Origin of the sequence: Bacillus sp. B1-b2 (assembly GCF_009183415.1) — a bacterium.
In the GTDB taxonomy this organism is placed as follows: Bacteria; Bacillota; Bacilli; order Bacillales; family Cytobacillaceae; genus Niallia.
This window is the reverse complement of record NZ_WEHU01000003.1, coordinates 56705-113789: the sequence shown is the minus strand read 5'-3', so window position 1 is coordinate 113789 and position 57085 is coordinate 56705. Positions and strand designations below refer to the sequence as shown.

Genomic DNA, 57085 nt, shown 5'->3' with positions numbered 1-57085 from the left:
ATCTTTAAATCCACTACTTTTTAACCAATTAATTTGATTGTTTAGTGTAGTCATTTTATCAAGTTTTGTTCTCTCATGAGCAGCATCAATTTCGCTAATCGTTAAGCCACTCCTATTTATTTTATTTTTCCAATCATTTTTATATAAGGAATCTATAAAGGATGTATGACCAAGTACTTGGTCAGCATTTATGAATATCCCATCAGCATTTAATAAAGAGTAAATTTTATCAAACATCTTCTTCTTTTCCTCATCTGTTATGTGATGTATGGAGAGTGAGGACACCACAATATCAAAGCTATATTCAAATTTATGCTCAGCATAATTAGAAATTACATAGTCAATATGATCCTCTTCTTTAAATCGAATCCTTGCTTGGTCTAACATGTTTTCAGAAATATCTATTAGTGTAATTTTTGCTTTTGGGAACTTTTCTTTTATGAAGGCAGAAAATAACCCTGTTCCAGCCCCTATGTCTAGAACTCTTGGTGATTCCTTCTTTGTCTTAATAATAGATATTGGAATGGAATAAAATCATCAAAACAAGGAATTAATTTCCTTCGTTGATTATCATATTGTAGTGCGTTTTGGTTAAACTTTTCTCTTAACTTATTAAAAGTGGTATCCAAAGTAGATCTCCCCCTGAAATTTCTAATTTTTTACTAGAGTACTTCAATTGTAAATTATCTAGTATATAATGGAAATTAACAAAAACATTGGAAATTAATAACAAACTGTTATCAATGAAAGGGGCAGAGATTCAATGGACATTAAATGACTAAAGACTTTTACAGTCGTAGCAAAGTATGAAAACCTTCGACGGGCTTCCGAAGATCTTTTCTTAACACAACCAGCTCTCAGCAAACATATAAAAAATCTTGAAAACTATTTGAATATTAAATTGTTTGATCGAGTTGGTAAAAACATTGCTCTCACTCCTGCTGGTTATAAATTTCTTTCGTATGCTACAGGATTTTTAGATGAATACGATAAGGGTATGGATGAATTCGGCAGGTGAAAACAAGGATATAATCGGAAACTCACTATTGCTGTTGCTCCACAAATAGCATCCTCTATACTCCCAGATATTCTGCTGGATTTTATAGAGGAGAATCCTGATATCGAGGTTATTGTAAATATAGTAAATTCATTCAATATAGGGGAACAGATTAGACTTAGCAATGCAGACATAGGTATCTGTAGAATGGAACCTATTCAAAAAGACATATTATATGAAAATATTCATCGAGACCCAGTTATTCTTGTGGCACCGTATAAGAAGGAAAAGGGAGGGCACTTCCCTAATGAGATAGAAATACTTAAACAATATAGGCTCTTGGTAAATAACCACCCCACTTATTGGGGAAAACTCCTTAACCCTAATCTTATGTAAGAAAAGGGATTATTCGATAGAGAATTTTATCTATTCTTAATTATAATACCTTCCCAATAAATATAAGTGATTTGTTTTAATTTTTATTAACAAAGTAAGTTTTCAACTTTATCCTTTTTACTTACTTGATGGTGGGGAAATTGGTCCATAGTATTACAAATTCCTCTTTTTATAATTATTGTGACTTAAAGAAGGGGGATGGCGAGTTCTATTCAATCCGAAATGTAAAAGGAATAGAATAATAGTTTCATTATTTGTATTATGTATGCAAACTTTCGTCGATAAAGCAAGAAATATCTTTGCAGAAGGGGAGGTATATGATATGAAAAATATTATTTGTATTATATTATTTGCTTTTCTTATCATTTTTTTACAAACTCATAATCAAATTCTAGTTATACTCTGGTTGTTAGTTTCAATTTTATTGGTTAAGTTAGATAATACTTTAAAATCATTTATTATAACTGTCTTATTCTTTGGTATTGGTTTTTCCCTTTATTTATTTATCATAAATATTCTTCTAGTTGAAATTGAAATAAAGGAACTATCTATCTTGCTAAGTAGATTATCATTGATTATTATTTTATTGCCGATGTTACTCTTTTCTCTTTTTTCTCATACTAAATTTAATAACTACTGGAACAAGCCAAAGTGGAATGAAACAATTTTCTTTCCTTTTATTTGGTCAGGTATTCATAGCACAAAGGTAAGTACATTCCTTATCATTGCCTTCACTACAAATATTTTAATATTTATACCCTTAATCATCTTAAAGGGAGGGGCTTTTTTTCAAGACATATGGCTAGTCGCTCTTGTATTTTCATTAACAAATGCATTTTTTGAAGAAATAATTTGGAGAGGTACTCTTTTAACTCGTTTTTCTGAACAATTAGGAGAAAAATATGCTGTTATAGCAACAAGCATTGGTTTCGGTCTGCAGCATTATTCGCTTGGTTTTTCATGGATTTTATGTATTGTTTTCTCATTCGGAGGTTTTTATTATGGCGGTATTTCAGTAAAATCTAAAAGTATTTTTCTTTCAATTATATGGCATCTTATTCTAAACCTACTAATGGTTTTCAGCGGACTAATATTAACTTAATGGTCGTACTGCCTTCAAAAGCTATATAAATTTAGGAGTTAGGATGTTCCTGACGAGCATTTTTTAACTTGGCAAATAATTCAGATTGTGAACTAAATGACTCCTTGAATTAATTACAAAAAAACCTCATGGAACTTTTATAAAAAAACCTAAACGTTTTGCTATTGGTGCAATTGCTATTTAAGGTGCTTTCCTTTAAATAATTGAAATGATAATAAACAAGAGTAATCTGAATCAGGCTTTTGAAACGTTGGATGAGCAGACCCAAATGCAAAAGCGTGAAGGACAACGGCTGGATAAGTTGACGACCGTGCGGAAAGAACGAGAAGTCCGTATACCTTTATCTGTTCCTTGCCAAAGTAACCAGTCGACTAAGGAAAGCTTATCAAGTGATAGTATTGGGTATGTTCAGTAGGAAAGTGCGATGACCCCCCGTGAGGTCTCCACTTCAACTTTAGGTATTGGTATATAAGGAAATCCGAAATTACCGGGAAAATAAGAGTTGAATATAACACTTTAGTAAGCCGTATGCCTTAATTAGGTCACGTACGGTTTGATGAGGGGGTGGCCATGTGAATGGTCACCCCACTCTATCTAATGGTGGTATCGGGGCAGGATAATTTAAGTGAAAATATTCACAAGTTAACCATTAAGATACTAAATCATTAGTGTCTACTTAGTTACATTCTTTCGAGATTATGGTGTCATTCTATTAACGCGATGTTTGTTATTGTGTAGAATCATAATTTTGTTTATAGCTTGACTATCGATATATTTATATATATATTATGAGTGTCGATATATTGTAGGACAATATAAAAGAAAAGGTGATTCCTGTAAATCCATTATCAGAATCTACATATTTAATTTTATTAGCCCTTTATCGAGAGCCACTTCACGGTTATGGCATTATTAAAGAAATTGAAAATACCAGTGAAGGAAAGTATATTATCGCACCTGGGACTCTTTATGGAGTATTAAAAAATTTAGAGAAACAAGGGTTGATAGAAACAATAGCTTTTGAAAAGGAAAAACGTAAGAAGAAAACATATTGTATTACGGATCAAGGAAAAGATGTACTTCATACGGAGTATACGAGATATATTCGGATGATTAATTATTCAAAGATAATTATTCAAGGAGGGATGGGGAGTAGTGAAAAAAATTAATACTACTAAAAAGGTGACAAAACGTTTTACTAATTTTTCTAAGGAAGAAGAATGGTTACAAAGTATGTTAAACGAAGGTTGGATACTTAAAAGTTATGATTCAGAGGATGTTGATGAATGTCAATATATCTTTGAACAATCACAAAATGAAAATCTTCAAAATGTAATTTACAAAATTGATTTTCGTAACTTAAATAATAAGAGAGAGTTTGAGGAGTATAAAGAGATTTTTCAAGACTCTGGTTGGACGCTGCTTTCAAAAAGTAAGTGGTACTCCAAGCATATTTTTTATAAGAACTCCACTAATGCACAAAGCGATATTTTTTCGGACCAGGAATCCTATAGAGAGAGGGAGAAACGAAAAATGACTTCTCTCCTTTTATATACTGGTTTGTCCTTTACTGGTTTTATAATTTCTATTGGTTTATTGATGGTCTTTGAATATGCTTATTTTGGGGCATCTGGGATTTTCCTTTTATACATAAGTTCTAAATATACAATTGATTACTTTAGGCATAGAAAAGCCTTCAAGTCAATTCTTTAGATTTAAGAAATTCAGCAAGAGATATTATTATTTGGACTTGGATGCTACTTCTTATAAAAATTTCACATTGAATTTCAATTGCTTTTTTGAGTTCTCTAATAGGGTGCATTAATCCAAGATGGATTGAATGCACCCTTTAGTTTATTTTATTATGTCACTATAGGGGAGATTAGTGGAAGAAACTTTTATATAATTTGTTATCATATTTTATAATGTTAAATGAGTAATCTTAAATAAGTGTTTGGAAGATATGGGGGAATTCACTTGAGTATTAAAGAAATAACGATAGAAAATAGAGAAAAGGTAGTTTCTTTTTTTAAAGTACATTGGGGAAGTCCTGAAATGGTAATTTCAACTGGTATTTATCGATGCGATATTTTGGATGGATTCATTTTTGAGGTGAATAATCAGATTATTGGTTTAGTTACTTATATAATTAAAGATAATGAAATTGAGGTTATTTCATTAGATAGTCTTCAAGAAGGAAAGGGCATTGGCACCTCATTGATGGAGAAAGTTGAAAACATAGCAAAGCAGAAAAAAATACAAATAGTAAGTTTAGTAACCACAAATGATAATATAAATGCTTTAAAATTTTATCAAAAAAGAGGTTACAGAATTACAACTGTTGTTCCTAATGGTGTAAATAAAGCACGAGACTTAAAACCTTCAATACCTTTAATAGGAAATGAAGGAATTCCATTAAATGATGAATTAATATTAAAAAAGATATTGTAGGTACAAAAAAATCTTATGGACTGATTATTAGAAATATTCCACTAACTAATTCTTATGTAATAAACGGGGCAGCATTCCTGTTATGAGTGAAACCATTGCTTATGGTAGAAAAGGGGCAGTGGAAGAAGGGAAATGATTGTAACTGAATAAGAAATACTAAACCTAAATATAATTTAGGGTGAAGAAAATGAATAAAAGTAAACCTTTACTAGTGATTTTATTTAGTATATTAATTTGTGGGTTGTCTAATGGAACAGTAAATGCAAAAACAAACGATACCCATTCTCTTAAGGGGAAAACAACTCCTGAAGTCCAACAACTCAATAATTTAGAAATCCAGTTAATGTCTTTTATGAATGGTTTAATGGTAGGCGAACCAAAACAAGCCATTGAATTATGGTTATTAGGCGTAAATAATCGAAGTGGTGCTGTTCAATATGCAATGTTGTCCCCTTCTCTTCAAAAACAATCGAGGAGTAAATTTGAGCAAATTCGCTGGGTAACAGGGCAGTCAAGCCCTTCGGTTAGCAACTTTCGTTTTACCAACGTAGAAAAACTTAGCGAATCCAAAATTCGGTATACAGTTAAATACGATTTATGGGCATCATATGGAAATTATGGTGGTGGACAGAAGATTATAGTTGTTGAAAAGAATTTAGAACCACTTAGAGAGTATTGGTTTATTTCATCAATAACAACGAAATATAATCAATGGGAAGCATTTACACCAGCCGAGACAGTTTTAAAATAGAGCAAAATGTATATATGTTCAACGGTGCTTTCCTTATATAAAAAGGAAGCCTTTTTCTAATGTCTGAATCTTGGCAGCTTCCCTGTAAGAAATTGAAAAAACTCTTTTGGGAGAAACGGGGCAGGATTGTGGAAGAAATGAGTTACTTCTTTTAATGTAGCTGTTGCAAAGAATGACAAGAATAATCATTAAAAAAACATTACCATAAAGAAAAAAGAGCAATTAAATCCTTTTTTTCCATTAGGTAATGTTACTTGGATTTTTTGATTTCTATTATTTTAACTATGGTGGATGTAACTAAAGTTACAGCAATAATACCTAAAAGTATATTTGTTACATTTAATATGCTAATTAATTGTTCAGTTAGGTTGTTGGTACCATTGGTAAGGTTATCAGACATAACACCTATGTAATCTATTAGTGTGTCGCCTTGTTCTTCATTCATTTGTATTCCTCCTTCTAAAAATAAAAATAGTTAATATTAGTAATAAACATATTTTAAAATAAGGTTATTTCTTAAATTATATCACAAATTATGTACGATATTATTGGTTAAGGGCATTGCAAAATATGTGGTAAAAAGGACATGATACTTTTAAGGCAGTAAGAAAAGGGATAAGTTTGTGAAGGGATACACTTAAACAAACGGGTGCTTTTCCTTAATAAAAAGTGCATCTATTTTCGTTAAAGATCCAGATTAAAGCTGTGTCTAAAATCTGAATATGCTTGGATCTTGTGGCACTGCTTTTTTGTTTGTCCATGTCTATTTATCTGTTTGTGTAACTAAAAGTGGGTCATCAAATAACAGAGATACGGGTGATAACATTACATATGTTTGTTATAAATTATTAATCTAAGTGTAAAAGAATCCTAATATTGGAGTTGTATTATTATTGACAATATACCTAGTGGGGTATATTATAAAGCTTGTCAGTGAAAATATTTCGTCTGATTATGAGTTTAGATGAATATATCGGTATCAAATGCTCAATTATATAGCATAAATTCTACGTATAAGATTTACTTAGTAGCAATTAAACAGGGAGTGAGGAAAATGGATTATAATGATCAAATAAAAAATAGAGTAAAACGTATAGAAGGACAGTTAAGAGGTATTTTGAAAATGATGGAAGAAAATAAAGATTGCAAGGAAGTAATCACCCAATTATCTGCGTCAAGAACTGGAATTGACCGAACAATAGGGTTAATTGTTAGTTCAAATTTAATTGAATGTGTACGGGAAGCTGACAAAAATGGTGAAAATACAGAGGAATTAGTAAAAGAAGCTGTAAGCCTCCTTGTAAAAAGTCGATAAGAAAAGAGTTGACATCTTCTCTTTTTTTGAATGATTAAATACCCATAGGGGTAACTGTATTAGAAAAATAGGTAATTACAAATGAAGATAGATAAGATGTTAAATGCTAAAGGTTTAGCGTGTCCGCTATCTATTGTAAAAACATAGAAAGCTATGACTGAGATTGAAACAGGTTAAATCTTAGAAATCCATACAACTGATGAGGCGCAAAGAACTATCTGACTGCTTGGTCTAAAGCAATTGAGCATGAACTATTGAGTTAGAAAGAAGAAAATGGTGTATTAAAGTTAATGTGATTTATTAAATCATACAATACCCATACACGTATAGGTTTTACTAAACTAGGAGGATAAGAATATGACAGAAAAGAAGAAAACAACCATTGTACTATTTAGTGGTGATTATGATAAAGCAATGGCTGCCTATATTATAGCTAATGGCGCAGCTGCTTATGATCATGAAGTAACTATTTTTCATACATTTTGGGGCTTAAATGGCTTACGAAAGGATGAAGATATTCCGGTTCATAAAGGTTTTATGGAAAGAATGTTTGGCAAAATAATGCCTAAAGGTGCTGATAAAATGGGGCTTTCCAAAATGAACTTTGCTGGATTTGGTCCTAAGCTGATTAAAGATACGATGAAAAAGCATAACGCTATGTCTCTGCCACAATTAATTGATATGGCTCAAGAACAAGATGTGAAACTTGTGGCGTGTACTATGACAATGGATTTGTTAGGTCTTAAAGAAGAAGAGCTATTAAATAATATTGAATATGCAGGGGTTGCTGCTTATTTAGCGGATGCTGAGGAAGGAAATGTAAACCTGTTTATATAATTAAAAAGTTTCCATGGATAAAGGAGGTTACGGTATGGTCTATATAAATTATCTTGTTATCGTGTTATTACTATTATTTTTTTTGAAAAAGTTACTACCAATAAAAGGAGTTAACAACATAACTACAACAGAATTAAGAAAAGAATTAAATAATAAGAACAAGCAATTTGTTGATGTTCGAACGAATGGAGAGTTTAAAGGAAATCATATCAAAGGTTTTAAAAATATACCACTACATCAACTTGCTCAATTAGCAGAGAAAGAACTTTCAAAAGAAAAAGAAGTTATTGTAATCTGCCAAAGTGGGATGAGGAGTCAACAAGCTAGTAAAACTCTAAAAAAATTAGGTTTTGGAAATGTAACAAATGTCAAAGGCGGCATAAGTGCATGGTTTTAAATAAATGTCAGGAGGATTATATAATGAAACAAATGGCTGTACAAGAAGTGAAGACTCTTTTAAACGAAGGGGAAAATTTGAATATTATTGATGTACGAGAAGTAGATGAAGTATCTAAAGGGAAAATTTTAGGTTCCGTTAATATTCCATTAGGTTTAGTGGAGTTTCGTATGCATGAATTAGATAAAGGAAAGCAATATATCATGGTGTGCCGTTCTGGAGCAAGAAGTGGTCGTGCCACACAATTTCTTGAAGAGCATGGATTTAATGTGATAAACATGACTGGTGGAATGCTTGCTTGGGAAGGAAAATAGAAAAAAATATTTTTAATTTCAAAAATACCCAGTTGGGTATAAATGTGGAGGTTTAAAATGAAAAACTTAAAAGCAAATATGATTTTAGATGCAAAAGGCTTAGCATGTCCAATGCCCATTGTTAAAACCAAAAAAGAGTTGAAAAATTTAGCGGCAGGGCAAGTACTAGAAGTTCAAGCGACGGACAAGGGCTCTAAAGCAGATATGAAAGCATGGGCTGAAAGCACTGGACATCACTATCTAGGAACCATTGAAGAAGGGGAGTTACTGAAGCATTATCTTCGTAAATCTTCAAATGAAGAATCAAATGAAAAAAAACATCCAAATGTTATTAACAATGAAGAACTAGAGAAGAAGATAGAAATAAATAAAAGTATTGTTGTAATTGATGTCAGAGAAACTGCAGAATATGCATTTAAACATATTCCTAAAACTATCTCTATTCCGCTTGGTGAATTAGAAAATAAATTAAATGATTTAAATAAAAATGATGAAATTTACGTAGTTTGTCAAACAGGAAATCGTAGCGATCTTGCTGCACAAAAATTATCCGAAAATGGATATAAAAACGTTATTAACGTTGAACCAGGAATGAGTCAATGGAATGGAAAATCAAGCAGTATAAATGATTGAATAATGGTTAATTAACGATGAAAAGAAGAAGCAATTATTGCAAGTAAAGGAGGATTAGTTGATGCTTATTAGGTTTTTAACATTACAGATTGCAGTAGCAACTGAACAAGAAGTATCCATTTTCTTTACTTTGGAAGAGTTAACTTTCACTTTCTAGATTAATATTTTTTTAAATATAATAATACCACAGGGGGTATATGCATGACTGCTAATGTAATGACTTCAAAAGATGTGACGAAAAAAGTTTTTAATAAAGATGAGTTGTTTATTTTGGATGTTCGTAATGAAAGTGATTTTAACGATTGGAGGATTGAAGGGAAAAACTTCGAATATTTAAATGTTCCTTATTTTGAATTACTTGATGGTGTAGACGACATTTTTGGTGAAATTCCTACTAACAAAGAAGTATTAGTTGTTTGTGCAAAAGAAGGATCATCAGTAATGGTGGCAGAAATGCTATCTGATGCCGGTTTAAATGTGTCTTATCTTAAGGGTGGAATGAAAGAATGGAGTGAACATTTAGAACCGGTTAAAATAGGTAATCTGAATGATGGTGGAGAAATTTATCAATTTGTTCGAGTTGGTAAAGGCTGTCTTTCCTACATGGTGTTATCGGAAGGGGAAGCAGTAGTAATCGACTCATCACGTATGACAAGTACCTATCTTGAGTTTGCTGAGAGTAAGAATGCGAAAATTACACATGTTTTTGATACACACCTTCATGCAGACCATATTTCTGGAGGGCGTACAATTGCTGAGAAAACAGGTGCTACTTATTGGTTACCACCAAAGGATGCAAAGGAAGTGACTTTTGCATACCAACCATTAGAAGATGGTAATGATATAAAAATCGGTAACTCAACTATTAATATTGCAGCTTTATATTCACCCGGCCATACGATTGGTTCTACTTCATTTATTGTGGATAAAAAATACTTACTTTCAGGCGATATTTTGTTCATTGATTCCATTGGAAGACCAGACCTTGCAGGTATGGCAGAAGACTGGGTGGGTGATTTAAGGGAAACTTTGTATCAACGCTACAAAGAATTGTCAGAAGAACTAATTGTCCTACCAGCACATTTTATGATCATAGATGAGTTGAATGGAGATGGAAGTATTGCAGAAAACCTTGGTATATTGTTTAAAGAAAATCATGGACTCAATATCGATGGTGACGACGAATTTAGAAAATTAGTAACAGAAAACCTACCACCTCAACCAAATGCATATCAAGAAATTCGTGAAACAAATATGGGGAAAATTAATCCGGACTTAGAGAAACAACAAGAGATGGAAATTGGACCTAACCGTTGTGCCGTTCGATAATTTGAAAATAGGAGGAATACGAGATGGATTCAAATAAAGTATTAGATGCTAAAGGGTTGGCCTGCCCAATGCCGATTGTAAAGACAAAAAAAGCAATGGGAGAAATGGAAACAGGACAGGTATTAGAAGTCCATACAACAGATAAAGGAGCAATAAACGATTTAACAGCTTGGACTAAATCAGGTGGACATGAATTAATAAAACAGGAAGAAGAAAATGGAGTATTAAAATTTTGGATTAAAAAGGGATGAAAAAAAGGTAACCAATAGGGTTCCTTTTTTCTAAAGAGGTGAACAACTTGGATATTACTCTATAATTACGATTTTTATTATTGGATTTGTTGGTTCTTTTATTTTTGGTTTTTTGAATCAAATTAAAAAGTGATCTTTTCTAATCATTAGTCCTTTGGTATTCAAACATTTGATGTACTATTTATCAATAACAATCGATAATTTATAGTTAGCATACTTGTTTAACTCTTCCAAAAATTGATTTAAATGTTCATTAGATGAAAATTTACATTCAAGAAGATAACAACCATCACCACTGATTTTATAGTTACGTACAAGGTATTGTTCCTGCACTTTGATAAATGATAAATATGGCTGATGGTTAAGCTTTGTGTAATGATAGTAATAAAAGCATGTATATAATATCCCAATTTGATTTGGTTGAGTTTAATGGTATATTCCTCAATAACTCCACTATCCTCTAATTTGGCCACTCTTGCTGAAGTAGCTGGTCCAGTCAAATGGACTTTCTCTCCCAGTTCTTTCATCGTTATTCTACTATTCTTGGATAATTCGTCTAGGATAAGAATATCTGTGTTATCTAACATCATTTGATTAACTCCTTTCATAAATAAAGTCAAAGGAGGAAAACACTTTATTTATACTATGTAATACTCAATAGGACATAGTTTAAAATATACACTGTTCCAAAGAAATTTCAATAGAAAAGGAGTTAATATATATGAAGATACAACTAGTTCGTAATGCAACAATCATTGTGGAATATGCAGGAAAAAGGTTTTTGATTGATCCAATGCTAGCCGAAAAAGGAGCTTATCCTCCTATGGCTAATCCAGCATCTAGTGCACCACAAGGCGATCAACCTTATCCTTTAGTTACCCTACCAACATCCATTGACAATATAGTGAATGTAGATGCTGTCATCGTGACCCATACTCATCCTGATCATTGGGACGATATTGCTAAAGAAGTGTTGGCAAAGGATCAAAAAATATTTGTCCAAAATGAAAAAGATGCAACTAGAATTCAAAATGCTGGTTTCAAAAATATAGAGCTTTTAAAAGAGGATACAGTTTATGAAGGGATACAATTAAGCAAAACGAGAGGAGAACATGGTAGAGGAGAAGTCTTGAAACTTGCTGGTAAAGTGTGTGGAGTTGTTTTCAAACATGCAAATGAGAAAACATTATATGTTGCTGGAGATACGGTGTGGTATGAAGGAGTTCAAGAAGAAATCAACACACATAAACCAGATATCATGGTTGTAAATGCTGGTGATAATCAATTCATTCAAGGTGGTTCTCTAGTAATGGGGAAAGATGATGTTTATCAGGTTTACCAAGCTGCTCCTAATGCAAAAATTATTTGTGTTCACATGGAAGCTGTAAACCATTGGACACTATCAAGAAAAGAATTAATGAGTTTTGTCAGCCAAAAAGAGATTTCCTCTCAAGTATTAGTTCCGGAAGATGGAGAATCTTACTCGTTTTAAATAATAATGGCCTAATCATAGAGGTAGAATTAGCCCTGACGTGGCTAAATCTATTTGATGGTTTAATAAAGGTTGAACTAGAAAAAAGAAGGCATCTAGCTATTTGTTGTTGATTTCTGCAAAAAAACCTAAATGATAACTTCAATATGGAAGTTGTAATTTAGGTTTTTACTTTTATGAGGAATCCTATTATCTACTAAAAAAATAGTAGATAATAGGATTCTGTTAATTAGCCAAGATTAATATAAGTCAAAATTTTATAGGAGCATTAAAGCATCTCATGAAACACTAGGTAATAATGAGCGGTAGTACCTTGTTGATAAACTCGAAAATAAACATTATAAGTAGAACCGTTGTTATTGAGTTGATGTTTTCTAATATCGTAATCTGGGAGGTTAGTGAAAAATGAAACTTTACACAGAAACTAATCGTATGAAGTTATAACTATATTACATAGTGTTAGGATACTTTCTTAAGAATTTAAAGTATATATCTAATAGATAAAGATAATTCAAAGGGGGAGATTTAGTGGGCAGAAAAAAGCGGCATATACAAAGCTCGGAACAAATGAAACATAATGTTGCAAATCGAAAGAGGGCAAGAATTATATATGGTTTCCTTATTGTAATGATTGCTTTCGTTTTGGCAGGTGTGACTTTTAGTGCCTTAAGAATACTTTTTGCTACAAATCTTTATCACGCATTTATCTACGATTGGGTAGGAACTGTTTCTTTTTACTTGGCTGGTATGACCCTACTTGTCTTTTTTATTTATTTTTGCCTCGTTATCACAATAAAAAATCCCCAAAAAGTAAGCAAGATTCAGGTGTTTTCATTTGGAGGGTTTGGATTAATTTGTTTGGCCATAAGTATAGTTTTTTTCCCTGAGCTTAGTTCTTTTACAATTAATGGTGTGAGAGATATGAAGGATTACTCTAATGGTGTGGTGAAGATTGAAGATCTTAAAGTTGTGGATGTGTATACTGGTGGCGACACAAATATTGCACTAATTGCGACGGAAGAAGAAGAGCTTACGCTGCTGATATACAATATTCAGATAGAAGAAGGCGAAACATACCGGTTCACATATATGGAACGGACTGGAAATATTTTAAATGTTGAAGAGAAGTAATTTCATGTATTTCATATAATCTTGAAGTTAAAATCAAGATATTCACCCTTGAACAGATTATTGGTTATATAGAGACTTCTGTTGATAAGGGATTAAGCTGTATTAAATCATTATAAAGTTAACGTGACTTCTTTTTACGAATGAAAGCTTTTCTCTTATGTCGCAAAGGTTCATTTTAGTTTCTGAAGGAAATTAAAAAGAGGATACAGTGCTCGTATCCCCTTTTTTTGTAAGTACAAGGTTTATTTGGAAAATGATAGTATTCACGAACAATCTCTAGAGTCAAGTCAAGCTAGAGTTCATAATCTTAAAAACTCCCCTATTATTTTTTTATATGAAGTTCTATAGAAGGGGGGAATTAATTTTAACTCTTCAGCTATTATAGAATCAGGAATTAAGTCCTTAATGTCTTTTAAAACTAAACTTACTTAATCAATTTTTGTCTGTCATAAATTTTTTCAAAAAGAATTCCTGTTAAATAGTAAAACACGAGCCCAAAACAAATGTGAATAAGTGTGAATTTAGAGCCAAATGAAGTGATTTCATAGACTATTACTGGTAATTTCACTGTTGACCAAGCACCTAAGAAAAACACTATATATCGGACACTGGCTCCTTTTTTCAATAATAGTACTGCAATTGGAAAGGCAATATAAAGAGGTCCAGCAGCTACCGTTGCTAATAATAAGGTGAAAAAGACTCCATATATTCCTGATTTTTCACCCATATACCGAATAAGTAATTCTTTCTTTACCCATTGATCTAATAATCCGACTAAAACGAATATAGGAGGAAGCAGGAATAACATATCCAAAATACTATTACCTGTTATCTGAATGGTTTTAATGGCTATAGATTGATTGAAAAACGCGAATATAAGAAGTATGAATAATAAGATGAAAAAGAACCGATATTGTTTTAGCTTTGTCATGTCATTATCACCCCAATAATCAATGCGAATAGAAGAGACATTATGATAGCGGAAATATTTCGAGCATAAGCAAAGCTTCTTCCAAAAGTTTTTTGTTCCATAGATAAAGTTACAAGTCCCACAGACATCATTGTTGACATTAAAACGGCTACTTGTGGAAGAGCAGCACCATTTTGAATTAATGTATGTCCAAGAGGAAAGACAATAAAGCTGGGTACTAAAGCAATAGAGCCGATGAATGTTGAGTAAATGATACCTAGTAAGCCAGAACTTTCACCAATAATGGATGAGATGAATGTCGGTGTAAATAACGATAATGTTAGCCCAATGAAAAGCATAATGGCTAATAAATCTGGTAAAACATTGCAAAACATTTTCCATGAATTTAATAAGGCAACCTTCGATTTATTTTTGTCTTTTATGAAGGAAATGCCTAAAAAAATAGCAGCAATAGTATAGAGAATAATTCCACTAACCATTGTTTAATTCTTCCATTCTTTATATTTTTCTAGGAAAAACGATAAATTTTTCATTTTTTCTGCAATATCTATTTGAAACTCCTCTAATTTCCTTTTACCAACTTTAGTGATTTTGTACATCCTTATTGGTTTATCAGTAACGGATGTATCGAGATAAGACTCTACAGCACCTTCTTCCTCTAATTTTTTTAGTGTACGATATAATATCGAACTATCAATTGGATTGATGGGTAGTTCTTCCTCACATTTTTGTAGGAGTTTCCCTCCATAGTTGTCTCCCTCTGTTAAAAATAGCAATAGAAATGCACCGGTATGTCTCCCTGTATGTTTCATAAGTAATAACCTCCATCTATTTTATCGTAAATATAATACTGTTAATAACAGTATGCTGTAATGGACAGTATGCTGTCAATTTTTTTCTTTCTGATAAATTAAAAAAATTTTGATATAGGTTATAGCAAAGAAAAATTCAGAAGTATAATTAGAGATTTCAAGGAAATAGAAATTAGGAAAATGAAGACAATTGAACAGCAAATTGAAGTTTTGGGGTTCCTGGCTTTTTAACCGCATTATTTACTGTTTCTGTAGTCCTTCTAGGAATACCTTCCTCCTAATCTGTTAGAAGGAGGCACATTGTTTAAAAAAGATTATGTCAATGAAATTGTCTCCAATTTTTATTTTGTAGGAATCATCAAATTAAGCGGAGAATTCCAACTAATGGCAAATATAATGTAAATTTCCTTTCTAATAAGCGGATTTTTCCGGTTATGGAAGAAAAATATCTCCAATTTCATGTATTCTAAGGAAATAGGCGTAATTCTCCGCCTATTTCATTTATTCTTCATGGAAGTAACGAAAATAAGAGGACTTCTACGACTATTTTTCTAAAAGTGTTCTTTTCCAAATTCTCTATGGTACGAAGCAGCAAACATTATTTCATATCTCTTTCGATTTTCTACGATTTCCATATTTGAATAGGTGAAGTACATAAAAAAATCCCTCGTTTTCCATTATGTTACGAGAGGATTTATCTCTATTTTCACAAATTGTCCATAGACAATTTTTTTTCAACAGTATGCCTCCTCCTAATCTCTTAGGAGGAGGATGGGGATTTTCGGCTAATCCTCCAAATCGCCAACCTTTATCACTGGATATGTTTTAAGCTCTTTGTCCAGAGTTTGTTTTTTTATCCATTTTCCATCCAATACTACCGCAGAGATACTTGTCGTGTTCCGAATATCTTCTAATGGGTCTAACGAGACCAGCTAGCTTTCCCTTTTCTACTGTGCCGCGGTACTGCTCACTATCTAAATATATGGAAGGGCTCAATTGTAAATTCGGTCGGGAATCATTGAAACAGAAGAAGTAAGTTCTAACTAACGATATAAGAAAATTTATCCCCTATGTAATAGCTGATATGGATTATGTAGGGAGGAACTTGAGCAACCACTACAGTATTCACGCTTGAGCAGATTATTAGGTATCTAGATACTTCTGGTGATAAGGGCTTTAAGGTTCGTTCGGAAGCTTCCTCTTGAGTCTAAATAAGGGAAGGTTAGCGAAAGAAGGAGTTTTGTGAATCAAATAGAATTACTAAGTGTTATGTGAGATAAGAAATAGAAGTATTGGAGATGTAAGTAATGAATGACAAACTAAATAAAGCAATAGATCTACGAAAGAATGGGAATCTTAAAGAATCTAACGAAGTGCTTAGTGTATTGGTAAGGGAATTTCCAGAGGATGCTCTATATAACTATCAATATGCTTGGAGCTTTGATATATTGGGAGAAGAAGAAAAAGCAGTTCCTTATTACGAAAATGCTATAAAGATTGGATTACCTTCTAAAGATATGGAAGGTGCCATATTGGGATTAGGTAGTACATATAGAGCCTTAGGAGAATATGAAAGTTCAAAGGATATATTATTAAAAGGGATAGAATTATTCCCAACTAATCAAGCAATTCAAGTATTTTATTCCATGACCTTATACAATTTAAAAGAACATAGTAAAGCCATGGAACTGTTACTAAAGTGTTTAATAAATACGACAAATGACAAAGAAATACTAAGTTATAAAAAAGCTTTGAATTTCTATTCAGATAAATTAGATGAAACTTGGAAGTAGTCTAGTTTTTTCTAGGTTTGCTTTAGGAAAACTTTATCTAATAATGAGTACTAGTAGAAGTTATTCAAAATTTGGTGGGACATGAGAAAAGGGAACTAACTAGGATATATGCTTATTAAGTAGACAATTAAGATGGAATTATATAAAAATTATTTCAGAAAGAACTGTGGAAAGCTGCAGTTCTTTTGTTTCACTATAGGGGCAGCAATCCTGTGATATGGAAAACTTTACTTATGGTAGAAAAGGGCAGGGGATAAACCTATGAAAAACCACCTTTTCCCAAAGGATGCCTGCATTTAGTTATTTCATTCGGGCTTAAAACACACTTTCTTTTAATAGGAAAGATAGGTGTGATGATAACCAATTACATTTATTTTTTTGAGAAATTCATCTTGTCTTATTTTGCAACTTTTACAATTATGTTAGAATTTAACAGTGCGTAGAAAGGAGAAATTATGAGAAATATTTTTGGTTTCTTATCAGTTGTATTCTTTATTATACCAGTAGTAGTTTACGTTATTTCTTTCTTGAGTGGTGACCTATTTTCTGGTCCTGTAATGATTTCTATTTGTCTTATTTTACCTTTCATTGGTTTAATCCTTGGCATTTTAACGAAAGGGAGAGGTCTGAAATTAACAGGTATTATTGGAAATAGTCTTATTCTTCTCGTTACAGGTGTTATTCCACTTGTTGTAAGTCTTTTCTTTTGGAACCAAGCTTAACTGGGCAAAAAATCAGGTAAGGAATATCAAACTGGTTTTGGAGCAGCCTCTTCTGTGTCTGTGGAGTGGTAGCAAATTTTCTATTCAACTAAGGGAAGGGTTAGCACAATAAAAATCATTATGATATTGTTCAAAGGATACCATTGTTTAATAAGGTATCCTTTGAATAATATTTTAGTTAACTTCTACTTCACTAATAAATGCAAGTATATAACTATCCAGCGAACAGAAACAGAAGTTGAAAAAGGTTTATTTCTAGCAAATCAAATAACACTCGATTATCAGTATATTTACTGGATAATTATGCTACAGGAGTGAAATTATTGAAATTTGGGTATTTGATAAGGAAAGCTTGGTATGTTTTTTTTATATAATTTCTAATTATTTCTATTTATTCGCAGGATAGATGTGCTTATGTTTAGTAAAGCTTGCTAATTTACTTTCAAAGAATTTCGATAAAGTTAGAATTAATCATTTTTACTAAGTTCTAGAAAATACCCTTCTACATATAAAGAATGAAGTTCAGGAGAATTTACTATACAAATAGGAAGTTAGTAGTTCAGACTTATTAGCTATTAAATGAAAAAGGGGAGAGATGTATATGGAAACGTTTATATATACAATCATTGGCATTCTTGCAATCTGGCTGATCCTTGGGATGATAGCAGAATGGATCATTGTCCATCTTTTTGATATCCAACCAAAAAGTAAATTTGGAAAAAGTTTGTTGTATTTTATCAACCTTCCTGGGAATCTCTTTATCTATTTGATAACAGCTTTAAGTACACTCATCATTATCCCGATTTTTTGGGTGATTGCTCGTCTATTCGGGAAATCGAAAAAGAATTAAAATTATTAAAAAAAATCGATCAAAAAATACCGGAGAAGTTTCCGGTGTTTTTTGATTAGAACCTGACTAAGGGGAAAAAAACTTAGCCTCTCTCACTTTTTTTCAATCCCCCAGCAATGCATTAATTGGTGAATGCCCTCCTCGATTTTCTCTAAGGGGATACCGCCAAACCCTAACAGAAAGGTTGGAAACTTATATTCTATTGGATGTAACAGATAATCGGTTACAGCGTAAATGGCAATAGAGCCTTCTGCTGCAATTCTTTTTAACTCATGCTCACTTTTTTGTAGAGGAAGAGAAATTAATATATGCATCCCGGCTTGATCTCCAGTAATGATAACTTCTGGATAATCTGTTTTTAAAACATGTGTCAGTTTATCAAGTTTCTTACGGTAAATTTTTCGCATACGGTTTAAGTGCTTGGAGAAATATCCGTCTCTCATAAAACTGGCTACAATATGCTGATCGAATCGAGGGACCGTTGCGGAATAATAGCTGAATGTTTCCTTATATTTCTTCAGTAATGTTGATGGCAAAACAAAATAAGCCACACGTAATGAAGGCATTAAAGACTTGGTAAACGTACTTAAGTAAATCACCTTATCGTTTTGGTCCATTCCATGCAAGGCAGGAATGGGTTTTCCTTTATAACGAAATTCACTGTCGTAATCATCTTCAATGATGTAGCGATTTTCCGCTTTTGCCGCCCAATGCATTAGCTGTGTTCTTCTTGTAGCGGAAAGGACCGCACCAGTTGGAAATTGATGGGAAGGGGTAATATAAACCACATTCGCATTTGTTTTTTCCAATTCATCTACAATTAATCCATCTTCATCAATCGGAATCGGAATGGCTTTATTTTGCAGTTGAATTCTAGGGATTGCCGAATAGCCAGGATTTTCGAGGGCAAAGTTTGAATCATTATCAAGCAGCCTTAAAATCATAGGAAGAAGTTGTTCTGTTCCCGAACCAATTACAATTTGCTCCGGTTTACACACAATCCCTCTTGATTGATACAGGTATTTGGCTATTTCCGTTCGTAAAATGTATTCCCCTTGGGGTTCTCCAATCTGTAACAACTCCTTTGATAATAGATCATATAAATTTTTCGCATATTTTCTCCACTGTGAAAAAGGAAAGGAGTCTGTATCAATTTTTCCTGGGTGAAAGTCAAATTGGATTTTTTTTTCTTCAGCAACCTCTACAGGTAATTCAACATGTTCTGTTTCAGCATAAGGTAATTCAGTAATATCTTCTACAAAATAACCAATCCGTGGTTTTGACACAATAAAGCCTTCTGCAATCAACTGAGCATATGAAACTTCAATAGTTGTCTGGCTAATATTTAAAAATTCGGCTAATTTTTTTTTAGATGGTAGTTTTGTTCCAACTTCTAATTGTTGATTCAAAATGGCGGTTTTAATACCAATGTAAAGCTGTTCATACAAGGGTTTTGTTGTATTTTTATTCAATTCATACATAAGCATGTCCATTCAAGTATCTCCATTCTGACCATGTAATATTTTTAAAAAGTGGCACTTTCTATATTGTCAGATTTTATTATACTAGTAATCATTAAGAAAGAGGAGAATCTTTTTTATAATCTGAACACAAACACTTGAATGGACTCGGGGGGATTTACATGTTAACAACAAATCAAAACAAAACGAGAATGTTGGTTCTCAATGCACTATTTATTACTTTAACGTTTTTGGCTACAATGTTTATCAACATTAGGCTACCATTGATGGGAAACGGAGGACTAATTCACTTAGGTAATGTTCCACTATTAATTGCTGCCTTTGTTTTAGGAAAAAAATCAGGCGCAATAGTAGGCGCATTCGGAATGGCTCTATTTGATATTATTTCCGGATGGACATTATGGGCTCCATTTACCTTTGTTATCGTTGGTGCAATGGGATATGTAGCGGGACTAATTGCTGAAAAGCTGCCAGGTAAAAAGAGTTTTGTATACATACTGGCAATCGCGGTTGCGCTTATCATCAAAGTTGTTGGTTATTATTTTACAGAAGTTATTCTTTACAGTAACTGGATTCAGCCGTTCGGCTCTGTCCCAGGTAACATCATGCAACTAGTTATTGCCGGCATTGTTGTTGTTCCACTTGCAAATGGCTTTAAGCAAAGGATTGGGCGCTCTAACTCTATATAAATTGGTCGGCCGGTTCTAAACCGGTCTTTTTAGATAAAGTACATTTGGAACGAGGAGGGGTTACTTCTATAAAGAGTTAATTTTGAGCCTTTTTATTTGGAAATGTTATTAATGGAAGTAGTTAACCCCCTTATATAATTATGCAGTTTACTCCACATTTCAAATTAATTAGATTATTGGATTAATAATATATAATACTTACTTATATATCTATAGTGGCAACACCTCTTGCATTAATGTAAGCAAGAAGGTTGTTAAGCCTTTTCTTCCAATAGCTCCTCTAATAGAATAAACCATACGTCATTCGGCTCGGTTTGGGAGATGTTTAGTCCTCTAATAGAAAAAACAAGATCTGAAAATTGATTCCATTCTTCTATAGTTTTAACTTGTCCTAATACTGACTTTATTTCTTCGTGTTGTCCTTGTCCTGCAAAAATCCCTACTTGTTTTTTTCCCCATTTCTCGCCGAAAATGAATGATAAATAGTCATGTAGATTCATTAATGTACTCCTTTTCCGAATATACATATTTTGATTAACGTTACTATGATTTAACATAGTGAGGTAAGAGTATATTGTTTTTTTCTAGGAATATTTAAGAGAACAGAGCAGATATTTTCATTAACTAAAGGAGGTTAGTTGAAGAATCATAGTTTCTCTTATTTACTGATACGGTTTATTTTATTGTTTCTCACTAATCCGTAGCCTGTAAGAACTATTAAAAATAGGCATAGTATGATAAATGTTACAGTGTAACCTATATTATTTTCCTTATAATTTTCAAAAGCGAACATCCCCATTGCAATAGCATTGATCAAAAGACTGAATAGTATTAATGGGTGTATCTTGGTTCTATCCATTATTTTCCACACCTCCTATTCTAATATTCTACCATATTCCATTTTTCAGCAACAATCTTTGGAAAAGAAGCTTCATAAAAAAATATAAACCAGGTAGTACAATAAATGTCCCTATGAATAAATAGGTTAATCGTGTGCTCATTCCTAGAAATGAAGCAGAGGCAAATAAAATTCCTAAAGGCATCGTTATTCTTAAAAAAAGTAAACGAATAGAACTTAATTGTGCAAGTCTATCTCTAGGTGCTTCTTTCTGAAAGTATGCAGCGCTCTGAGCATTAAACAATGGAAATAAAATCCCGCCAATAAGCTCACATGCCCATGCCAGTAGGATAGTTGGAACGAAAAAAAGAAAAACAAAGGAAAGTCCGCCACCGATTAATCCTGAATACATGATAAGCTTGTTTTTTGGTAACTTTGTGAGCAGTAGCATTCCTATCGCGTAACCAACGGGGAAAGTACCAGAGAATATCGCATACTCCCATGCTTGTCCATTGAGTTCACCGCGAATAAAAGGAACATTTAATACTAAGGTTGCTCCTACGGCGAACTGGACAATGGAAGATAGGATCGTTAATTTCAATAAATAGGGATATTGAAAAAATGTGAAGTAACCTGCTTTTAATTCTTCCCACCAGAACTTTTTCGACCAGGTTGATATTTTTTCTACACTTTTCTGTGGTAGTTGTAATAAGGAAATATAGCTAAGTAAAAACATGACACTTGAAATAATGTATATCACATAAAGAGGACTTATTAAGAGTAGTAGAGATGTAATACCAGGTGCAATAAAGCTCATTAATCTAAGCGTGCCGTCTAATACACTATTTGCTTGTATTAGTTCTTTTTCAGCGCATAAATCAGGTAGTAGAGAGAATGATATACTTGCATATAATGGCTGAACTAAGCCTAATAGTAATTGTAAAATAATTAGACTTATTATGGTGATAGAATTCTCTCCACTTAAGTAGCCTAAGAAAGGTAGAATATATGCACCTGAACGGATAAGTTGTATATTTTTAGCATTTTTTCTTTCAAAACATGGTTAAGAAAAGGTGAGCTTATCCCTTGAAGTACTAAGGATGGAAGAAAGTAGATTATCCAAAGAGCTCCCATCCATTCCTTTGAACCAGTTACTTCATATAACAGTAAACCGTTTACAATTCCACCAGCAGCTCCTCCAAATTCAGAAATAATCTCACCGATCCATAGTGCTTTAAATGATCTTGAATAGGGTATTTTCATCATTTGTCACCAAGGTATGTATGAAGTTGTGATGTAAAAGATTGGATTTGTACAGTGTTTGCTGAATAAGTACCTTTATCTACAGTAATAAATTTTGCTGCTTTTAGTAAAGACAGCTGATGATGAAGAGTTGTTTTAGTAACATTAAAACTCGTACTTAGTTCTTGCAGAGAATGAGGTCCTCTCATTATTTGATAGAGTAATTTTAATCTAAGTTCGTCTCCTAAAGCTTTATGTCCACGTATAAGTTCTTGTGATGGAACACCTGGCTCAAGGAGGGACTCCTCTTTAATTGGATAAAAGAATAACTTCGTTTCATTTGTGCGTAGCTCTAAGAGCCATGGGCGGTAAGAAACATGTGGAATAAGCTTGATATTCCATATAGAAGGCTCAGGTAGGTATTTAACGCCACCAGTTATTCTTTCTATTTCTTCATATGGTTTTGTATAATCAATAGTTACATTTTGTTTCTCTTCAAATGAGAGAGCTTGCATCCATTTCTTCCAATCTCCCTTTTCATGAAACCAATCATACCAATCTGAAAGAGTTTCAATAAATAAAGAAATGATCTCTGTTTTGTTTCTTTGAGAGAGTGATAGAACATATCCTACTAGGTATTCATGTTTTTTGAATAGTGAAGCATATTTATGTAGATTAGAAAGGTTCTTAGCTGTATGTTGTCTAAATGATTCATTTATGCGGTCTTTGTAAGGTAGTAATGCTTCATAAAATTCATCGGAAGTTAACGTATTGATGGCATCTGAAAATTCTAGGATAGTATTAGCTGCAAGTTTACTTTGCATTAATAGGATTCCATACCATAAATTAGTATCTTGAATTTCATTTAGGTTTTTAATTAATCTAGGTGACATAGAAGTATCATTCCAAATTTCATCAAACTCAAAAGTGTGACGTAATTGTGTATAGGTATATCCTGCTATCCCTAATGCGATTTCCCAAACTGATGAATAATCAATAGAAATGGTTACATTCTCTTGTGGTAATGTAGAATAAATAGTTTTCATGCGTTCCTCCTTGGTTAATTAGAAATGATATATTAATTCTAAAATAATTGAAATAAAAATTCAATGTTTTTCGAATTAATAAAGACATAAGAATAACTCCTAATTATTCTTATGATACATTTGACTCTAAAAGGGAACTGTAAAAATATAAGGATATGATGTGAAGAACTTTACTTACACTATCAGGTGCATTCTCAAAAATCTAGGCAACTTATATGCTTCCATTATGGCAGTTTAGCCTACGTTCATTTTTACAAAATTAAATGTAAATAGATTAACTATCTAAATTAACTTTTAGTTTCTTAGCTATTAGATGTGTTAAAGATTACTCATTTGCAAGAATCGAATAAACTTTCTTAAACCAGGTGTTTGTTGTTTTCTGTTTTTAATGATAAAATCTACTTTTATTTTTTTAGGAAGTTCAGTGAATTCGATTTCCTGTGTATCCTTTCTAGTTATTGCAATGTCTTTCGGTATGATACTAATACCAAGTCCATCATGAACTGCTTGAATAATGGATTCTAGTGAATCAAACTCAATAATAGTAGATCGATTAAAATTCCTTTCATTAAAAAAGTTCAATAATTGTTTTCTATATATGCAATTTTCATCACTATTAACGATTAAAATTTGATTAGATTTCATATTTATTGAATGAAGTAGAGGAGATATTAGTACAATTTCCTCAAAATAACTAAAAATAGTTTCATACTCTGTTAAACGATAGCCATTATTTACAAAAATACCATCAACTTCACCATAGAACAGCATTTCTGCTAGCTTTGAGTTATTATTTGTTTTTATTTTCACATCAATATTACTGTATTCTTTTAAAAAAGAAGAAAGTAGATGGGGGATTTTAACTGCTGAAATGGTTTGAGTTGCTCCTATCTTTAAAGATTCTCTCCATTTGTTAGGATTAACTGCTGTCTTTGCTTCATCTAATAATTGTAGTATGTCATTTGTATAATTCAATAATGTGTTTCCCTCTTCAGTCATTGTTACCCCCTATTATTTCGCATGAATAACGGCACACCTAGTTCATCTTCTAATTTTTTAATCCGTTGACTAACATTTGATTGAACATATCCCAATTTTTCAGCAGCTCTAGATACTGATTGCAATTCTGCAACTTGTTTAAAAATCTTTAATTCATGGCTTTCCATCAATTCACCCTTCTCATTGGCATCATTTTAAATGATATCCGTTTCATTATTATGTATTATACTCTTCGATTTGATTGAAGCATAATGTAATGAAAAAACTGTGTAAGGATGATTTTTGTATGAAATTAATGGATAAAGTAGTAATCGTTACAGGTGGTGGCACAGGAGTTGGAAGAGCAACAGCAATAAAACTAGCTTCTGAAGGGGCGAAGGTTGTAATAAATTACAGTCAATCGGAAAAGGAGGCTTTTCATGTAGTTACTGAGATTAAAGAACTAGGAGGGGAAGCCATTGCTTACAAAGCAAATGTAGCAATAGAAAAGGAAGTATATGATTTAGTATCTCACACTGTTCAAACTTTTGGATCTGTGGATGGTTTAGTAAACAATGCGAGTATTACAGCTCAAATAGCTATGGACAATTTAGAAGCTGTAACAGATGAAGTATGGGATTCGCTTTTCAATGTGAATGTAAAGGGAATGTTTCATTGTGTAAAAGCTGTTGTCCCACATATGAAAAACCAACAATCTGGAGCTATTGTTAATTTAGGGAGTGTAGCAGGATTGACTGGCATAGGTTCGTCAATTCCATACGCAGCAACAAAATCAGCGATTCACACAATGACAAGGTCACTGGCTATTGCATTGGCCCCTAACATCAGAGTTAATAGTATTTCTCCTGGAGCTGTAGATACAAGGTGGTGGGTTGGTAATGAAGAAAAGATGTATCAACTTGCAGGTCAATTACCATTACAGAGAATATCAATACCAGATGATATTGCAGAAGCTATCCTTTTTCAACTAACGCAAGAATCGATAACAGGTCAAGTATTTACTATAGATAATGGACAAACACTATAATGGAAGTGAATTTGCTTATAGAAATAATAACTAAATTGATCTCCAATCATTTGTTTTTGATTCTATGTTAAATGAATAAGAAATAGCTTTTTCGAATAGGCCATATGAAAATTCGGGATTATATCATGAAAGTCTTTGGAGTATGAATAGTGATTTATTTTGGAAAGCATTTCTTTTTGAAACACCATTTGTCCTTTTGAAGCTGACTCCAACCATTATGGCTGTTTTATTTGGTATTAGTTTTTATCAATTTTACCGTAAGTACTCGCTGTTAAAAGAAAAATAATGTGAAATATATTTCTATACATGAGCGTTGATCCAATAGGGATTAGTGCTTTTTTTCTGGAAATGGAAACATTGGGCTATGCTATGGTTTTCAAATAATTCTTGGTACACTATCAAATTTGAAATAATTAGCAAAATAAACGGAAAATTCCGATTAAATGCTGATGAACTCTTATTTGGAGGATAATAAGGAGAGTTTTTCCGGTTAAGTAAGGAAAAATGCCCATATTTAATGTGCTTTAAGAAAATAGTCGGAATTTCTCCGGCTATTGGGGCTATTTTTCATGGGAGGAAAGAAATAACGGAATTTTCTCCGGTTATTTCTCTGATTGGCCTTTACATGGTAGTTGTTTCTGGAAAAGGTGATTGTTTTTTAGTTTACTATTTTCAGTCCAAAAGGGGCAGCATCTTATAAAGAGTAAATGGTGAAACTTTCTATCAAATTATTTCGTAATATTAATATAACCATATATTGGATGTTGATAAGTGGTTAAATTTTTTAAAAGCTCACTAAAAGGGGGGAAAATAAATATGGTAAAAAGACTTTCTATGTTGGTGATTATAGCAATATTAGCAATCACAGCTCTGTTGTTAGCTGCTAAAAATCCAACAGGTCCTAATACGGTGTCATTTGATAAACCAGTAGAATTGCTAATATCCTTAGGGAATCTAGTACTTCTACTATTACCACCTATGATTTTATCATTCTTTAATCATGTTGCTTTCCGTATTATATCAGCCATTTATCAAGCTATAATTGTATTGGCATTTTTAGGCCTAATTTTAGTAGGTTTTGTGATTCCAAGTACTTTAATCATAATAATTGGGGCTTTAGGTGTTATTGTTGGTATTAGTAGTATTTTAGTTACCATTTTAGAGGGACTTAAGAAGCAAGATAACCCAGCTCAGGCGATTAAGTGACTTGAATCTTAGGAAACACTTAAGATGGGAATCATATTAGATATTATTCAAAAAGAACTGTGGGAGACTGCAGTTCTTTGTTTATTGGTACCAACATTCCTACAAGTGTAATAGAGATCCTACTTATCTCAGAATAGAAGAGTGAAAGAATAAATAAAGGAATAATAAATCGGAGTGTATAATTATATGTATGAGTGAATTTTAATACAGTAATTATGAAAGGAGTTGTAAGTATGACTAGAAACAAATTAATTCAAAAAATAGAGGAATTATCGATAAATGCCTTACCCGCAATACAAACGAATGTTTATGATGGATGGGTTTTACGATTTGCTGATGGATATACCAAAAGAGCCAATTCCATTCAGCCTATCTATTTTTCAAATGAAAACTTGGATAAAAAAATAGAAATGGCAGAACAAGTGTATCGTAGAAGACAATTAAAGGTTATCTATAAAATGACGCAGCAAGTATTTCCTGAACATTTAGATAGGACTCTTGAACAAAAAGGATATATTCTTGATAGCTTGACAAGTGTTCAAGTTATATCATTGAATGACCTAGAGGTTGAAATAAAGAATCATGCTATTATTAATAACGATCTACAAGATGATTGGTTTATTAATTTTTGTACCTTAAATAATGTAGCGGAAAAAGACCAAATAACATTAAAACAAATGCTAAGAAACATAATCGCTAACACTTGTTATTTTTTATTAACGGATGATGATAATGAAATCATAGCTTGTGGGATGTGTGTATTGGAAGGTGAATACATAGGGTTATTTGATATAGTGACTACCGCAAAGTATAGAAACAGAGGTTATGGAAGTATCCTTATTCAAAATATTTTACAATGGGGCATGGATAATGGAGCAAAATATGCGTACCTTCAAGTTATGTTAAATAATGCTCCAGCATTAAAACTTTACTCCAAATTAGGGTTTAAGGAAATATATAAATATTGGTATAGAATAAAAGAATAACTCTTTGAATCTTGTTAATTAAGTGGGACTTCCTAGTTAATGTTGTATTAGGGCTAGTAGCTAGGAAAATTAATTTTTTTAAAATTATATGAAATAATTAATCTTTTTAATTGAGAATTGTTATCAACTGTTGTATGCTAGTTATAATACATATATTGATTAAGGAGATAATACAATGCAAATATACTGGACTAAAATAAATAAAATTATTGAGGAAACGCCTGAGGTAAGAACATACTTGCTTGACTGTCCGAAAGACTTCACATGGGAAGGTGGCTCCCACACCCACTTCGCACTGGAAGGTTTCAATGCAGGTGACAAACCAATTCGAAGTCTAATTCGTCATATGTCAATCTCGACTTTACCCCATGAAAATGCAATCGGTATTACAACACGTATCAAAGAGCAGTGCTCTGAGTTTAAATCAACTTTAAGCAATCATGAACTAGGCAAGGAAGTGGCAATATTTAAGACTCATTCGAATATACCGCTTAAAAGAGAAGATAAAAATGTTTACCTGTTGTCATCAGGTGTAGGTTTAGCAACTTTCAGACCTCTTGTACTAGAATATTTCGAATGTGATGACAATGTAAATCAAATCCATTCGCTGAATGTTGATTCTACAAAAGATTACTTATTCACCAATATTTTTAAATCCACTCCTGACAAGAAGTTTACGGCACAATTTGTTGATTCCCGTAAAGAATACTATGAAGAAGTGAAAAATCTTGCTTCAGACAAGAATGGGCATTTCTATATTGTTGGCAGTGACGAGTTCCTTGTGCAGAATATTGAAGTATTGCGTGAGCAGGGGATTAAGCCAGAACAGATTATGCTCGATAAGCGTGAACAAGATTTGCCTAAGTTTTTATCAGTAGAAGTATAAAATTATGTGAGAGGATATATTTTCTTATTAAATACTAACTGATTGTTTCATTTAAGGGTACATTTCTTTTATAAAATAATACGAGAATAATAGGTGAAACAAAAGAATTGCGGGAAACTGCAGTTCTTTTGTTGTTATTTTCTTTTTATTTTAGAGAAAAACAAACTGATAGTTTTATTGGTTTGGTTTCTATTGACTCTTATCATGAAGGCAGGTATCTTGAAATATCCTATCAACTATTACCAAGTTGGTGGGGGAAAGGGTTTTGCAACAGAAGTACTTAAATTGATTATTCATTATGCTTTTAGCTAATTAAATCTTACAAAGTAGTGGCGGAAACATAAACTGCTAATAAAAGTTCTTGTAGGCTCCTAGAGAGAGTAGGTATGAAATTAGAACATAACATTATCAGATTTGGTGCTGAACAAACGAATTATTCAATGAAATCATACTGATAAAAGTCAGCCTTACACTATAAGTTAGTATAATAAAACTTGTTTTATTACCATAAATATGAAGCAAATCTCTATCATAAAGTATATAAGAAAATTTGAGTAGGTTTTACTTAAATTAATTGTTTTAAACTAATCTGCAAGCTAATGTCAATATTAAGTTGAATTGTTAGGGGGATAAGAAATGAAAGCTTTAATTCAAAGGGAATTTGGTGAGGCAGACGTACTTTCATACTCGGATATTGAAATACCTAAAATTAGAAAAGAAGAATGTTTAATAAAAGTAGCATATACAAGTGTGAATTATGCTGATATTAAAACAAGAATTGGAAATAAAGGAAAAGGAATTTTCCCTTTAATATTGGGTCTTGATACTGCAGGGACAATCGTAGAAGTTGCTGCTAATTCGAGTTTTTCCATTGGAGATCGTGTGATTGCTTTTCCAAGAGGTGGTTCATATGCAGAATATGTAATTGCAAATGAAAAATTAGTGTTTAAAATACCTGACACTCTTTCCTTTGAACAGGCTGCCGCAATGCCGACTGTATCCATCTTATCATATATCCTTTTCCATGAGATTGGGCAAGTAAAGAAAACAGATACCATTGTTATACATAGTGCTGCTGGAGGAGTAGGTTCAATGCTTGTGCAATTAGCTAGATTATCAGGTGTTAGGCATATAATTGGGACAGTTGGTAAGAAAGACAAAGAAAACTATGTGAAAAAATTAGGGGCTGACATTGTTTGTTCTTATGAAACATTTGTAGAGGAAGTGAATGAGGAAACAAATAATCAAGGTGCGAACGTTATCTTTGATTCGGTTGCTGGTGGTGTTACAAGTATGAGTTTAGATTGTTTAGCGTATTATGGCACTCTAGTACAATTCGGAAATAGTAGTGGAAAAACAGGTCATATTAAAACAAGTGATGTTCATAGTAGTTGTCGAAATATTAAAGGATTTAGCTTAGGTACTACAAGAAAATATAATCCAATACGATTGGCACCAGTTGCAGAAAAAGTAATTGAACTTTTTGATTCAAAACAGCTTTCACTCCCGATAGCAGAAATATTTAATTTAGAAAATGCTGCTTCAGCTCATAAATTAATTGAAAGCCGTAACTATGAAGGAAAAGTTTTACTTAAAGTTAAATGATAAAGAAGACTTAAATTATAGACATTGTTGTGCTGGCAGCTATTTCCTTATATAAAGGGAGTGTTTCTTTTTTATGTCACTACAGGGGTAGCATATCTCTGTAAAATAAAAAAAGTCGAAAAAATAAAAAGTGAGAGAATTTCCTTTTTGGATTATTTTCCTTTTCACTTTGTTGAAAAAAGATGATGTCCTTTAAAATTCGAATAATTTATGTGGCATTAGTCTGTCGAGAACTTACATAGGTACTTAACTAACGGCATAGGGGGATGATCTCCATGAAGCTAGAGAATTTCTTAAAACAGTAAGGAAGGAGTTAATTAAATTTTTGGTTAGATATTAGGTTAATATTAGTTCTAATCTACTTTGAAAACATGCACAGTGAATCATGTATCTATATTGTGAATCTCTTAATTTTTTCAATATTTGACATATTAAGTTGGTGTTGATAGAGTAATCTTGAGGTGATAAAATGACTTTCCAATCCAAAAATATCTTTATCAATTTACCTGTAAAAGATGTGAAAAAGTCTACCGAATTTTTTCAATCAGTTGGTTTCGAAATCAACTTGCAATTCACAAATGAAGACACAACCTGTTTGATCGTTAGTGATAATATTTTTGTTTTATTACTAAGTGAATCTCGATTCAAAGATTTTACTACAAAAGAAATAGTTGATGCAGTAACCTCTGCTCAAGCGATTTACTGTTTATCTGCTGAAAGTCGTGAGCAAGTAGACGAATTAGTAAACAAAGCATTTGCAGCTGGTGGGAAACCATCGAGTGACAAGCAAGATCATAGTTTCATGTATGGATGGGGCTTTCAGGACTTAGATGGCTATCTGTGGGAAGTTGCTTACATGGATGAAAGTAAGCTGTAGGAATAACTAATGTGAATAGTTGAAGTAGAGATGGTGTCTTTTAGGCATCATTTTTTCTTGAAAGGGAACGTGTAGATTGAGAGTTATTGTAAGAGATTCCGTTACCTAAAAAACGAACTATTCAAGATAATACTAAATAGTTCGTTTTTTAATATATATATACATATCTTGTAATGGAGAATAAGATACTCGACTGTTAGGTTTGAGGAGAAGGAATAGGACATTAAAGGATTAAAAAAAACGCCTACATAGAGCGAACATTCTTGATATTCACTTACACTAATGCATAAATAACCATCATCCTTTCAAAAGCTGAAAAGTATTCCGAGAATAAACGATTAACTCTTCTTCCTGCATTCTACTAAGCTCTCTAGATAGTGCACTTCTATCTACCATTAAGTAATTGGCGAGCTCTTCTCTAGAAAATGGAATGGTAAATAGTTTATCATCACTTTTTTTGGACTGTAGATGTAAATAATGCCATATTTTATTTCGTAAGTTTTTATGTGAAACAATATCTAGTTTAGTATACAATTCTTGATTTTTCTTTAGTAAAAGTGAGAAAAGATTTTCTATTATTCGCACTCTCAATCCACAAATAACCTTACCCTGTTGTATAATATTTTCTTTTTGTATGAACAGAATGTCACAATCTGTTGCTGCTGTCACATCATAGTCTATTCCGCTCTGCGTGAATTGTAGTGCTGTTTCTCCAACAATATCTCCTTCGCTTAATTCAGTGAATATAAATGTTGATCCCGTTATATCTTCATTACTGACAAAGATACTTCCCTTTAAAACAATTCCGATAGAAGGCAGAGTTTTCTCTTTGTTAAAAATCACCTCTCTTTTTTTGTAATGTTTTGTATATCCCTTCAAACAATTGATCGATTGGATGATTTCCACTTCAGAGAAATCATGGAATACATCCATCTGTTTTAAAATCTCCATATTTTCTTTCAAAATTAGTCTCCTCTTGTTGCACAGGCAACCGAAATTTAAACATTTCTTTGCTATACTCCACTTAGTTGATAAAGGTTCTCACTATAGATGAATATTATTATAGCTAAATACCTACAATATTCAACTGCATTTATAGGAGAAAGAAAGGAGATATGATGACAATTCCATTTGAAGAGGTTTTTTCGTTAAGGGAAAGTATTACTTTCCGAAAAAACCAAATTACGAGTCGTATTGTAATAAGTGATAAAAATACCCATATTGTTTTGTATGCTATGGATGCGGAGGAAAGTATTAGTAGCGAATCCTCCCCTCATAGCAAAATGCTCATAGTGATTGAAGGAAACGTAAAGATTGTGATGGATGATTCATGCCATACTCTACGACTTGGTGAGGCATTATTAATAGAAAGTAATAAAAAACATTCCATTGAAGCAGAAGATACATGCAAGTTCATTCAAATTAATTTTAATAAAAAATAAAAAGGGGATAGGAAAAATGGGAACTACAACGCTAATAAAAAAATTACCACATTCAGAAGTTTTCAGATTAGAGGATATGGTACTAGTAGATGCAAATCAAGTGTCAAGCATGACAATCGTACAAAAACCTTCTATTGGAATAACACTATTTTCATTAGGTAAAGGAGAAGGAATTAAAATGCATACCTCTCCTGGAGATGCGATGGTGCAAATTCTTTCTGGGAAGGCAGAAATTATGATAGGAGAAGATAAGTATACAGTTCAAGTTGGTGAAACAATTATTTTGCCAGCAGATATACCACATTCTCTACAGGCAGTCGAATCTTTTCAAATGCTTTTAATTGTTGTGAAACCAGACAAAGAATAAGGGAGCTGAATAAAATGGGGAAAACAGAAGTAGGACACAATTTTTTGGCCAGATTAGGGAAAAAGCGATTAAGACCAGGTGGAATTGCTGCAACTAATTGGTTAATAAATCAGGCAAATTTAACAACTGAAACGAAGGTATTAGAAGTTGCTTGTAATATGTGTACCACTTCCATAGAGTTAGCAGGAAAATATAAATGCCACATAACAGCAGTTGATATGGATTCAAAGGCATTAGAAAAAGCAAGAAAGAATATTGAGCAGAACCAATTGCAAGATTTTATCACTGTACAACAAGCAAATGCTATGAAACTTCCATTTGAAAATGAATCATTTGATGTTGTATTTAATGAAGCTATGTTAACCATGTTCAATCAATCAGCAAAAAAGAAAGCCATTTCCGAATATTATCGTGTCTTAAAACCAGGTGGTGTGTTATTAACACACGATATTATGTTAACAAAAGGAACACCTGATAGACTTGTTGATACATTAAGAGACATTATTTCTGTAAATGTTTCTCCCTTACCAATAGAAGATTGGGAAAATACCTTTAAGGGGATTGGTTTTAGTGAAGTTAGGACAAACTCTGGAGCAATGAGTTTGATGAATCCAAAAGGGATGATTCGTGATGAAGGGTTACTTGGTATGTTAACAATTGTGAAGAATGGTCTAAAAAAGGAAAATAGAAATAAATTTAAGCAAATGTTCCAGTTCTTCAATAAGTCAGGAAAAAGCTTGAATTATATAGTTGTTTGCAGCAAAAAAGCGGGCTGAAATAACAGGTAAATAGAAAAAATTGGTTATTATATAATAAAATGAATATCATATTTTATAAACAAAAGAATAGAACCGACAAAATGGTGCACAAAATGTCGGGCAGGTACAATTCATTCTTGTTACTCTATTAATGAAAGGAGGTCATACAATGGATATGCTTAAGAATATGAATGAGGCTATGCGCTATATTGAGAATAACCTAACAGATGAAATAGATTATAAAGTTGTGGCAAGTACAGCACATTGTTCTGAATATCATTTTAAAAGAATGTTTTCGTTTCTTGCAGGTATTACATTATCAGAATATATCCGACGTAGAAGACTTAGCTTAGCAGCATTTGAGCTAATAAATAATGATATTAAGATTATTGATATTGCCCTCAAATATAGTTATAGCTCACCAGACTCATTCTCTAGAGCTTTTCAATATTTACACGGAGTGACACCATCAGAAGCAAGAAAAAATGGGCAGCAATTAAAAGTCTATCCACCAATGACCTTCCAATTATCAATTAAAGGAGGACATGAAATGAATTATCGAATTGTACAAAAAGAGGCATTTAATATAGTTGGTATGATGAAAAGAGTGCCAATTATTTTTGAAGGAGAGAACCCAGAAATAACTGCAATGTGGAAATCTTTAACGATGGAAAAAATAGAGCAATTAAAGGAACTCTCTAACGTGGAACCTAAAGGAATGATACAAGCGTCAACAAACTTTTCTGAAGGACGTATGGACGAGAAAGGAGAGCTGGATCAGTATATTGGAGTAGCAACAACACAACAGTGCCCTGATCACTTTTCAAAGCTAGAAGTTCCGGGATTAACGTGGGCCATATTTGAAACCACAGGACCTTTTCCAAGTACACTTCAGGAAACATGGGGAAGAATTTATTCAGAATGGCTTCCATCTTCTAATTACGAAATAACAGAAGGTCCTGAAATCTTGTCCATTAAAACGAAAGACTTATCTTCTTCATCCGTATTGTCCGAAATCTGGATACCCGTGTTAAAAAAAGAAGTAGATAGAGCATCATTTTAGTGTATCTAGTTATGTAAATGAGGATATATTATGAAAGAAAGGAGTGAAATAGTACAGCACTCCTTTTTGTTACTTTCAAAAAATGAAAGGCTAGTAGTAAGCTAATCAAATTCTAAAAAACCACATATGATACTCTCGAGAAAAGAAAAATGTAATCCATAAAGTACGTACTAAAAGTAAAATACCATGTCCATTTCTTGTATGTAATAAGATTAGTATATTTAATAGCGTAAAGCTCGAACAATGTAATGAAGGAGCAGAAGAATGTGTAATATAAAAAATTACTAATATAATTTCGTTTTTCTGGGAAATTCACATTAAATAAAGAGCAAAGTGCAGGGTAAACAAAGTATTCAAAAGTAAAGCTAGTTTTATTCGCTTTTTTGAAAAACAGGCGATATTATGGGTATGCTATAAGATTCTTTTCTACTACCAGAAGGCCAAATAGCCATGTTATTAATTGTTTAAAAAGAAGGCTCTGTTTAAAAGCTAATGTTGATTTTTGTGTTATATTACTTTTTGCAATACATCCTCAATATAATCCTTTAATTCCTCGTTAATTTCTTCAAATGATTCATTAAGTAGTTCACCACTTATCTTGCTTCCTGGTATGTTATTTAAAACTCGCATACCTAAGAGTGTGAGTTTGCATTCCCATATATTAATAATACGTAAATCAATTATGTCTCCATTTTTGTCAGATATGACTATTGCAACGGAGGAGATGTATCCTGGCATAAAAGGGTCCTCGCCCTCTTTATCGAAATCTGCATCAAATTCTAAGTTCTGCTTAACAAAAATAGATTTATAATCATTTAACAATTTTTCGGTATGCTTTTTTAATGATGATTCAGTAGTTTCAATCTTTTTCCTTAGTTCTTCTGTGAAATCCTTTTGTTGATATTTCATATACTAATCACTCCCTACAAATCGGATATATGTAAAAATTCGACAAAATATAGTGAAATCCTTCTTCAACTAATTGCCCCCGTTATCGTAGTTATCTAAGCTCTTATTTCTATCTTTTTTCTCTAACGATTTTCTATGCATAAGAATCCCTTCTATAGAAGGTATTGTATATTATGGAATTACATTCATTTTATCATTTATGAACGATGCTCTTTCTTTCTATGTATTAAGGTGATTTATTACATAATTATCTAAAATCAATGAATACTAAGTAAAAAAGGTGAATGGATTTATGCACTTATTACTAGCAATTATTTTAGTAGCATTAACATACTGGAAGGGAGATTGGAGAAATTGGCAAAAATATGCTCCTACCATTCAATATGTTATTATAAGTAATCTACTTTATAACTATTTCTGTCATGATTTCCTATTATGGGAGTACAAAGGAGACCTTTTACAGGAGAAACATAATATAGTGGATTTGGTATATACTTTTATTATTTTACCTTGTATCACATTAATATTTCTCACGCAATATCCTTACTTTAAAGCTAAATTAAGCCAAGCTAGATACATTCTTTATTGGGTTGCTGGTTCTATGTTGGTGGAATTTATCATGATTTATTATAAAAGATTACTTCTGAATAATGGCTTTGAATATTGGATGGATTTCTTTTTCTATATAGTGATGTATTCTTTGATTCGTTTACACCATACGCGGCCAATAAGAACATATTTTATTTCTATTTTGGTTATTGTATTTTTATTGTGGCACTTTCAAGTTCCTTTGTAGAAGATAGAAAAATAAATAGTATAAAGACATAGGTATAACTAAAAGTTTCATTTAGGTTTATCTATGTCTTTTTCTGATCTCTAGAGGTATTTGCAAGGGCAATGCAGAAAATAGTAAGAGAGTAAATCTTTTTTATTTTCTTTTCTAATTGGAAAATGTTTTAAAGATGTTTAAAGGAGAATCAGTATGGCAACTATCCTATAACTATAAAAAATTCATCTCTTTCTTACAGGTTAAGTATGTCTTTTATATCAGTTTTAGGACGTGCTAAACAAATGAATACTCATCTCTTTATGTGCGTCCTCATAAATAGGAGGATAATGATGAAAGAATTATATGGAAAAGTAGCGATAGTAACTGGGGCGAGTCGCTCAACAGGTATAGGTGCAGCAATTTGCCTCTCTCTTGCGCAAGCAGGTGCGGATGTCTTTTTTACACATTGGACTAAATTCGATGAGGTGGAAGGAAATGGACTTGAATCTGATTACCCATCCATTTTATGTGAAAAGATAAAAAGCCTTGGAGTAAGAGCAGAACATATGTCATTAGATTTAAGTTTAGAAGAATCTCCAGTAAGACTATTAGAAGAAGTGGAAAAAACACTTGGAACAGCATGTATTTTAGTTAATAATGCAACATATGAAGCTCCAACAAATTTTCATGAATTAAATACAAAAATATTAGATAAACATTATAAAGTAAATAATAGTGGAACTTTCATGTTATCGGTTGAATTTGCTAAAGAGTATGAAGAAGTATTTAAAAATAGAAAAGAAGGTCGAATTATAAATCTTGTTTCAGGTGGACCTGATCCCAATAATTTAGCATATATTGCAACAAAAGGAATGATTATAGCAATAACAGAGCCATTATCTGTAACACTCGCACCTATTGGGATAACAGTAAATTCCATTAATCCAGGACCAACTGATTCAGGCTGGATAAATGAAGATATAAAGGATTACCTATTACCTCAGTTTCCAACTGGTCGTATAGGAAAACCTGAAGATGCTGCAAAAATAATAACCTTTCTAGCAAGTGATGATTCTTATTGGTTAACTGGCCAAACCATTCGATGCGAAGGCGGATTTTTAGGTAAGTAAGTCTTCAAGAAAGAAGTTGCTTCTTTATAAAAATAGTAAATTGCTAGATGAATACGTAATTGGTTGAAAACCCTTTCTTTATGTAAGTTCTTTTGGTAAAATTTACATTAGAGATGTAAAGAAAGGGGAATCTATATTACACATGTGGAAAACTTTGAATTGATTCGTTAATTGGATAAAGACAAATACGATTTTGCCTATTGAGGATAGGTTTATTTGTCTATCTGTAATCATTCAAGGGATTCATGGTGTGGACAATTAAATTCCCATTGCCTAAGCAGATACCTTTGTCTATCTGTTTTTTTATGGGTAAAAATACATCTTTATTGACACAATGAGTGAAATCCCTATATTAGTGGAGGGATCATTATGGCAAATGAATATGAAAAAGAAGAAATGCTAAAAGGTGGGAATATCTCAGACGTATTTCGCTCTGGAAATACAGTTCGAAGAGATTTAAAGCCTGATAATGATAAAATCCATATGTTATTAAACCATCTTGAAAGCAAAGGTTTTGGTTATTCACCGAGATTTTTAGGGGTCGATGAGAAGGATAGAGAGATTTTATCGTTTATTGAAGGGGAAGCAGGTAACTATCCTCTAAAAAAATATATGTGGTCTGATCATGTTTTAAGTGAAATAGCGAAAATGCTCCGTCTTTATCATGATGCAGTGAGTGATTTTCCTTTAATAAATGAATGGAAACCAATGGATCATACACCTGACAATATAGAAGTTGTCTGCCATAATGATTTTGCTATATACAACATTATCTTTAATCAAGAAAGTCCAGTAGGTATTATAGATTTTGATGTGGCGGCACCTGGCCCAAGGCTTTGGGATATAGCATATACTCTTTACACTTGTGTCCCTTTAAGTAGACTTTGGCATAATGAAAAAGGGGAGGCAATTTATTATAATCCATCTGAAGATTCAGTCCATATAAAACAAAGAATCCATTTGTTTTTTGAATCCTATGGAGATAAGGAAATGCAGCAAGGTTTTCTAGAGATGGTTTTACTAAGAGTAGAAGGATTATGTAAATATATGCTTAATAAAGCCAATGAAGGCGATGTTGCTTTTCAGAAAATGATAGATGAAGGGCAACTAGATCATTATCAAAAAGAAATTCAGTTCATTCGTGAATATGGAAAAGAGTGGGTTTAAAGGGCAGTATTTATTTGAACGGAAAAGAATTATTGGAGTAATTCCAAATTTAATTCTTAGAAAGGGACAGATGCCTTGAATACAAAATTAGTACTAGTAGAAGGACTTCCTGGCTTCGGCAAATCCACTACAGCAAACTTACTCAATACGATTCTTCTTGAAAAGAAAACAGATGTAGAGTTATTCCTTGAAGGAAATCTCGACCACCCAGCCGATTATGATGGGGTATCATGTTTCAATAAAAGTGAATTTGATAGTTTATTAGTAAAAAGTGGTGCTTTTAGAGAAGTAATTAGTAATAGTGTGACAAGAAAAGAGGACCATTATTTTCTTCCCTATAGAAAAATGATAGATGAAAATGGTGTTCATTTTCCAGAAAGTTTGTTGAATACTATTTTTAAAAACGATATATACGAATTACCATTCGAAAAGAATATGGAGTTAATAACTGAAAAATGGAGGGATTTTGTAAATCAAGCCAACAAAGGAAGTAAAACATATATATTTGAATGTTGCTTCATACAAAATCCTATAACAATCGGAATGGTTAAATATGGCGAAGATAAAGAAAAGGTTATAAATTATGTACGTGCATTAGAAAAAATCATAGAAGAATTGAATCCAGTATTGTTTTATATAGAGCAAGATAATTTAGAATTCTCATTTAGAAAGGTGTACAAGGAAAGAGAAAAAGAGTGGTCTACTGGATTTATGAATTATTATACGAATCAAGGGTATGGGGAATATAAAGGGTATAAAGGTTTAGAAGGTACAATGAAAGTGTTAGAAGCAAGAAGAGAAGTGGAAAGAGAAATTTTTGATCAGCTAAGTATTATAAAAGCTATATTAAATAATACTTTTTATGAAACGGCTAGATATAAGTCGATGATAAAGGAAAAGTTGCATTTACTTAACATTTTATAAGAGAAGCTGGCGACCCATTCGCGTTTTGGTCGCCGTTTTACTGTTTTAGAAAGAGGATTTAGGGATATGCCTGGTTACTGCTAGGTATTATTAACTCTTCCATGGTGCTAAGAAAGGAATTTATCATTATTCAACAATCAGCTACAGAATAAACGGAGATTTCCGATTAAATACAAACGAAACCATGTTTTTAGGGATAATAAGCGGAAAATTCCGATTACTTAAGAAAAATCCTCCTATTTCATGCGATTTCAAGGCTTTTGTCGGAGAAATCCGTTTATTCAAGCTTTTTTTCATGGTAGAAAAGGAAATAAGCGTATTTTTCCGGTTAATTATTTGATTAAGTATTTTTACGGAAGATAAGTGCAATTAGATGTGTGAATTTCCAAATTTTAATCGATTAGTTGTGCCGTTTCTCTATCGTTCGCATGTTAGCACAGAAGAAATCACTATATCAAAAGGCAAAATAAAGTAGAGAATAGGAAGAGTTGACATAATGCCTTCTTGTTATTAATATATAAGCATATTCTTATATAGTTAAGTATAATTAATGTTTACAGAGAATTCTTTATGTACAATGCAAAAAAAAGGAGGGAAAATTCATCATGGTAGATGATACAAAATTAAAAGATGCAGCAAATGTTTTGAAGCTTCTAGGAGATAAAACAAGATTATCCATGGTATCTATGTTAGCTGAACAAGAATGCTGTGTTTGTGAATTTGTGGAGGTTTTTAATATGTCACAACCGGCTATAAGTCAGCATCTAAGAAAGTTAAGAGATCTTGAAATGGTGAAAGAGGAAAGAAAGGGTCAATGGGTTGTTTATTCCTTGAACATATCAAGTGATTATTATCAGTTAGTAAAAGGGATATTAAAACATGTTCCAAGTCAGAGAGAGAAATTTGAATGGCTTGAAGAAAAAGGTTTAAGAATTACATGTAATTAATGGAGGTTAATCACTTTGCAACAAACAATTTTAGCAATTATTATTTTTTTAGTAACTTTGACACTCGTTATCTGGCAACCGAGAAAACTTTCTATTGGTTGGTCAAGCATGGGAGGAGCAGCATTAGCACTTATAGTAGGTGTAGTTGACTTTAAAGATGTTATAGATGTAACTGGTATTGTATGGAATGCTACACTTGCTTTCATTGGAATTATCATTATTTCTCTTTTATTAGATGAAATAGGATTTTTTGAGTGGGCAGCACTACATATGGCAAGACTTTCAGGTGGTAATGGTTTAAAAATGTTTATTTATGTTTCTATTCTAGGAGCAGTTGTTGCAGCACTGTTTGCAAATGATGGAGCTGCACTTATTCTAACACCAATTGTTCTAGCAATGGTGAGAGCATTAAACTTAGAAGAAAAAATGGTTTTTCCATTTATCATGGCAAGTGGTTTTATTGCAGATACTACTTCTTTACCACTAGTAGTAAGTAATCTAGTAAATATTGTTTCTGCTGATTTTTTTGGGATTGGTTTTGTGGAATATGCTTCTAGAATGATTATTCCCAACTTCTTCTCCTTACTAGCTAGTATTCTTGTTCTTTATGTATACTTCCGAAAGCAAATTCCGAAATCCTTAAATATTGGTCAACTAAAAGTGCCAGTAGATGCCATTAAAGATAAAACGATGTTTCGTGTAGCATGGATTATCCTCGGTGTCCTGCTTATCGGATATTTTGCAAGTGAATTTGTATCTATTCCTGTATCATTTGTTGTTAGTATTATTGCAATAGTTTTCCTTCTACTAGCAAGAAAAAGTCCTGCAGTTTCTATTAAATCAGTCATAAAAGGTGCACCATGGGCAATTGTGTTCTTTTCCATTGGTATGTATGTAGTAATATATGGACTTCGGAATGTAGGATTAACAGATATATTAGCTAATATCATTCAAGAAGCTGCAAGTCATGGGTTATTTGTTGCAACAATGGGTATGGGTTTAATAGCTGCCATTCTTTCTTCCATCATGAATAATATGCCAACCGTATTAATAGATGCACTAGCAATCGCAGATACTAATGCTAGTGGAATAATAAAAGAAGGATTGATCTATGCCAATGTTATTGGTGCAGATTTAGGACCAAAAATTACACCAATTGGCTCTTTAGCTACATTGTTATGGCTGCATGTTTTATCTCAAAAAGGGGTGAAAATCTCTTGGGGTACTTATTTTAAAACAGGTATCATCTTAACTATTCCAACTCTAATCATTACATTATGTGGTTTATATCTATGGCTTTCCATCCTTTCTTAATAAAATACTTATCTTTAATTTTGAATCAAATTTAGGAGGATACTTTCATGAAAATTATCATTATTGGATCAGTAGCTGCAGGAACATCTGTAGCAGCAAAAGCACGTAGAAATGATGAAAATGCAGATATTACCCTTTATAATGCAGATTATGACATTTCTTATTCTGCATGTGGAATTCCTTATTTTTTAGGTGGAGAAATAGAAGAAATAGAAGAATTAAATCCAAGAAGTGCTGCTTGGTTTACAAAACGTTATCATGTTAATATTTTTACCCGTCATGAAGTATGGAAGATAGATGTAGAACAGAAGAAAGTGCAAGTGAAAAACTTAGATACGAATGAAAGCAAAGAAGATACATATGACGTTTTAGTCTTCGCAACAGGTGCTTCTCCAATAAAACCTAATATAGATGGCATAGATGGAGATCATGTTTTCCAAGTACGTACTATACAAGATACTGCAGCAATCGATCAATTTATGAAAGCAAAACAACCAAAGAAAGTTACGATTATTGGAGCAGGTTATATTGGGTTAGAAATGGCAGAACAGCTCACTCATAAAGGTTTAGAGGTTACAATTGTTCAACGAAGTAATCATGTTATGCCACATGTGGATAAAGATATGACTTGCCGGATAGAAGAGCATCTAATAGAAAAAGGAGTAAAGCTACATCTACAAGATGAAGTAACAGCAATACATAATCAAAAGGTCGTTACAAAGCTAGGTACAACAATAGAAACGGATATGGTGATAGTAGCAACAGGTATACGTCCCAATGTTCAATTAGCTAAAGAAATTGGAGTGACGATTGGAGAATTTGGAGCCATTGCTGTTAACACTAAGATGCAAACAAACCTTCCTGATATTTATGCAGTAGGTGATGTAGCGGAAAGTTACTCTGTGATAACAGGAAAACCAATTTATCGTCCTCTTGGAAGTACGGCTAACAAAATGGGAAGGATAGCGGGAGATGTCATAACTGGCGGTACTATTGAACATCGAGGAATTCTAGGTACTGGCATACTAAGAGTATTTGATTTAACAGTAGGTCAAACGGGGTTAAATGAAGAAGAAGCAAGAAAAGAAGGCTTTGATGTTGAAATCCTGCATAATATTAAACCAGCTAGACCAGCATACTTAGGCGGAAAAGAAATGGTGATTAAGGCAATTGCAGACAGACAAACGGGAAGAATTCTAGGTGTGGAAATAATAGGAGAAGAAGGAGTAGATAAAAGACTGGATGTGTTTGTTACAGCTATTACTTTTAAAGCAAAAGCAGAAGACTTATTCCATCTCGACCTTGCTTATGCACCTCCTTTTAGTACAACAAAAGATCCAGTTATGTATACAGGAATGGCCTTGCAAAATGCAATAGAAAAGAGAAATAAGCTGATCACACCAAAGGAACTAACAGAAAAAGTACAAAATGGAGAAGCAGTTCAAATCATTGATACACGCTCTAACAGTCAATACAATGTATCAAAAGTAGAAAATGCTAGTAATATTCCACTAGGAGAATTACGAGTTAAATCTAAAGAACTGAATCCAACCTTGCCTACAGTTACTTATTGTAATAGTGGAGTAACAGGGAATGCTGCACAAAATGTTTTACGCAATTTAGGTTTTAAGGATATATATAATCTTTCTGGTGGTAATAAGAATTACCAAAGTTATTTAAGAAATAAATGATGTGAAAAGAGGTTTCTTTTATTGGTAGAAGAAACCTCTTTTTTTGTTTTTTTCTAAAAATTCCTTTCATAAAAGTGAAAATTTGGTAAAGTAAACGTAGGAAGAAGATGGAGGTATTATATGGAAAAGAATTTAAATAATCATATGAAAGATGCTATGGAGAAGAATGATTTTTCTGGAACTGTTTTAGTGAATGACAACAAAGGCACTTTGGTAGAGAAGAGTTACGGTTATGCTAATCGATCGGAGCAATTAGAAAATAATATGACTACTCGCTTTGGTATAGCTTCTGGCTGCAAACTGTTTACAGCCATTGCAATATGTCAGCTTGTGGAGGAAGGGAAACTTTCTTTTGAAACAAAATTACAAGACTGCCTTTCTTATGACTTTCCACATTTTGATAGAAATATAACCATTCACCACCTGTTAACACATAGTGCTGGAATACCTGATTACTTTGATGAAGAACTAATGGATGATTTTGAAGAGCTGTGGATTAAAACCCCGATGTATTTACTTAGAAGTTTGGATGCTTTCTTACCACTATTCCAGAACCAAACAATGAAATTCAAAGTAGGAGAGAGATTTCATTATAACAATGCTGGCTATATTTTACTTGGTTTAATTGTGGAACAAACTAGTAAGTTAGCATTTACTGAATATGTGGAAGAATATATTTTTAAAAAAGCAGGAATGAAGCATTCAGGTTATTTTGAATTTGATTCACTTCCTCCAAATACAGCTCTTGGATATATTGATTTACCAGATGGTGCTTGGAAAACAAATCTCTATTCATTACCTGTAAAAGGAGGATCTGATGGAGGAGCATATGTTTCAGTTCTTGATATGGCAAGATTATGGGATGCTCTTAAAAATGAGGATTTACTGAGTGAAGAGTACACCACTAAGTTACTTACACCATACATTCAAACAAATCCAAACTACCCAAATAAATTCTATGGCTATGGTGTGTGGATAGAAAAAAGAGATGAAGAAGTTTGGAAGTATCATATTATGGGCTATGATCCTGGGGTTAGTTTTCATTCTGCGTATTATCCGAAGAACGCTATTAACACGGTAGTATGTTCGAATAAATCAGAAGGTGCATATGACATTATGAGGGTGATAGAAGAGGAAATCGTTGTTGAAAATGAGTAGGGAATTCTATTCTTCCTTTATAAAAAGAGCTAGAGAGCATTAAAATAGCTTTTTAGATTATATAAAGTTATTAGGCTGGTTCATGTTTTTTGTTTTTCTATTTACATTCTATGTTTCGATTGAATTATTTTTATCAAAGTAGGTTGGTTTGAATAATTAAAAGATCGGGATGTCATCCAAAGTAGAGGGATAGATAATAACCAAAGCTGGGGGACCAACACAAAAATTAGATTAATAATTTCATTATAAGGTAATAATATTTATGTTTGTATTAAAAAAGACCTAAAGAGGGTGTTTAACATGTTAGATGAAAAAACCATATCAATCGTTCAATCAACTGCCCCTGTACTAAAGGAACATAGCAAAGAAATCGGATTAAGATTTTATAAACTACTCTTTGAAAAAGCACCTGACTTGTATAATGTCTTCAACCAGACAAATCAAAAACGAGGAATACAGCAAGAGGCATTGGGTTATTCCGTTTATGCAGCTGGTGAGTATATTACAAACTTGGATGCCATTAAACCTGTCATTGAAAGAATATCCCAAAAGCACCGAGCTATTGGAATTAAAGCAGAACAATATCCAGTGGTAGGTGAAACATTATTACAAGCAGTTAAGGATGTTTTAGGTGCTGCTGCCACGGACGAAATTATTGATGCATGGGGAAAAGCGTATGGTTATATATCCGATGCATTTATTAGTTTGGAAGAAAAATTATATGAAGAAACGAAAAATCAAGCTGGTGGTTGGGAAGGATATAAAGATTTCTATGTAGACAAAAAAGTAAAAGAAAGTGAGGATGTGACATCCTTCTATTTAAAGCCTAAAGATGGTAAGCAAGTTGCAACATATAAGCCAGGTCAGTATTTAACCATTAAAGCAAGTATACCAGGAGAAAAGTATACACATATTCGTCATTACAGCTTATCGGAAGCACCTGGAAAGGAATACTATCGCATTAGCATCAAACGGGAAGATGAGCATCAAAGTACTCCTGAAGGAATTGTATCGAACTATTTACATAATGAAATAAAGGAAGGGGATACTTTACAATTTTCTGCCCCTGCAGGTGATTTTGTTCTAGATACTAAAGATACACCATTAGTTTTGATTAGTGGGGGTATCGGAATTACACCAATTTTAAGTATGTTAAATACAGTAGCTTCAGAACAACCTAATCGTCAAGTGACATTAATATATGCTACTAGAAATAGTAAGCATCATCCCTTTAAAACACATATACATCAGTTGGAAAGCAGTCATACAAATATAAAAACACTAATATGCTATGATTCACCTGCGGTTGAGGACAAACAAGGGGTCGACTTCGATATAGAAGGCTATATAGATCAGGAATTACTTAGCTCAGTTATAGAAAATAAGAATGTGGATGTTTATTTGTGTGGTTCTATACCATTCATGGAAAGTGTTATAAATAGCTTAGACAAAATAGAAGTTCCTAGAGATAATATTCATTACGAGTCATTTAGCCCTTTAGCTATTTTAGGTGAGGAATAATCTTACTAAATAAGCACTACCAGAAGAATAGGAATCAAATTAAATGTACCTGATGGGAAATGTCTGCATTAGACTAATTCGTTTAGCAACTGTTTTTGTTGTTCTAAGTTTAAGGAATTATCTTGTAGCAGAGTGATACTATATTTTATAAATATCTATAATATTTTACTAATACAATTAATAATAGAAAAGCATTACATGGTGCTTTCCGCAAAATGAGGGAAGTACTTTTTTTATGCTATATCACGGACGGGGCAGCATATTCCAAGACATAAATATTCTTATTATTTATAAATAAGCATAAATTAAGGCATCTATTATTAAACTAGGATACCTTATTGTACTTATATCTTTGTTAAGTGTCATATGTACTTTTAGTTGCTTCATTCTAGATAACCAACAATTTCAATGAGCCTTTTTTCTAGCAAAGACTTTCCCTGAAATTGTTCCTACAACTGATGCTACTGCAACAAAAATAAATAGTATTCCATATCCCATAGTACCCAAAACCTCCAGTTGTGAAGAAGGAAACTATCGCTACAATGAATGCTAGAATTGACAAAATTGCTCCAGGTAACAGGAAATAATCTTTAGATGAGTACTTCTTTGTTAGAAATAATACTGAAAGAAAAACGATAATTATTGTAACTACACCTATCCCCAAAAAAATATTCAAATTGATAACCTCCAAATGTGAATGAGAACAACAGCACTTAGCAATTAAATATCCGTGCAAATAATATAAGGGAAAACGATAAATAAATAAACAATAAGAATATTTCCGAGAAGATCAAACTGAAGACTTTTTTCATAATAGGCTACTTTCTCTCACTGTTAATATTAACATATGTATTAATTGGATAAAATAGGAAATCGTGATGTTTTTGGATTAGTTGATTTTATTCAATCGTCCCACTTGATATTCCTGAGTGGTGGTAATTTGAATCTATGGACTAGGAGACTGGATTAAATGTTGAGGGTGAACATCTAATTGGTGTCTACTCTAAATATTCTGGTGAGTTTCCGTACGGAGATAAGAATCAGACTATCACACATTTTTTTCAATGTAAACCAATGGATGGTGATCTTGATGCAGATGGTATGGAGAATAAAGAATAAATGATGCTAGATTTTTGCAATATTTGGATGTTTCTTTAATAAGGAAGAGTTTTTTCTGACGATATGGTGGAGTTTAGCCGAAAAAGGAAGTTAATTTTTTGGGGAGAAAGATTATATTCATTAAACCATTAAAGGATGAGACAATGAAAATAATTAATAGTAAAACTATCCAACCATCTGTACGAGAACTTCTATTATTTGTTACCTCAGATATTAAAGTTGACTTTGAATATCAAATATATTTGAAACCCTTAAACAGAAAATTATTTGGTTTTGAACTTCAAGGAGAAATTATTGGCTGTATAGGGATTGAAAAAATTAGGTTTAATGAGTGTGTAATTAAACATATCGCTGTATCTCTAGAACATAGGGGAAAAGGTATTGGTAGTAGAATGATAGAATTCCTATCTGAAGAATTCACTTTAATCACTGCTGAAACGGATAAGGATGCAATAGATTTTTATAGAAAATACGGTTTCTCGATAACAAGTTTGGGTGAAAAGTATCCAGGTGTAGAACGGTTTTTATGTGAATATAAGACTTAGATTTTATTGTAATAAAGGGGGAGTTTAGTGCAATAAGGATAGAGATAGTGGAAAGGAAATAACCCCATCCAATTACATGGATGGAGTTCACTTAATCCTATAAATAAGCAGCTTCTATCTATAAAGATAATTAAATTTGATTTTTACCATCAAAATTTATTTACTCATTTTGTGTTCTCAATTTTATCTTTATTCTTAACAACCTCTTCTTCTGAAACTTCCTCCATTTGAATGTCACAACATGAATTTTCTTTCTTTTGAAATAAATCTCTAAAATGGAGCATTCTTATAATTCCTCCTTAAATTAAATAAAATAAGAATCCTGATATAGTAGACATTATAAATACGGAACCAATAAATGCGACTACGAGTTTCTTTTTAAATATGCTATTCAATAAAGTTATCTCTGGTAAACTGGCACCTGCTGAGCTAATCATAAGAGCCATTACAGGTCCCAATGCCATTCCTTTAGCAATCATAATTTGTGAAATTGGAATCATGGTAGAGAGTCTAATGTATAGAGGTATACCAATGATTGCTGCGATAGGAACAAGCCACCATTTATCACCTCCCAAAAAGGTTGAAATCCACTCTGTTGGTACTGCTCCTTGAATAAATGCTCCAATGAATGCACCTAATAACAAATAAGGGTATACATTTTTCATAAGTTGAATAGTTTCCATGATAGCTACTTTAAAGTTGAATTTCTGTTCTGATTCATGATACCCCTTAACAACGACTTTTTTTATTTGTGTTACGAAACCAAACTTTTCTAAAGCAAACCCGATTATTATGGAGAGAATGGATGTGATTACGGTGTAAGCTACAGCAACTTTGATACCGAGTACAGCTGTCATTAATGTAATAATAGTTGGATCAAGAACAGGGGATGAAAATAAAAATATCATAACAATACCGAAACGAACTTTCTTATTTAGTAGATTAACAACGATAGGTATAGTAGAGCAGGAGCAAAAAGGAGTGATAAAAGCAAGCCCTAATGCAATGAAAATGCTTAACAATGGATGACTATTTTCCATTAGTCGTTCCATCTTGTGATATGGAATGAACCCTTGGAATAAGTTGATTAAAAGAGATATTCCAACAAACAATACGGTTAATTCTAAAGCAATATAAACAAAATTTTGAAATACTTCTGACAACATAATTTACCTCCTAAAGATTTAATATTAACTTCCTAACTTACTTTTAAATGAAATTCAGTATATACAATCGCTCCTCTTAATTACTTGTATATTGCAAGTATTATCCTATAATTAATGAGCAAGATTTTCTTGCTCAGGATAAAGGTTTACAACAGACAGTTGATTTTGACATAGCTTCATTTAAGAGTTTGATTGCGCTTATTACCATATCCCTTTCAGAATCGCTCATATGAGAAAATACTTCAGTAAGATATTGGTTCATTTCAGCATCGATTTTAGCAGCGACATAGTTACCTTGGGCTGTTAAGGAGAGTTGGTATACTCTTCGATCTCTTGGCAAAGGTGTTTTAGAAACTAGTTCCATCTTTACTAGTGTTTGTATTTGACGACTAAAGGTAGTTATGTCCATTCCTAGTATTTCAGCAATCTGTTGCATGGAAGGAGTATCTTTTTTTAGAATTTCATAAATAATATGACTCTGAACTATTGATAATTCTGTATCTCCTATTTGACAACAATTCTTATTTAAAAAGCCAAAACGCCTTGTCATCACTTGAAACAATTCTCTTGGATTTTCCATTTGCTCACCTCAAGTTTATTTATACAATATTTACTTGTGACATGCAAGTATTTTTGTAAGATATTTATATAGCTTTATTGAGACAGTATTCCTCTAATAAATGAGTCAAGAAAAATAAAAACTTTGTTAATTATTAAACTTAAACAAAAGGGCGGCTTTACTTAAATAAAAGTGTAAGCTGACGAACTTCTAAGTGTACGGATCTAAACCTACATACATAGAAATGTGTCTATCACCAAATTGTGAGGTTAGACACATGAGTTTCCTTCCAATTGGAAAGATATAAAAATAGAGAGGCAGGCATAACAATGCTCTCCTCTCCTATATTTATTAATCTAAGAGATCTCATTGGATTGGTTTCCTACATACTTAAACGAGTAAATATGTGTTTTTGTTAGATTAATGACTTCTTCGATAAAATGCTCAGGCGTTTCTTTAAATCCACTTTGAATCCAATTCTGAAGGAGACCATAAAAGCCAAAGGCTGTGTAACGCTTAAAGTATTCCATATTCACTGGGATATTGTTAATGGTCTCAAAAATAAATTGTTCCTTATAAATTTTTAGGATAGTTTGCGGTAATTGTGTATGTAAACCTGGTAATGTGTCATCATAGTTAATTAATGAAAAGAAATTACGATGATTATAGATATAAGAAACGATATTAAAAGATGGAACATTTAGATTGGATGTATAAACCTTTTGTCCTGATACATAAGGTTTATTGACAGAAGCTTCTAATCCCAAAAGCATAGAAGTAAGTAAATCCTCAGCCAATTCAATTTTATCTGTGTAATGGGTATAAAATGTACTACGATTATATGAGGCATAATCGACAATACATTTTACAGTAACCGAATGGTAACCGTTTTCTTTTATAAGGTCAATTAATGCATTTCTTAAATGCGCTTCTGTCCGATTTTGTCGTTGAGATTTCGTAGGTTTTTTTTTATTCATGAAAGAACCTCCTTCCATTTAAACAGATTTAACGTAAGTGTCTATCTAATAGACACATAATAATATCTTAATGATTGTTAAATGTAAACAGAATAGTACAATTGAATTAGGGGAAAGATAAAAAATAAAGCGAAATTTTATTATTTTTATCTTACATTATATTTTAATATGTTTAATACTAGGAGGAAATAGGATGGGAAAATTACAAGATAAAGTAGCAGTTATTACTGGGGGAGCATCAGGTATTGGGGCAGCAACAGCACGATTATTCGTTTCAGAAGGTGCTAAAGTAGTTCTTGTCGACTTAAATGAGGAAAAAGGAAAAGCATTTGAGGCAGAATTAAAAGGCCTTAATGCTGAAGCACTTTTTATAAAAGCAAATATTACAAGTGAAGAGGAAGTTGCAAATATCTTTAAACAAACTGTTGAAACATTTGGTAAAGTAGATATTGTTTTCAATAATGCTGGAATTGGGCGTGTTCATTCTTCCCATGACTTAGATTACTCAGAATGGCGCAACACTGTAAATGTTGATTTGGATGGTGTCTTTTTAGTAGCACGTGAATCTATCCGTGAAATGTTAAAAACAGGCGGAGGTTCAATTGTGAATACGGCATCTATGTACGGTTGGGTTGGATCTCCTGGTTCTGCAGCATATAACGCAGCAAAAGGCGGCGTAATCAACTTAACTCGTTCTCTTGCTCTTGAATATGCAGAACAAAATATTCGTATTAACGCACTATGCCCAGGTTTCATTGATACACCAATTATACCAGAAGAAAGCAAACAGGCTTTATCTGCAGCTACACCGATGAAACGTCTTGGAAAATCAGAAGAAATGGCAAAAGCCGTATTATTCATGGCTTCGGATGATTCTTCATACATGACTGGTAATAGCTTGACAGTTGATGGTGGGTATACAGCACAATAAGAATGCTTTTAATAAATAGTAAAAAGAAACTTTTATTCTAATGTATTCTTTTTCTCCAGATTTTTTGGTAGATGATGCATTTAATATAAAAACAGCACCGCTCTAATATGTAGCTGGTGCTGTTTTTATATAATATAAGATCTTACCTTTTCCTGAGTTTCTTGAGAAATTTAGCTTAATTAATGTCCACGATTCACTTGCTCATATAATATCCCCCTAGATTCAGTTAACATTTTCAATAGTTCAAATAATCCCTCTATTGCTTCCGCTTTGTTGACCTAAAAAAAATCGAATACAATTTCATATTTTTAAATAATGGCGATGGATGTAAGGTTATTTATGGATGTTGAATGGTAATTAGTGCTCAATCTTAACCTTTATAAAGTAACGGACTCATTGATTCAAGTTGGATTAATGTTTTTTTATTTATTTAATTTTTTTTGTGGTAGAAAAGGGAGGTTAGTTATATAAGGGGAAATAAGTTTCCCCTGTTGAATCTTATTCTTATTAAGATGAGTTTTAACTAGGAGTGTTCTCTCAATGATGGAATATTGGATAGTGGTTATTTACAGTAAAAATTTAATGTGAGGATGGCCAATTTGAAAGGAAGGGGAAGATAAATATGACTACCCCTTTTTACCTTCAATCTTTGCATTTTTATCTAGTAATTTTTGAAATCCATAATTACACATAGCATATAAGTAAGCAGATGCAAATAGGAAAGCTCTGTTTGCTTTCTTCAGTTTATAGAATCCATGCTTTTCAAAAAAGTTATTGAGTGGTACAGCAAGTAGAATATCCATAATGGCATTAATAGCAGCATACAACCAAAATTTTTTATATGTAAAATGGAATATTAGTATATTTCCTACAAAGTAAGGACCGAAAATAAAAGTAAAAGCATTATTAATCATTCCATGAATTCCTCCCTTAACCTTCCACCATTTGAACTTCAATGAGAGAAATGTCTCTACTAATAGAAATATAGTTGAAAATAGAGTGACAGGTAGGAATCTAAAAAAGGATTTCTTGGGGATTAATAAAATACTGCACCATGAGACTATAATGATGAAGATTCTGGTTATAGTTATAAACATATTAGGAACTCCTTTAAGATTTGTGTATCTCTCGATAGAACTAGTATTTTCTTTGAGTACGAAAATATGCATTTTAATGGAGAAGACAACTTAAAGGAAACGGTGGTTTATAAAGGGGAAATAATATGGAATATAAAGAAAAGATTGATGGAGGAAATTTACATAAACTAACGGATGCTACCCATAAATAAAAGGAATTCCTTTTCTTATATGGCTATATGGGCAGGTCGATGAAAATAATAGTTTACAAAAAATTCCCTTTCAATAATTTAAGATATTGATATGCTTATTTATAGCTAGTAATCCAGTCAATCAAGTAATCATAGTCGCTTGAAAATCTTACATTTTCTTTGGTATTAGATTGGTTAAGGTGATCTAATATATCTCCTTCATCTAATAAAAATGCAATTGCAATGGTGTTGTTTAATAGGTCATTTGAGAAGAATTTATCTTTCCATAATTTTTGAACTGTGAAATGTTCTGGTGTGTAATCTTTGCGATTCACTAACAACTTAAATTTTTTATTTTGTTTAATATATAAATGACATGTTTGCTCAAAAGTATCAAACCACTTACCTACATCTGCTATAGAGATATAGCCAGTCAAATTAGTTATAATAATGTCCTTTGAAATCGATGTACTAGTATTATTAGCGCTCAAATAAAAGTCAACTCCTTGTTAGAATTATCAAACAAATTTAGTTATTGTATTTCATCCATCTTTTTAATAATTTTCAATACTTTTTAAAAAATACTCCGCCTTTCCTCTGTTGGTAGGGTTCCGAAGTGAGAACGGTTAGTAATGTCACTATCGTGGCAAATGAATTAAATTTACTTAAAAAAACTTGTAATATCTTCTCACATAATCCTTTTAACAACATGATTGTTTGGTATATTTAACACATATAATATTATACCTTATATCGAAAAGGGGAAATATAGTGAGCACTATTCAAAATGAACTTTTAACTAATTTTAATGGGATATTTATTCGTCCGTTTGAATCAACCAAAGATGACATTGAACAGTTGACAAAGTTGTTAAATATATCTTATAAACAACTAGCAGATCTAGGATTCAATTATATGGCAACTCATCAAGACTCTACCGTTACAAGAAGAAGAATAAAAAATGCGGTATGCCTTATTGCATTAAAAGATAGTGAAATTATTGGATCTATTACCTATTACTCACCTAAGAATAACACAGGCTGTCATTGGTATGATAAAGATAATGTAGCGAAAATTGGACAATTTGGCGTTAACCCTTCCTTTCAATCTAAAGGGGTGGGGCGGGAACTACTTGAATTAGTGGAAAAGTTAGCAACAAAAGACAAAGCAGAAGAACTTGCACTCGATACTGCTGAAGGAGCTAGTCATCTCATACAATATTATGGTAAGAAGGGTTATCGTTTTATTGAATATGTTAACTGGAATCATACAAACTACAGAAGTGTTGTTTTAAGTAAAAGTCTTGTAAAATAGATGAAGTCGAATACTTAGGTTTTTACTTAATAATGATAAAGTGATATGGATTCAATTCTTAGCTCTATTGCTTCTTGTTAAAACGTAATTAGAAAGACAAGTCTATCTTCTTCGCTCCTTAGATATATTCGAAACGAAACTTTATCTACTTCAAATTAGTATGTATTTTTTAAATAAAATTATTAAATTAAGGAAAAGTAAATTATAATATAGGGTATTAACTATACACAAAAAAATCATCTCTACTCTACAGTGGTGAGATGATTTTCTTCATTTAATGTCTAAAAAAGTCACTACATATTATTAAGTTGGAGAGGGAAATCTGGCTGCTGCAAAGTGATTATTGGCAGATGAGATTACTCCCGGAACACTACTTGCAAAGTAAACCTCAACCGTATCTCCTGCATTTAACTTTAGGATGTCACTTATTTCAATGATTGAACGATTAGACGCAGTTACACCAGTATGTTCAAGAGCAACTGTTTCAATCTGACCATTCACAATAAATCGAGCAGCAACTTGATGTTCTACTGGGAAATTAGGAACGAATTGAATAGAGGAAGAAAAGGAATAAACACCATTTGTGGAGGCAGTAAATACAGAAGATACTGAATCGTATTCGTTCGCTAAATCAAACTGTTCATCCCAGTAAAATACCTTCAGATAGGTACTTGGTGCAACAACTGGAATATAAATTGTTGTATTTTCCGCCCTAAACCCTCCATACTTTATTTCGGAAGGTTTGTCTTTTAAACAATGATGATTGTTACTTAATATGTTTATTTCTTTAGTGGTTGTTGAATTTCCAAATCCGTTTTGTTCAATATTGGTATATCCAAGAACATTGAAGTTAACCACAACATTATTAAAAAATTTTGCCATATAAGTCACCTTCTTTCTTATTTTATACATAAATAGATTATGTTTATAAACTTTTATTGCTTGTCCAATTGCCTTACATTTTGAGAATTATATACTCACTAGTTAGGTTCTAATTGCATATCTTATTATTGGTTGAAAGTACAAGCTACTTCAACACCATCATAAACTTCCTTTTTTTTCCGCATCTTTTGTTATATAAAAAAACGAGCTAACTAAGAGACATCTTTACTCCCTTGATTCATACGAATTTAAATTTCAATATGTGTATATATGGAATTTTATGGTAGAATCGTCTATAAGGAGGTTAATAGCATGATAGATAAGTTGAAATACCTAGTGAAACAATCTTCGGAAGAGGAAGTAAAGTCTATTCTGTTTAACATATTTCTAAGAATTCAGATGTTGGAAGAAGAAGGGAAATATGCTGAAGGACAAATGGCTAGTGATATGAGAAAGATATATCGTGATTATTTAACATATAAGAAAAATCAAGAAAATACGGAAAAAGAGATGCCATATAAAGCAGTTCATATCGTATTTGGTGATTCGTTTGCTGGAAGTTTAAGGGTAGCATTACAAGAAAAAGGATTGAATAAAGAAGAAAAGATCATTACCTTTTCAGATATTTTTTCTATCGGGCCAGTTTGGCAACTACATGAACAGCAAGGTATAAACAATAGATATCAATGGCTATTAAAACATATTAATCTAGACGATGAAGTTTTAGTAAACTATAAAGCTGAATTTAAGCATCGCAATGCTGAGCTTTCCTCTATTTCGAAAGAGGTCCCAATCATTATATGGACAGGGGAAAATGCCCATGAACAAACTGCCTTGAGATATGCTTTATATTTATTAAAAGATAAAACAAATAGAATTAGCATATTGAATACAACGTTACAATATGGTGAACAATTCGGACTTCCTGGTCACACTGTTTTTCATAAACACTCTGGCGAGATTTCTCCTGATAAAATAGGTATCATGTATGAAAATAATAGGGAAGAGAACTACATAACAATAGAAGAACGAGCCGGGATTCAGCGTGATTGGGAGCAGTTGTCTAGTAATAAAGAGGTTTTAAGAATTTGGAAGAATAATAGAATAATAAATGTTAATCAGAATTATTATGATGAATATATAATCACTACATTGAAAAGATTACATTTAGAGAAAAAGAGTGAGGATTTTATCAAATCTGCTCGTCTAATAGGTGAAGTATTGGGTCATGTAGATCAATACATTGGCGACCAGTACTTCGAATATAGAGTCAGACACTTAATTGTTAATGGTGAATTGGAAATAGAAGGAGTTCCCAAAGCGATGAGATATTATAGTGTTAAACTTCGCTAGTCAGATTTATATAGTGAGGCATTGAATATCATGAAAAAAGGAGTACTATAATGACTGAAAAAAGAAGAAGTAAGAAGTTAATTATTCTGTTGGGTGTAGGTTTAGCAATATTTGCTGTAGTTGGAGTATCTATTTGGCAAATTATTGACAGAAACGAAGAAGTTCAAGTGATAGAGTCAAAATTAGGTTTTGAAATCTCTGTAGTGGAAAAACAATCTCACGAAGCTTGGTGGGCAGCAACGAGAACCTACCGAGTGAAACCGGAGGAGGATAAGGATAACAGTTTAGAATACTTATTGTACTTAAATAAAGAAAATAAAATAGAACAATGGGCGGAAGTTAAGGATGGAGACGTACAAAACATTAAATATGAATAGATAGTTAAATAGGATTTTGCAAAATGAATTTTGACTATTTTGAAACCTT

The 57085-nt window shown here is 32.3% G+C and carries 66 protein-coding genes and 6 pseudogenes (1 of these 72 only partly in view); 48 read left to right on the top strand and 24 right to left on the bottom strand.

All coding sequences use genetic code 11. From position 1 onward, the window contains the following. On the bottom strand, window positions 1–474 hold the 5' portion of the coding sequence (locus F9279_RS04090) for a class I SAM-dependent methyltransferase (RefSeq protein WP_264298223.1). Its footprint begins 57 nt before the window's first position; only the first 474 of its 531 coding nucleotides appear in the window; the start codon lies at window positions 472–474; its stop codon lies off the left edge, out of view. A gap of 2 nt (window positions 475–476) precedes the next feature. Beyond that, window positions 477–629, bottom strand: coding sequence for a hypothetical protein (locus tag F9279_RS25565; protein WP_226793203.1), 153 nt, complete (start codon window positions 627–629; stop codon window positions 477–479). 161 nt (window positions 630–790) lie between these two features. Between F9279_RS25565 and F9279_RS04085 the strand changes: the two are divergent. The 7 genes and pseudogenes from F9279_RS04085 to F9279_RS04055 all read left to right on the top strand — a co-directional run. Continuing rightward, window positions 791–1018 (top strand): annotated as a pseudogene (locus F9279_RS04085) (LysR family transcriptional regulator); the annotation flags it as partial. A gap of 15 nt (window positions 1019–1033) precedes the next feature. Continuing rightward, a pseudogene (locus F9279_RS26165) lies at window positions 1034–1393 on the top strand (LysR substrate-binding domain-containing protein); the annotation flags it as partial. 322 nt (window positions 1394–1715) lie between these two features. Then, entirely contained in the window at window positions 1716–2495 is a 780-nt protein-coding gene (locus F9279_RS04075; RefSeq protein ID WP_193224437.1) for a CPBP family intramembrane glutamic endopeptidase, read from the top strand. A gap of 827 nt (window positions 2496–3322) precedes the next feature. Then, a complete protein-coding gene (locus F9279_RS04070; RefSeq protein WP_152111512.1) occupies window positions 3323–3664 on the top strand; it encodes a PadR family transcriptional regulator in 342 nt (113 codons plus the stop codon). Continuing rightward, complete coding sequence (locus tag F9279_RS04065; protein ID WP_152111511.1) at window positions 3651–4208, top strand: DUF2812 domain-containing protein; 558 nt, start codon at window positions 3651–3653, stop codon at window positions 4206–4208. The genes F9279_RS04070 and F9279_RS04065 overlap by 14 nt, the downstream gene beginning before the upstream one ends. A gap of 264 nt (window positions 4209–4472) precedes the next feature. Continuing rightward, window positions 4473–4946 carry a GNAT family N-acetyltransferase gene (locus tag F9279_RS04060; protein ID WP_152111510.1) on the top strand — a complete coding sequence of 158 codons (474 nt, stop codon included), beginning with the start codon at window positions 4473–4475 and terminating at the stop codon, window positions 4944–4946. A gap of 187 nt (window positions 4947–5133) precedes the next feature. Beyond that, the gene (locus tag F9279_RS04055) at window positions 5134–5697 is read left to right on the top strand and encodes a hypothetical protein (RefSeq protein ID WP_226793200.1); all 564 of its coding nucleotides are present in this window, start codon (window positions 5134–5136) and stop codon (window positions 5695–5697) included. Between the two features lie 250 nt (window positions 5698–5947). Here F9279_RS04055 and F9279_RS04050 read toward each other — a convergent pair whose 3' ends face one another. Then, entirely contained in the window at window positions 5948–6142 is a 195-nt protein-coding gene (locus F9279_RS04050) for a hypothetical protein (protein WP_152111509.1), read from the bottom strand. Between the two features lie 609 nt (window positions 6143–6751). On the opposite strand from F9279_RS04050, the gene F9279_RS04045 reads away from it, so the two are divergent. From F9279_RS04045 to F9279_RS04010, 8 genes and pseudogenes are all read left to right on the top strand, one after another. Next, window positions 6752–7012, top strand: coding sequence for a metal-sensitive transcriptional regulator (locus tag F9279_RS04045; RefSeq protein WP_152111508.1), 261 nt, complete (start codon window positions 6752–6754; stop codon window positions 7010–7012). Between the two features lie 81 nt (window positions 7013–7093). Beyond that, window positions 7094–7275 (top strand): annotated as a pseudogene (locus F9279_RS25560) (sulfurtransferase TusA family protein). A gap of 94 nt (window positions 7276–7369) precedes the next feature. Next, complete coding sequence (locus F9279_RS04035) at window positions 7370–7849, top strand: DsrE/DsrF/DrsH-like family protein (protein WP_152111507.1); 480 nt, start codon at window positions 7370–7372, stop codon at window positions 7847–7849. 34 nt (window positions 7850–7883) lie between these two features. Then, window positions 7884–8246 carry a rhodanese-like domain-containing protein gene (locus F9279_RS04030; RefSeq protein WP_152111506.1) on the top strand — a complete coding sequence of 121 codons (363 nt, stop codon included), beginning with the start codon at window positions 7884–7886 and terminating at the stop codon, window positions 8244–8246. Window positions 8247–8269: 23 nt separating this feature from the next. After that, complete coding sequence (locus tag F9279_RS04025; RefSeq protein ID WP_152111505.1) at window positions 8270–8560, top strand: rhodanese-like domain-containing protein; 291 nt, start codon at window positions 8270–8272, stop codon at window positions 8558–8560. Between the two features lie 57 nt (window positions 8561–8617). Then, window positions 8618–9193 carry a sulfurtransferase TusA family protein gene (locus F9279_RS04020; RefSeq protein ID WP_152111504.1) on the top strand — a complete coding sequence of 192 codons (576 nt, stop codon included), beginning with the start codon at window positions 8618–8620 and terminating at the stop codon, window positions 9191–9193. A 201-nt stretch (window positions 9194–9394) separates the two neighbouring features. Further along, on the top strand, window positions 9395–10522 hold the full coding sequence (locus F9279_RS04015; RefSeq protein WP_152111503.1) for an MBL fold metallo-hydrolase: 1128 nt from the start codon (window positions 9395–9397) through the stop codon (window positions 10520–10522). Between the two features lie 23 nt (window positions 10523–10545). Continuing rightward, window positions 10546–10773 (top strand): sulfurtransferase TusA family protein, encoded by a 228-nt coding sequence (locus F9279_RS04010; protein WP_152111502.1) that lies wholly within the window; start codon window positions 10546–10548, stop codon window positions 10771–10773. 177 nt (window positions 10774–10950) lie between these two features. Here F9279_RS04010 and F9279_RS04005 read toward each other — a convergent pair. Beyond that, window positions 10951–11360: pseudogene (locus tag F9279_RS04005) on the bottom strand (Lrp/AsnC family transcriptional regulator). A gap of 134 nt (window positions 11361–11494) precedes the next feature. Between F9279_RS04005 and F9279_RS04000 the strand changes: the two are divergent. Further along, window positions 11495–12265 (top strand): MBL fold metallo-hydrolase, encoded by a 771-nt coding sequence (locus F9279_RS04000; protein WP_152111501.1) that lies wholly within the window; start codon window positions 11495–11497, stop codon window positions 12263–12265. A 528-nt stretch (window positions 12266–12793) separates the two neighbouring features. Further along, on the top strand, window positions 12794–13396 hold the full coding sequence (locus F9279_RS03995) for a hypothetical protein (protein ID WP_152111500.1): 603 nt from the start codon (window positions 12794–12796) through the stop codon (window positions 13394–13396). A gap of 424 nt (window positions 13397–13820) precedes the next feature. Here the strand turns inward: F9279_RS03995 and F9279_RS03990 are convergent, their stop codons facing one another. The 3 genes from F9279_RS03990 to F9279_RS03980 are packed head-to-tail and all read right to left on the bottom strand — an operon-like array spanning window position 13821 to window position 15139. Further along, window positions 13821–14327, bottom strand: a complete 507-nt coding sequence (locus F9279_RS03990) for a permease (protein ID WP_152111499.1) — start codon at window positions 14325–14327, stop codon at window positions 13821–13823. After that, window positions 14324–14806, bottom strand: a complete 483-nt coding sequence (locus F9279_RS03985; RefSeq protein ID WP_152111498.1) for a hypothetical protein — start codon at window positions 14804–14806, stop codon at window positions 14324–14326. The genes F9279_RS03990 and F9279_RS03985 overlap by 4 nt, the downstream gene beginning before the upstream one ends. A gap of 3 nt (window positions 14807–14809) precedes the next feature. Further along, window positions 14810–15139, bottom strand: coding sequence for a PadR family transcriptional regulator (locus F9279_RS03980; protein ID WP_152111497.1), 330 nt, complete (start codon window positions 15137–15139; stop codon window positions 14810–14812). Between the two features lie 1307 nt (window positions 15140–16446). Between F9279_RS03980 and F9279_RS03975 the strand changes: the two genes are divergently transcribed. From F9279_RS03975 to F9279_RS03965, 3 genes are all read left to right on the top strand, one after another. Further along, window positions 16447–16932 (top strand): tetratricopeptide repeat protein, encoded by a 486-nt coding sequence (locus F9279_RS03975; protein WP_152111496.1) that lies wholly within the window; start codon window positions 16447–16449, stop codon window positions 16930–16932. Window positions 16933–17387: 455 nt separating this feature from the next. Next, window positions 17388–17654, top strand: coding sequence for a hypothetical protein (locus tag F9279_RS03970; protein WP_152111495.1), 267 nt, complete (start codon window positions 17388–17390; stop codon window positions 17652–17654). A gap of 601 nt (window positions 17655–18255) precedes the next feature. Continuing rightward, window positions 18256–18504, top strand: a complete 249-nt coding sequence (locus tag F9279_RS03965; RefSeq protein WP_152111494.1) for a hypothetical protein — start codon at window positions 18256–18258, stop codon at window positions 18502–18504. Between the two features lie 92 nt (window positions 18505–18596). On the opposite strand, the gene F9279_RS03960 is transcribed toward F9279_RS03965, so the two are convergent. Next, entirely contained in the window at window positions 18597–19997 is a 1401-nt protein-coding gene (locus tag F9279_RS03960; protein ID WP_193224436.1) for a PLP-dependent aminotransferase family protein, read from the bottom strand. Window positions 19998–20146: 149 nt separating this feature from the next. Here F9279_RS03960 and F9279_RS03955 point away from each other — a divergent pair, with 149 nt between their 5' ends. After that, window positions 20147–20674, top strand: a complete 528-nt coding sequence (locus tag F9279_RS03955) for an ECF transporter S component (protein WP_152111493.1) — start codon at window positions 20147–20149, stop codon at window positions 20672–20674. Window positions 20675–20928: 254 nt separating this feature from the next. Here the strand turns inward: F9279_RS03955 and F9279_RS03950 are convergent, their stop codons facing one another. The 7 genes from F9279_RS03950 to F9279_RS26050 form a co-directional block, all read right to left on the bottom strand. Continuing rightward, window positions 20929–21174 (bottom strand): hypothetical protein, encoded by a 246-nt coding sequence (locus F9279_RS03950; RefSeq protein ID WP_152111492.1) that lies wholly within the window; start codon window positions 21172–21174, stop codon window positions 20929–20931. A gap of 158 nt (window positions 21175–21332) precedes the next feature. Beyond that, a complete protein-coding gene (locus F9279_RS03945) occupies window positions 21333–21533 on the bottom strand; it encodes a hypothetical protein (RefSeq protein ID WP_152111491.1) in 201 nt (66 codons plus the stop codon). Between the two features lie 28 nt (window positions 21534–21561). After that, window positions 21562–22458 (bottom strand): MFS transporter, encoded by an 897-nt coding sequence (locus F9279_RS03940; RefSeq protein WP_413463191.1) that lies wholly within the window; start codon window positions 22456–22458, stop codon window positions 21562–21564. 44 nt (window positions 22459–22502) lie between these two features. After that, a complete protein-coding gene (locus tag F9279_RS25555) occupies window positions 22503–22775 on the bottom strand; it encodes a hypothetical protein (protein WP_226793197.1) in 273 nt (90 codons plus the stop codon). Continuing rightward, complete coding sequence (locus tag F9279_RS03935) at window positions 22775–23800, bottom strand: ArsR/SmtB family transcription factor (RefSeq protein ID WP_152111490.1); 1026 nt, start codon at window positions 23798–23800, stop codon at window positions 22775–22777. Before F9279_RS03935 ends, F9279_RS25555 begins: the two co-directional genes overlap by 1 nt. A 318-nt stretch (window positions 23801–24118) precedes the next feature. Further along, window positions 24119–24799 carry a LysR family transcriptional regulator substrate-binding protein gene (locus F9279_RS03930; protein WP_319020742.1) on the bottom strand — a complete coding sequence of 227 codons (681 nt, stop codon included), beginning with the start codon at window positions 24797–24799 and terminating at the stop codon, window positions 24119–24121. 2 nt (window positions 24800–24801) lie between these two features. Further along, window positions 24802–24966 carry a LysR family transcriptional regulator gene (locus F9279_RS26050; protein ID WP_319020741.1) on the bottom strand — a complete coding sequence of 55 codons (165 nt, stop codon included), beginning with the start codon at window positions 24964–24966 and terminating at the stop codon, window positions 24802–24804. Window positions 24967–25085: 119 nt separating this feature from the next. Here F9279_RS26050 and F9279_RS03925 point away from each other — a divergent pair, with 119 nt between their 5' ends. The 8 genes and pseudogenes from F9279_RS03925 (at window position 25086) to F9279_RS03885 (ending at window position 31386) form a co-directional block, all read left to right on the top strand. After that, on the top strand, window positions 25086–25826 hold the full coding sequence (locus tag F9279_RS03925) for an SDR family NAD(P)-dependent oxidoreductase (protein WP_152111489.1): 741 nt from the start codon (window positions 25086–25088) through the stop codon (window positions 25824–25826). A 100-nt stretch (window positions 25827–25926) separates the two neighbouring features. Next, window positions 25927–26112: pseudogene (locus tag F9279_RS03920) on the top strand (hypothetical protein); the annotation flags it as partial. 530 nt (window positions 26113–26642) lie between these two features. Next, window positions 26643–27032 carry a hypothetical protein gene (locus F9279_RS03915; protein ID WP_152111488.1) on the top strand — a complete coding sequence of 130 codons (390 nt, stop codon included), beginning with the start codon at window positions 26643–26645 and terminating at the stop codon, window positions 27030–27032. 233 nt (window positions 27033–27265) lie between these two features. Further along, window positions 27266–28018, top strand: a complete 753-nt coding sequence (locus F9279_RS03910; RefSeq protein WP_152111487.1) for a GNAT family N-acetyltransferase — start codon at window positions 27266–27268, stop codon at window positions 28016–28018. Between the two features lie 175 nt (window positions 28019–28193). Continuing rightward, the gene (locus tag F9279_RS03905; protein ID WP_152111486.1) at window positions 28194–28904 is read left to right on the top strand and encodes a dihydropteridine reductase; all 711 of its coding nucleotides are present in this window, start codon (window positions 28194–28196) and stop codon (window positions 28902–28904) included. 107 nt (window positions 28905–29011) lie between these two features. Next, window positions 29012–29188 (top strand): GNAT family N-acetyltransferase, encoded by a 177-nt coding sequence (locus F9279_RS26160; RefSeq protein WP_193224435.1) that lies wholly within the window; start codon window positions 29012–29014, stop codon window positions 29186–29188. 352 nt (window positions 29189–29540) lie between these two features. Beyond that, window positions 29541–30509 (top strand): quinone oxidoreductase family protein, encoded by a 969-nt coding sequence (locus tag F9279_RS03890; RefSeq protein WP_152111485.1) that lies wholly within the window; start codon window positions 29541–29543, stop codon window positions 30507–30509. Window positions 30510–30978: 469 nt separating this feature from the next. Beyond that, the gene (locus tag F9279_RS03885) at window positions 30979–31386 is read left to right on the top strand and encodes a VOC family protein (RefSeq protein ID WP_152111484.1); all 408 of its coding nucleotides are present in this window, start codon (window positions 30979–30981) and stop codon (window positions 31384–31386) included. A gap of 297 nt (window positions 31387–31683) precedes the next feature. On the opposite strand, the gene F9279_RS03880 is transcribed toward F9279_RS03885, so the two are convergent. Then, window positions 31684–32349, bottom strand: coding sequence for a Crp/Fnr family transcriptional regulator (locus F9279_RS03880; RefSeq protein WP_226793193.1), 666 nt, complete (start codon window positions 32347–32349; stop codon window positions 31684–31686). Window positions 32350–32504: 155 nt separating this feature from the next. Here F9279_RS03880 and F9279_RS03875 point away from each other — a divergent pair, with 155 nt between their 5' ends. The 4 genes from F9279_RS03875 (at window position 32505) to F9279_RS03860 (ending at window position 35016) form a co-directional block, all read left to right on the top strand. Continuing rightward, the gene (locus tag F9279_RS03875; protein ID WP_226793190.1) at window positions 32505–32828 is read left to right on the top strand and encodes a cupin domain-containing protein; all 324 of its coding nucleotides are present in this window, start codon (window positions 32505–32507) and stop codon (window positions 32826–32828) included. 16 nt (window positions 32829–32844) lie between these two features. Beyond that, on the top strand, window positions 32845–33195 hold the full coding sequence (locus F9279_RS03870; RefSeq protein WP_152111482.1) for a cupin domain-containing protein: 351 nt from the start codon (window positions 32845–32847) through the stop codon (window positions 33193–33195). 14 nt (window positions 33196–33209) lie between these two features. Beyond that, window positions 33210–33971 carry a class I SAM-dependent methyltransferase gene (locus tag F9279_RS03865; protein ID WP_152111481.1) on the top strand — a complete coding sequence of 254 codons (762 nt, stop codon included), beginning with the start codon at window positions 33210–33212 and terminating at the stop codon, window positions 33969–33971. 151 nt (window positions 33972–34122) lie between these two features. Further along, window positions 34123–35016, top strand: coding sequence for an AraC family transcriptional regulator (locus tag F9279_RS03860; protein WP_152111480.1), 894 nt, complete (start codon window positions 34123–34125; stop codon window positions 35014–35016). A gap of 112 nt (window positions 35017–35128) precedes the next feature. Here F9279_RS03860 and F9279_RS26155 read toward each other — a convergent pair whose 3' ends face one another. Together F9279_RS26155 and F9279_RS03855 are read right to left on the bottom strand one after the other, a co-directional pair. Then, the gene (locus F9279_RS26155; protein WP_413463190.1) at window positions 35129–35410 is read right to left on the bottom strand and encodes a CBO0543 family protein; all 282 of its coding nucleotides are present in this window, start codon (window positions 35408–35410) and stop codon (window positions 35129–35131) included. A 113-nt stretch (window positions 35411–35523) separates the two neighbouring features. Beyond that, entirely contained in the window at window positions 35524–35925 is a 402-nt protein-coding gene (locus F9279_RS03855; protein WP_152111479.1) for a hypothetical protein, read from the bottom strand. A 292-nt stretch (window positions 35926–36217) separates the two neighbouring features. Here F9279_RS03855 and F9279_RS03850 point away from each other — a divergent pair, with 292 nt between their 5' ends. The 11 genes and pseudogenes from F9279_RS03850 (at window position 36218) to F9279_RS03800 (ending at window position 48210) form a co-directional block, all read left to right on the top strand. Further along, the gene (locus F9279_RS03850; RefSeq protein WP_152111478.1) at window positions 36218–36721 is read left to right on the top strand and encodes a CBO0543 family protein; all 504 of its coding nucleotides are present in this window, start codon (window positions 36218–36220) and stop codon (window positions 36719–36721) included. Between the two features lie 323 nt (window positions 36722–37044). Then, a complete protein-coding gene (locus F9279_RS03845; RefSeq protein ID WP_152111665.1) occupies window positions 37045–37824 on the top strand; it encodes an SDR family oxidoreductase in 780 nt (259 codons plus the stop codon). 369 nt (window positions 37825–38193) lie between these two features. Then, on the top strand, window positions 38194–38991 hold the full coding sequence (locus F9279_RS03840; RefSeq protein WP_152111477.1) for a phosphotransferase: 798 nt from the start codon (window positions 38194–38196) through the stop codon (window positions 38989–38991). Between the two features lie 75 nt (window positions 38992–39066). After that, complete coding sequence (locus F9279_RS03835; protein ID WP_152111476.1) at window positions 39067–39915, top strand: hypothetical protein; 849 nt, start codon at window positions 39067–39069, stop codon at window positions 39913–39915. A gap of 605 nt (window positions 39916–40520) precedes the next feature. Beyond that, entirely contained in the window at window positions 40521–40862 is a 342-nt protein-coding gene (locus F9279_RS03830) for an ArsR/SmtB family transcription factor (RefSeq protein ID WP_152111475.1), read from the top strand. Window positions 40863–40877: 15 nt separating this feature from the next. Beyond that, entirely contained in the window at window positions 40878–42176 is a 1299-nt protein-coding gene (locus F9279_RS03825) for an arsenic transporter (RefSeq protein WP_152111474.1), read from the top strand. Window positions 42177–42223: 47 nt separating this feature from the next. After that, on the top strand, window positions 42224–43867 hold the full coding sequence (locus F9279_RS03820) for an FAD-dependent oxidoreductase (protein WP_152111473.1): 1644 nt from the start codon (window positions 42224–42226) through the stop codon (window positions 43865–43867). A gap of 120 nt (window positions 43868–43987) precedes the next feature. Next, window positions 43988–45025: a serine hydrolase domain-containing protein gene (locus F9279_RS03815; protein WP_152111472.1), complete on the top strand. Its 1038-nt coding sequence runs from the start codon at window positions 43988–43990 to the stop codon at window positions 45023–45025. Window positions 45026–45325: 300 nt separating this feature from the next. Continuing rightward, window positions 45326–46546 carry an NO-inducible flavohemoprotein gene (gene hmpA / locus F9279_RS03810; protein ID WP_152111471.1) on the top strand — a complete coding sequence of 407 codons (1221 nt, stop codon included), beginning with the start codon at window positions 45326–45328 and terminating at the stop codon, window positions 46544–46546. A 957-nt stretch (window positions 46547–47503) separates the two neighbouring features. Continuing rightward, window positions 47504–47653 (top strand): annotated as a pseudogene (locus F9279_RS25550) (NTP pyrophosphohydrolase); the annotation flags it as partial. A gap of 110 nt (window positions 47654–47763) precedes the next feature. Continuing rightward, on the top strand, window positions 47764–48210 hold the full coding sequence (locus F9279_RS03800; protein WP_226793187.1) for a GNAT family N-acetyltransferase: 447 nt from the start codon (window positions 47764–47766) through the stop codon (window positions 48208–48210). 299 nt (window positions 48211–48509) lie between these two features. Here F9279_RS03800 and F9279_RS03795 read toward each other — a convergent pair whose 3' ends face one another. The 3 genes from F9279_RS03795 to F9279_RS03785 all read right to left on the bottom strand — a co-directional run bounded on the left by F9279_RS03795 (window position 48510) and on the right by F9279_RS03785 (window position 50912). After that, complete coding sequence (locus F9279_RS03795) at window positions 48510–49376, bottom strand: permease (RefSeq protein ID WP_152111470.1); 867 nt, start codon at window positions 49374–49376, stop codon at window positions 48510–48512. A 133-nt stretch (window positions 49377–49509) separates the two neighbouring features. Continuing rightward, a complete protein-coding gene (locus F9279_RS03790; RefSeq protein WP_152111469.1) occupies window positions 49510–49956 on the bottom strand; it encodes a MarR family winged helix-turn-helix transcriptional regulator in 447 nt (148 codons plus the stop codon). A 335-nt stretch (window positions 49957–50291) separates the two neighbouring features. After that, entirely contained in the window at window positions 50292–50912 is a 621-nt protein-coding gene (locus tag F9279_RS03785) for a TetR/AcrR family transcriptional regulator (protein WP_152111468.1), read from the bottom strand. 193 nt (window positions 50913–51105) lie between these two features. On the opposite strand from F9279_RS03785, the gene F9279_RS03780 reads away from it, so the two are divergent. Next, window positions 51106–51843 carry an SDR family NAD(P)-dependent oxidoreductase gene (locus F9279_RS03780; RefSeq protein ID WP_152111467.1) on the top strand — a complete coding sequence of 246 codons (738 nt, stop codon included), beginning with the start codon at window positions 51106–51108 and terminating at the stop codon, window positions 51841–51843. Between the two features lie 626 nt (window positions 51844–52469). Here the strand turns inward: F9279_RS03780 and F9279_RS25545 are convergent. Next, complete coding sequence (locus F9279_RS25545) at window positions 52470–52757, bottom strand: hypothetical protein (RefSeq protein WP_226793183.1); 288 nt, start codon at window positions 52755–52757, stop codon at window positions 52470–52472. Between the two features lie 469 nt (window positions 52758–53226). Beyond that, window positions 53227–53601: an STAS/SEC14 domain-containing protein gene (locus F9279_RS03770; protein ID WP_152111465.1), complete on the bottom strand. Its 375-nt coding sequence runs from the start codon at window positions 53599–53601 to the stop codon at window positions 53227–53229. A gap of 280 nt (window positions 53602–53881) precedes the next feature. On the opposite strand from F9279_RS03770, the gene F9279_RS03765 reads away from it, so the two are divergent. Further along, entirely contained in the window at window positions 53882–54424 is a 543-nt protein-coding gene (locus tag F9279_RS03765) for a GNAT family N-acetyltransferase (RefSeq protein ID WP_152111464.1), read from the top strand. A gap of 303 nt (window positions 54425–54727) precedes the next feature. Here F9279_RS03765 and F9279_RS03760 read toward each other — a convergent pair whose 3' ends face one another. After that, on the bottom strand, window positions 54728–55306 hold the full coding sequence (locus F9279_RS03760; protein WP_226793179.1) for an ABC transporter permease: 579 nt from the start codon (window positions 55304–55306) through the stop codon (window positions 54728–54730). Between the two features lie 312 nt (window positions 55307–55618). On the opposite strand from F9279_RS03760, the gene F9279_RS03755 reads away from it, so the two are divergent. Beyond that, a complete protein-coding gene (locus F9279_RS03755) occupies window positions 55619–56659 on the top strand; it encodes a DUF1835 domain-containing protein (protein ID WP_152111463.1) in 1041 nt (346 codons plus the stop codon). Window positions 56660–56709: 50 nt separating this feature from the next. Further along, entirely contained in the window at window positions 56710–57036 is a 327-nt protein-coding gene (locus tag F9279_RS03750) for a hypothetical protein (protein WP_152111462.1), read from the top strand. The last annotated feature ends 49 nt before the right edge of the window (window positions 57037–57085 follow it).

What these genes read in the sequence shown, in the direction of transcription:
- F9279_RS04075 (WP_193224437.1), top strand. Translation starts at nt 1,716, where the DNA reads ATGAAAAATATTATTTGTATTATATTATTTGCTTTTCTTATCATTTTT.
- F9279_RS04055 (WP_226793200.1), top strand. Translation starts at nt 5,134, where the DNA reads ATGAATAAAAGTAAACCTTTACTAGTGATTTTATTTAGTATATTAATT.
- F9279_RS04050 (WP_152111509.1), bottom strand. Translation starts at nt 6,142, where the DNA reads ATGAATGAAGAACAAGGCGACACACTAATAGATTACATAGGTGTTATG.
- F9279_RS04045 (WP_152111508.1), top strand. Translation starts at nt 6,752, where the DNA reads ATGGATTATAATGATCAAATAAAAAATAGAGTAAAACGTATAGAAGGA.
- F9279_RS04035 (WP_152111507.1), top strand. Translation starts at nt 7,370, where the DNA reads ATGACAGAAAAGAAGAAAACAACCATTGTACTATTTAGTGGTGATTAT.
- F9279_RS04030 (WP_152111506.1), top strand. Translation starts at nt 7,884, where the DNA reads ATGGTCTATATAAATTATCTTGTTATCGTGTTATTACTATTATTTTTT.
- F9279_RS04025 (WP_152111505.1), top strand. Translation starts at nt 8,270, where the DNA reads ATGAAACAAATGGCTGTACAAGAAGTGAAGACTCTTTTAAACGAAGGG.
- F9279_RS04020 (WP_152111504.1), top strand. Translation starts at nt 8,618, where the DNA reads ATGAAAAACTTAAAAGCAAATATGATTTTAGATGCAAAAGGCTTAGCA.
- F9279_RS04015 (WP_152111503.1), top strand. Translation starts at nt 9,395, where the DNA reads ATGACTGCTAATGTAATGACTTCAAAAGATGTGACGAAAAAAGTTTTT.
- F9279_RS04010 (WP_152111502.1), top strand. Translation starts at nt 10,546, where the DNA reads ATGGATTCAAATAAAGTATTAGATGCTAAAGGGTTGGCCTGCCCAATG.
- F9279_RS04000 (WP_152111501.1), top strand. Translation starts at nt 11,495, where the DNA reads ATGAAGATACAACTAGTTCGTAATGCAACAATCATTGTGGAATATGCA.
- F9279_RS03990 (WP_152111499.1), bottom strand. Translation starts at nt 14,327, where the DNA reads ATGACAAAGCTAAAACAATATCGGTTCTTTTTCATCTTATTATTCATA.
- F9279_RS03985 (WP_152111498.1), bottom strand. Translation starts at nt 14,806, where the DNA reads ATGGTTAGTGGAATTATTCTCTATACTATTGCTGCTATTTTTTTAGGC.
- F9279_RS03980 (WP_152111497.1), bottom strand. Translation starts at nt 15,139, where the DNA reads ATGAAACATACAGGGAGACATACCGGTGCATTTCTATTGCTATTTTTA.
- F9279_RS03975 (WP_152111496.1), top strand. Translation starts at nt 16,447, where the DNA reads ATGAATGACAAACTAAATAAAGCAATAGATCTACGAAAGAATGGGAAT.
- F9279_RS03970 (WP_152111495.1), top strand. Translation starts at nt 17,388, where the DNA reads ATGAGAAATATTTTTGGTTTCTTATCAGTTGTATTCTTTATTATACCA.
- F9279_RS03965 (WP_152111494.1), top strand. Translation starts at nt 18,256, where the DNA reads ATGGAAACGTTTATATATACAATCATTGGCATTCTTGCAATCTGGCTG.
- F9279_RS03960 (WP_193224436.1), bottom strand. Translation starts at nt 19,997, where the DNA reads ATGGACATGCTTATGTATGAATTGAATAAAAATACAACAAAACCCTTG.
- F9279_RS03955 (WP_152111493.1), top strand. Translation starts at nt 20,147, where the DNA reads ATGTTAACAACAAATCAAAACAAAACGAGAATGTTGGTTCTCAATGCA.
- F9279_RS03950 (WP_152111492.1), bottom strand. Translation starts at nt 21,174, where the DNA reads ATGAATCTACATGACTATTTATCATTCATTTTCGGCGAGAAATGGGGA.
- F9279_RS03945 (WP_152111491.1), bottom strand. Translation starts at nt 21,533, where the DNA reads ATGGATAGAACCAAGATACACCCATTAATACTATTCAGTCTTTTGATC.
- F9279_RS25555 (WP_226793197.1), bottom strand. Translation starts at nt 22,775, where the DNA reads ATGAAAATACCCTATTCAAGATCATTTAAAGCACTATGGATCGGTGAG.
- F9279_RS03935 (WP_152111490.1), bottom strand. Translation starts at nt 23,800, where the DNA reads ATGAAAACTATTTATTCTACATTACCACAAGAGAATGTAACCATTTCT.
- F9279_RS03930 (WP_319020742.1), bottom strand. Translation starts at nt 24,799, where the DNA reads ATGACTGAAGAGGGAAACACATTATTGAATTATACAAATGACATACTA.
- F9279_RS26050 (WP_319020741.1), bottom strand. Translation starts at nt 24,966, where the DNA reads ATGGAAAGCCATGAATTAAAGATTTTTAAACAAGTTGCAGAATTGCAA.
- F9279_RS03925 (WP_152111489.1), top strand. Translation starts at nt 25,086, where the DNA reads ATGAAATTAATGGATAAAGTAGTAATCGTTACAGGTGGTGGCACAGGA.
- F9279_RS03915 (WP_152111488.1), top strand. Translation starts at nt 26,643, where the DNA reads ATGGTAAAAAGACTTTCTATGTTGGTGATTATAGCAATATTAGCAATC.
- F9279_RS03910 (WP_152111487.1), top strand. Translation starts at nt 27,266, where the DNA reads ATGACTAGAAACAAATTAATTCAAAAAATAGAGGAATTATCGATAAAT.
- F9279_RS03905 (WP_152111486.1), top strand. Translation starts at nt 28,194, where the DNA reads ATGCAAATATACTGGACTAAAATAAATAAAATTATTGAGGAAACGCCT.
- F9279_RS03890 (WP_152111485.1), top strand. Translation starts at nt 29,541, where the DNA reads ATGAAAGCTTTAATTCAAAGGGAATTTGGTGAGGCAGACGTACTTTCA.
- F9279_RS03885 (WP_152111484.1), top strand. Translation starts at nt 30,979, where the DNA reads ATGACTTTCCAATCCAAAAATATCTTTATCAATTTACCTGTAAAAGAT.
- F9279_RS03875 (WP_226793190.1), top strand. Translation starts at nt 32,505, where the DNA reads ATGACAATTCCATTTGAAGAGGTTTTTTCGTTAAGGGAAAGTATTACT.
- F9279_RS03870 (WP_152111482.1), top strand. Translation starts at nt 32,845, where the DNA reads ATGGGAACTACAACGCTAATAAAAAAATTACCACATTCAGAAGTTTTC.
- F9279_RS03865 (WP_152111481.1), top strand. Translation starts at nt 33,210, where the DNA reads ATGGGGAAAACAGAAGTAGGACACAATTTTTTGGCCAGATTAGGGAAA.
- F9279_RS03860 (WP_152111480.1), top strand. Translation starts at nt 34,123, where the DNA reads ATGGATATGCTTAAGAATATGAATGAGGCTATGCGCTATATTGAGAAT.
- F9279_RS03855 (WP_152111479.1), bottom strand. Translation starts at nt 35,925, where the DNA reads ATGAAATATCAACAAAAGGATTTCACAGAAGAACTAAGGAAAAAGATT.
- F9279_RS03850 (WP_152111478.1), top strand. Translation starts at nt 36,218, where the DNA reads ATGCACTTATTACTAGCAATTATTTTAGTAGCATTAACATACTGGAAG.
- F9279_RS03845 (WP_152111665.1), top strand. Translation starts at nt 37,045, where the DNA reads ATGAAAGAATTATATGGAAAAGTAGCGATAGTAACTGGGGCGAGTCGC.
- F9279_RS03840 (WP_152111477.1), top strand. Translation starts at nt 38,194, where the DNA reads ATGGCAAATGAATATGAAAAAGAAGAAATGCTAAAAGGTGGGAATATC.
- F9279_RS03830 (WP_152111475.1), top strand. Translation starts at nt 40,521, where the DNA reads ATGGTAGATGATACAAAATTAAAAGATGCAGCAAATGTTTTGAAGCTT.
- F9279_RS03820 (WP_152111473.1), top strand. Translation starts at nt 42,224, where the DNA reads ATGAAAATTATCATTATTGGATCAGTAGCTGCAGGAACATCTGTAGCA.
- F9279_RS03815 (WP_152111472.1), top strand. Translation starts at nt 43,988, where the DNA reads ATGGAAAAGAATTTAAATAATCATATGAAAGATGCTATGGAGAAGAAT.
- hmpA (WP_152111471.1), top strand. Translation starts at nt 45,326, where the DNA reads ATGTTAGATGAAAAAACCATATCAATCGTTCAATCAACTGCCCCTGTA.
- F9279_RS03795 (WP_152111470.1), bottom strand. Translation starts at nt 49,376, where the DNA reads ATGTTGTCAGAAGTATTTCAAAATTTTGTTTATATTGCTTTAGAATTA.
- F9279_RS03790 (WP_152111469.1), bottom strand. Translation starts at nt 49,956, where the DNA reads ATGGAAAATCCAAGAGAATTGTTTCAAGTGATGACAAGGCGTTTTGGC.
- F9279_RS03785 (WP_152111468.1), bottom strand. Translation starts at nt 50,912, where the DNA reads ATGAATAAAAAAAAACCTACGAAATCTCAACGACAAAATCGGACAGAA.
- F9279_RS03780 (WP_152111467.1), top strand. Translation starts at nt 51,106, where the DNA reads ATGGGAAAATTACAAGATAAAGTAGCAGTTATTACTGGGGGAGCATCA.
- F9279_RS25545 (WP_226793183.1), bottom strand. Translation starts at nt 52,757, where the DNA reads ATGATTAATAATGCTTTTACTTTTATTTTCGGTCCTTACTTTGTAGGA.
- F9279_RS03760 (WP_226793179.1), bottom strand. Translation starts at nt 55,306, where the DNA reads ATGGCAAAATTTTTTAATAATGTTGTGGTTAACTTCAATGTTCTTGGA.
- F9279_RS03755 (WP_152111463.1), top strand. Translation starts at nt 55,619, where the DNA reads ATGATAGATAAGTTGAAATACCTAGTGAAACAATCTTCGGAAGAGGAA.
- F9279_RS03750 (WP_152111462.1), top strand. Translation starts at nt 56,710, where the DNA reads ATGACTGAAAAAAGAAGAAGTAAGAAGTTAATTATTCTGTTGGGTGTA.